At 72.8% G+C, this 55,535-nt stretch carries 49 protein-coding genes and 1 tRNA gene; 25 read left to right on the top strand and 25 right to left on the bottom strand.

Translation table 11 applies throughout. The annotated features are described in order from the left end of the window. The first annotated feature begins 89 nt into the window (after nucleotides 1-89). The 4 genes from B9O00_RS26320 to B9O00_RS26305 all read left to right on the top strand — a co-directional run bounded on the left by B9O00_RS26320 (nucleotide 90) and on the right by B9O00_RS26305 (nucleotide 2,646). Complete coding sequence (locus tag B9O00_RS26320; RefSeq protein ID WP_085125700.1) at nucleotides 90-683, top strand: superoxide dismutase; 594 nt, start codon at nucleotides 90-92, stop codon at nucleotides 681-683. A 163-nt stretch (nucleotides 684-846) separates the two neighbouring features. Next, nucleotides 847-1,383 carry a PAS domain-containing protein gene (locus B9O00_RS26315; RefSeq protein WP_085125699.1) on the top strand — a complete coding sequence of 179 codons (537 nt, stop codon included), beginning with the start codon at nucleotides 847-849 and terminating at the stop codon, nucleotides 1,381-1,383. A gap of 115 nt (nucleotides 1,384-1,498) precedes the next feature. Further along, on the top strand, nucleotides 1,499-1,987 hold the full coding sequence (locus B9O00_RS26310) for a PAS domain-containing protein (protein WP_143596351.1): 489 nt from the start codon (nucleotides 1,499-1,501) through the stop codon (nucleotides 1,985-1,987). A 167-nt stretch (nucleotides 1,988-2,154) separates the two neighbouring features. Beyond that, a complete protein-coding gene (locus B9O00_RS26305) occupies nucleotides 2,155-2,646 on the top strand; it encodes a PAS domain-containing protein (protein WP_085125697.1) in 492 nt (163 codons plus the stop codon). A gap of 7 nt (nucleotides 2,647-2,653) precedes the next feature. Here B9O00_RS26305 and B9O00_RS26300 read toward each other — a convergent pair whose 3' ends face one another. The 9 genes from B9O00_RS26300 to B9O00_RS26260 form a co-directional block, all read right to left on the bottom strand. Further along, complete coding sequence (locus tag B9O00_RS26300; protein WP_085125696.1) at nucleotides 2,654-4,312, bottom strand: fumarate hydratase; 1,659 nt, start codon at nucleotides 4,310-4,312, stop codon at nucleotides 2,654-2,656. 93 nt (nucleotides 4,313-4,405) lie between these two features. Beyond that, on the bottom strand, nucleotides 4,406-6,877 hold the full coding sequence (locus B9O00_RS32715) for a hypothetical protein (RefSeq protein ID WP_089229816.1): 2,472 nt from the start codon (nucleotides 6,875-6,877) through the stop codon (nucleotides 4,406-4,408). Further along, a complete protein-coding gene (locus B9O00_RS26290) occupies nucleotides 6,874-7,698 on the bottom strand; it encodes a hypothetical protein (protein ID WP_085125694.1) in 825 nt (274 codons plus the stop codon). The genes B9O00_RS32715 and B9O00_RS26290 overlap by 4 nt, the downstream gene beginning before the upstream one ends. Continuing rightward, nucleotides 7,695-9,413, bottom strand: a complete 1,719-nt coding sequence (locus B9O00_RS26285) for a cyclic nucleotide-binding domain-containing protein (protein ID WP_085125693.1) — start codon at nucleotides 9,411-9,413, stop codon at nucleotides 7,695-7,697. The genes B9O00_RS26290 and B9O00_RS26285 overlap by 4 nt, the downstream gene beginning before the upstream one ends. Before the next feature lie 10 nt (nucleotides 9,414-9,423). Continuing rightward, nucleotides 9,424-10,482 (bottom strand): cytochrome c family protein, encoded by a 1,059-nt coding sequence (locus B9O00_RS26280; RefSeq protein ID WP_143596350.1) that lies wholly within the window; start codon nucleotides 10,480-10,482, stop codon nucleotides 9,424-9,426. Between the two features lie 70 nt (nucleotides 10,483-10,552). Further along, nucleotides 10,553-11,815, bottom strand: coding sequence for a 2Fe-2S iron-sulfur cluster-binding protein (locus B9O00_RS26275; protein ID WP_085125692.1), 1,263 nt, complete (start codon nucleotides 11,813-11,815; stop codon nucleotides 10,553-10,555). 89 nt (nucleotides 11,816-11,904) lie between these two features. After that, complete coding sequence (locus B9O00_RS26270; protein WP_085125691.1) at nucleotides 11,905-13,248, bottom strand: hypothetical protein; 1,344 nt, start codon at nucleotides 13,246-13,248, stop codon at nucleotides 11,905-11,907. Between the two features lie 104 nt (nucleotides 13,249-13,352). Beyond that, a complete protein-coding gene (locus B9O00_RS26265; RefSeq protein WP_085125690.1) occupies nucleotides 13,353-15,686 on the bottom strand; it encodes a multiheme c-type cytochrome in 2,334 nt (777 codons plus the stop codon). Nucleotides 15,687-16,040: 354 nt separating this feature from the next. Further along, nucleotides 16,041-16,116 (bottom strand) — tRNA-Glu (locus B9O00_RS26260). 252 nt (nucleotides 16,117-16,368) lie between these two features. Between B9O00_RS26260 and B9O00_RS26255 the strand changes: the two genes are divergently transcribed. The 3 genes from B9O00_RS26255 (at nucleotide 16,369) to B9O00_RS26245 (ending at nucleotide 18,019) form a co-directional block, all read left to right on the top strand. After that, on the top strand, nucleotides 16,369-16,953 hold the full coding sequence (locus tag B9O00_RS26255) for a phage tail protein (RefSeq protein WP_085125689.1): 585 nt from the start codon (nucleotides 16,369-16,371) through the stop codon (nucleotides 16,951-16,953). 124 nt (nucleotides 16,954-17,077) lie between these two features. Continuing rightward, on the top strand, nucleotides 17,078-17,662 hold the full coding sequence (locus B9O00_RS26250; RefSeq protein ID WP_200808671.1) for a phage tail protein: 585 nt from the start codon (nucleotides 17,078-17,080) through the stop codon (nucleotides 17,660-17,662). Nucleotides 17,663-17,701: 39 nt separating this feature from the next. Then, nucleotides 17,702-18,019, top strand: coding sequence for a DUF6916 family protein (locus tag B9O00_RS26245; protein ID WP_085125688.1), 318 nt, complete (start codon nucleotides 17,702-17,704; stop codon nucleotides 18,017-18,019). On the opposite strand, the gene B9O00_RS26240 is transcribed toward B9O00_RS26245, so the two are convergent. The 5 genes from B9O00_RS26240 to B9O00_RS26220 all read right to left on the bottom strand — a co-directional run bounded on the left by B9O00_RS26240 (nucleotide 18,009) and on the right by B9O00_RS26220 (nucleotide 24,146). Further along, nucleotides 18,009-18,536 carry a GNAT family N-acetyltransferase gene (locus tag B9O00_RS26240; RefSeq protein ID WP_085125687.1) on the bottom strand — a complete coding sequence of 176 codons (528 nt, stop codon included), beginning with the start codon at nucleotides 18,534-18,536 and terminating at the stop codon, nucleotides 18,009-18,011. The two genes, B9O00_RS26245 and B9O00_RS26240, sit on opposite strands and share 11 nt — an antisense overlap. Further along, the gene (locus tag B9O00_RS26235) at nucleotides 18,520-20,652 is read right to left on the bottom strand and encodes a site-2 protease family protein (RefSeq protein WP_085125686.1); all 2,133 of its coding nucleotides are present in this window, start codon (nucleotides 20,650-20,652) and stop codon (nucleotides 18,520-18,522) included. The genes B9O00_RS26240 and B9O00_RS26235 overlap by 17 nt, the downstream gene beginning before the upstream one ends. 11 nt (nucleotides 20,653-20,663) lie before the next feature. Next, entirely contained in the window at nucleotides 20,664-22,115 is a 1,452-nt protein-coding gene (locus B9O00_RS26230) for an efflux RND transporter periplasmic adaptor subunit (protein WP_218822959.1), read from the bottom strand. Further along, nucleotides 22,112-22,960 carry an efflux RND transporter periplasmic adaptor subunit gene (locus B9O00_RS26225; RefSeq protein WP_085125685.1) on the bottom strand — a complete coding sequence of 283 codons (849 nt, stop codon included), beginning with the start codon at nucleotides 22,958-22,960 and terminating at the stop codon, nucleotides 22,112-22,114. Before B9O00_RS26225 ends, B9O00_RS26230 begins: the two co-directional genes overlap by 4 nt. A gap of 85 nt (nucleotides 22,961-23,045) precedes the next feature. Next, a complete protein-coding gene (locus B9O00_RS26220) occupies nucleotides 23,046-24,146 on the bottom strand; it encodes a class I SAM-dependent methyltransferase (RefSeq protein WP_085125684.1) in 1,101 nt (366 codons plus the stop codon). An 89-nt stretch (nucleotides 24,147-24,235) separates the two neighbouring features. On the opposite strand from B9O00_RS26220, the gene B9O00_RS26215 reads away from it, so the two are divergent. Then, a complete protein-coding gene (locus B9O00_RS26215) occupies nucleotides 24,236-25,225 on the top strand; it encodes an Ldh family oxidoreductase (RefSeq protein ID WP_085125683.1) in 990 nt (329 codons plus the stop codon). Between the two features lie 15 nt (nucleotides 25,226-25,240). Here B9O00_RS26215 and B9O00_RS26210 read toward each other — a convergent pair whose 3' ends face one another. After that, complete coding sequence (locus B9O00_RS26210) at nucleotides 25,241-26,704, bottom strand: pentapeptide repeat-containing protein (protein WP_159460338.1); 1,464 nt, start codon at nucleotides 26,702-26,704, stop codon at nucleotides 25,241-25,243. 145 nt (nucleotides 26,705-26,849) lie between these two features. Here B9O00_RS26210 and B9O00_RS26205 point away from each other — a divergent pair, with 145 nt between their 5' ends. Beyond that, entirely contained in the window at nucleotides 26,850-27,602 is a 753-nt protein-coding gene (locus tag B9O00_RS26205) for a class I SAM-dependent methyltransferase (RefSeq protein ID WP_159460337.1), read from the top strand. Between the two features lie 4 nt (nucleotides 27,603-27,606). Here B9O00_RS26205 and B9O00_RS26200 read toward each other — a convergent pair whose 3' ends face one another. Both B9O00_RS26200 and B9O00_RS26195 read right to left on the bottom strand, forming a co-directional pair. Further along, nucleotides 27,607-28,176: a methylated-DNA--[protein]-cysteine S-methyltransferase gene (locus B9O00_RS26200; RefSeq protein ID WP_085125681.1), complete on the bottom strand. Its 570-nt coding sequence runs from the start codon at nucleotides 28,174-28,176 to the stop codon at nucleotides 27,607-27,609. 50 nt (nucleotides 28,177-28,226) lie between these two features. Continuing rightward, nucleotides 28,227-28,826 carry a 2-hydroxychromene-2-carboxylate isomerase gene (locus tag B9O00_RS26195; protein ID WP_085125680.1) on the bottom strand — a complete coding sequence of 200 codons (600 nt, stop codon included), beginning with the start codon at nucleotides 28,824-28,826 and terminating at the stop codon, nucleotides 28,227-28,229. 154 nt (nucleotides 28,827-28,980) lie between these two features. Here B9O00_RS26195 and B9O00_RS26190 point away from each other — a divergent pair, with 154 nt between their 5' ends. The 10 genes from B9O00_RS26190 to B9O00_RS26145 all read left to right on the top strand — a co-directional run bounded on the left by B9O00_RS26190 (nucleotide 28,981) and on the right by B9O00_RS26145 (nucleotide 40,279). Next, a complete protein-coding gene (locus tag B9O00_RS26190) occupies nucleotides 28,981-29,262 on the top strand; it encodes a hypothetical protein (RefSeq protein ID WP_085125679.1) in 282 nt (93 codons plus the stop codon). A gap of 74 nt (nucleotides 29,263-29,336) precedes the next feature. Then, nucleotides 29,337-31,127, top strand: a complete 1,791-nt coding sequence (locus B9O00_RS26185; protein ID WP_085125678.1) for a cobalamin-dependent protein — start codon at nucleotides 29,337-29,339, stop codon at nucleotides 31,125-31,127. A gap of 11 nt (nucleotides 31,128-31,138) precedes the next feature. Continuing rightward, complete coding sequence (locus tag B9O00_RS26180) at nucleotides 31,139-31,897, top strand: pyrroline-5-carboxylate reductase dimerization domain-containing protein (protein WP_085125677.1); 759 nt, start codon at nucleotides 31,139-31,141, stop codon at nucleotides 31,895-31,897. 296 nt (nucleotides 31,898-32,193) lie between these two features. Beyond that, nucleotides 32,194-32,646, top strand: a complete 453-nt coding sequence (locus B9O00_RS26175; protein ID WP_159460336.1) for a cupin domain-containing protein — start codon at nucleotides 32,194-32,196, stop codon at nucleotides 32,644-32,646. Between the two features lie 123 nt (nucleotides 32,647-32,769). After that, a complete protein-coding gene (locus B9O00_RS26170) occupies nucleotides 32,770-33,201 on the top strand; it encodes a PPC domain-containing DNA-binding protein (RefSeq protein WP_085125676.1) in 432 nt (143 codons plus the stop codon). A gap of 9 nt (nucleotides 33,202-33,210) precedes the next feature. After that, nucleotides 33,211-33,582 carry a sensory rhodopsin transducer gene (locus B9O00_RS26165; protein ID WP_085125675.1) on the top strand — a complete coding sequence of 124 codons (372 nt, stop codon included), beginning with the start codon at nucleotides 33,211-33,213 and terminating at the stop codon, nucleotides 33,580-33,582. Between the two features lie 75 nt (nucleotides 33,583-33,657). Continuing rightward, the gene (locus B9O00_RS26160) at nucleotides 33,658-35,427 is read left to right on the top strand and encodes a thiamine pyrophosphate-requiring protein (RefSeq protein WP_085125674.1); all 1,770 of its coding nucleotides are present in this window, start codon (nucleotides 33,658-33,660) and stop codon (nucleotides 35,425-35,427) included. A 16-nt stretch (nucleotides 35,428-35,443) separates the two neighbouring features. Beyond that, on the top strand, nucleotides 35,444-36,541 hold the full coding sequence (locus B9O00_RS26155) for an enolase C-terminal domain-like protein (protein ID WP_085125673.1): 1,098 nt from the start codon (nucleotides 35,444-35,446) through the stop codon (nucleotides 36,539-36,541). A 14-nt stretch (nucleotides 36,542-36,555) separates the two neighbouring features. After that, on the top strand, nucleotides 36,556-39,657 hold the full coding sequence (locus B9O00_RS26150) for an FAD-binding and (Fe-S)-binding domain-containing protein (RefSeq protein WP_085125672.1): 3,102 nt from the start codon (nucleotides 36,556-36,558) through the stop codon (nucleotides 39,655-39,657). A gap of 121 nt (nucleotides 39,658-39,778) precedes the next feature. After that, entirely contained in the window at nucleotides 39,779-40,279 is a 501-nt protein-coding gene (locus B9O00_RS26145; protein WP_085125671.1) for an RT0821/Lpp0805 family surface protein, read from the top strand. Between the two features lie 40 nt (nucleotides 40,280-40,319). Here the strand turns inward: B9O00_RS26145 and B9O00_RS26140 are convergent, their stop codons facing one another. After that, entirely contained in the window at nucleotides 40,320-40,820 is a 501-nt protein-coding gene (locus tag B9O00_RS26140) for an HXXEE domain-containing protein (protein ID WP_085125670.1), read from the bottom strand. Between the two features lie 200 nt (nucleotides 40,821-41,020). Between B9O00_RS26140 and B9O00_RS26135 the strand changes: the two genes are divergently transcribed. Both B9O00_RS26135 and B9O00_RS26130 read left to right on the top strand, forming a co-directional pair. Next, nucleotides 41,021-41,296 (top strand): DUF4242 domain-containing protein, encoded by a 276-nt coding sequence (locus B9O00_RS26135; RefSeq protein ID WP_085125669.1) that lies wholly within the window; start codon nucleotides 41,021-41,023, stop codon nucleotides 41,294-41,296. A gap of 156 nt (nucleotides 41,297-41,452) precedes the next feature. Beyond that, nucleotides 41,453-42,538: a GlxA family transcriptional regulator gene (locus B9O00_RS26130; protein WP_085125668.1), complete on the top strand. Its 1,086-nt coding sequence runs from the start codon at nucleotides 41,453-41,455 to the stop codon at nucleotides 42,536-42,538. A gap of 256 nt (nucleotides 42,539-42,794) precedes the next feature. Here the strand turns inward: B9O00_RS26130 and B9O00_RS26125 are convergent, their stop codons facing one another. After that, complete coding sequence (locus tag B9O00_RS26125) at nucleotides 42,795-43,085, bottom strand: GIY-YIG nuclease family protein (protein WP_085125667.1); 291 nt, start codon at nucleotides 43,083-43,085, stop codon at nucleotides 42,795-42,797. 250 nt (nucleotides 43,086-43,335) lie between these two features. Next, nucleotides 43,336-45,006, bottom strand: a complete 1,671-nt coding sequence (leuA, locus tag B9O00_RS26120; RefSeq protein ID WP_085125666.1) for a 2-isopropylmalate synthase — start codon at nucleotides 45,004-45,006, stop codon at nucleotides 43,336-43,338. A 326-nt stretch (nucleotides 45,007-45,332) separates the two neighbouring features. Here leuA and B9O00_RS26115 point away from each other — a divergent pair, with 326 nt between their 5' ends. The 3 genes from B9O00_RS26115 (at nucleotide 45,333) to B9O00_RS26105 (ending at nucleotide 48,090) form a co-directional block, all read left to right on the top strand. Next, entirely contained in the window at nucleotides 45,333-45,674 is a 342-nt protein-coding gene (locus B9O00_RS26115) for a GIY-YIG nuclease family protein (protein WP_085125665.1), read from the top strand. A 348-nt stretch (nucleotides 45,675-46,022) separates the two neighbouring features. Next, nucleotides 46,023-47,234 carry an aminotransferase-like domain-containing protein gene (locus B9O00_RS26110; protein ID WP_085125664.1) on the top strand — a complete coding sequence of 404 codons (1,212 nt, stop codon included), beginning with the start codon at nucleotides 46,023-46,025 and terminating at the stop codon, nucleotides 47,232-47,234. A gap of 244 nt (nucleotides 47,235-47,478) precedes the next feature. Then, a complete protein-coding gene (locus B9O00_RS26105; RefSeq protein ID WP_085125663.1) occupies nucleotides 47,479-48,090 on the top strand; it encodes a DUF3576 domain-containing protein in 612 nt (203 codons plus the stop codon). Nucleotides 48,091-48,097: 7 nt separating this feature from the next. Here the strand turns inward: B9O00_RS26105 and B9O00_RS26100 are convergent, their stop codons facing one another. From B9O00_RS26100 to B9O00_RS26080, 5 genes are all read right to left on the bottom strand, one after another. Beyond that, on the bottom strand, nucleotides 48,098-49,243 hold the full coding sequence (locus B9O00_RS26100) for an acyl-CoA dehydrogenase family protein (protein ID WP_085125662.1): 1,146 nt from the start codon (nucleotides 49,241-49,243) through the stop codon (nucleotides 48,098-48,100). 211 nt (nucleotides 49,244-49,454) lie between these two features. Further along, nucleotides 49,455-51,473: an ATP-binding protein gene (locus B9O00_RS26095; RefSeq protein ID WP_085125661.1), complete on the bottom strand. Its 2,019-nt coding sequence runs from the start codon at nucleotides 51,471-51,473 to the stop codon at nucleotides 49,455-49,457. A gap of 25 nt (nucleotides 51,474-51,498) precedes the next feature. Beyond that, nucleotides 51,499-52,311 carry a crotonase/enoyl-CoA hydratase family protein gene (locus B9O00_RS26090; RefSeq protein WP_085125660.1) on the bottom strand — a complete coding sequence of 271 codons (813 nt, stop codon included), beginning with the start codon at nucleotides 52,309-52,311 and terminating at the stop codon, nucleotides 51,499-51,501. A gap of 11 nt (nucleotides 52,312-52,322) precedes the next feature. Next, nucleotides 52,323-53,924: an acyl-CoA carboxylase subunit beta gene (locus tag B9O00_RS26085; RefSeq protein WP_085125659.1), complete on the bottom strand. Its 1,602-nt coding sequence runs from the start codon at nucleotides 53,922-53,924 to the stop codon at nucleotides 52,323-52,325. 4 nt (nucleotides 53,925-53,928) lie between these two features. After that, nucleotides 53,929-54,579 (bottom strand): TetR family transcriptional regulator, encoded by a 651-nt coding sequence (locus B9O00_RS26080; protein WP_085125658.1) that lies wholly within the window; start codon nucleotides 54,577-54,579, stop codon nucleotides 53,929-53,931. A 60-nt stretch (nucleotides 54,580-54,639) separates the two neighbouring features. Here B9O00_RS26080 and B9O00_RS26075 point away from each other — a divergent pair, with 60 nt between their 5' ends. Next, nucleotides 54,640-55,416: an SDR family NAD(P)-dependent oxidoreductase gene (locus B9O00_RS26075; protein ID WP_085125657.1), complete on the top strand. Its 777-nt coding sequence runs from the start codon at nucleotides 54,640-54,642 to the stop codon at nucleotides 55,414-55,416. Nucleotides 55,417-55,535: the final 119 nt, after the last annotated feature.

Raw genomic sequence — 55,535 nt, 5'->3', positions numbered from 1 at the left:
CACGACGCCGGCGGTGTTGTCAGGGCACCGCCGCGTTTTCCGTGAGCGGATCGCAGCAAGAGCGTCACAGAAGAACAAGGAGTACCGTCATGGCGATTGAGCTTCCCAAGCTGCCCTATGCCCAGGATGCGCTGGCCCCGGCCATTTCCGGCAACACGATGAGCTTCCACTACGGCAAGCATCATCAGGCCTACGTCAACAAGACCAACGAGCTGACCCAGGGCACCGAGCTCGAGGGCAAGAGCATCGAGGAGATCGTCAAGGCCGCCTACGCCGGCAAGAACCAGGGCCTGATCAACCAGTCGGCCCAGGTCTGGAACCACACCTTCTTCTGGCACTCGATGCGGCCGAACGGCGGCGGCAAGCCGACCGGCAAGGTCGCCGAGGCGATCGAGAAGTCCTTCGGCGGCTACGACGGCTTCGCCGACAAGTTCAAAGCCTCGGGCGCCGGCAACTTCGGCTCGGGCTGGACCTGGCTGGCCGCCAAGGCCGACGGCGGCCTGGAGATCGTCAACACCGGCAACGCCGACACCCTGCTGGTCCGCGACGTCAAGCCGCTGATCGTCATCGACGTCTGGGAGCACGCCTACTACCTGGACTACCAGAACCTGCGGCCGAAGTTCATCGAGGCCTACCTCGAGAAGCTGGTCAACTGGGACTTCGCCAACCAGAATCTCGACTGAGCCGCCCGATTCGGGCGACGGGATCCGGGGGGAGCGGCCGCGGCCGCTCCCCCCTTTTACTTTCTCTAAGGCGAAGGCCGCCTATGCTACGCCCGCCACGCGCGTCGGGCCGGGCCCGGCCCGACTGTTCCTCCCGACAGTTCCCAGGGTGAGCGAGACCGCCTTGAGCGCCGCACCGGCTACACGGACCCAGACGACCGCCGAGATCGTGCCCTTCCAGCTGCGCCCGGCGCCGGGCCAGTGGCATCCCCACATCCGGGCGCTCTACGGCTACTGGCAGTCCAAGCTGCCGGCCCCGGACGCCGCCGGATGCCGCCTGCCGGGGCGCCAGCACCTCGACCCGGTCGAGATCCCGACGCTGCTGCCCTGGCTCTGGCTGATCGACGTCCAGCGCGAACCGCCGCGCTTCCGCTTCCGGCTGTTCGGCACCAAGCACTACGAGCAGATGCACTGCGACCCGACCGGACGCTGGTGCGACGAGGCCTTTCCCAGCTTCGTCAGCCAGCCGACCTATCCCGACTACCTGAAGGTCGGCCTCGACGGCCTGGTCAGCTACCGCAAGGGCCCGCCGGCCTACCACGTCGATTCCGAGTGCCGGCTGCTCGAGCGGATCATGCTGCCGCTCGCCCGCGACGGCCGAACGGTCGACATGATCCTCGCCCTGACCCTCTACTTCCGCGCCGACCAGGCACTCTACTGACGGCGCCCGGCTGCAGGCTCTGGCGTAACATGCCCGGGTCTGTGAAAAGCATCCTCTTCGCGCGGACCGGCCGATGCCGGCGCCGCGCCCGGAGGTCGGATCGCGGAAGGAAGGCATGACCGGAAGGCCGGACAATCTGCAGGACCAGTTCAGCCGCGAGGCCCTGTCGCCGTCCTACCTGCAGGCGGCCTACGACTTCTGGTGCGAGGCGCGCGGCTCCGACGCCCTGGCGCCGGTCGAGGCGCTCGATCCGACCCGTCTGCCGCTCGCCTGCCTGCCCTATCTCGGCGTCGTCGAGGTCGAGCCGGATCCGCTGCGCTTCCGCAGCCGGCTCACCGGAACGCGGGTCGTCGAGGCGCTCGGAGTCGATCACACCGGCTGCTACCTCGACGAGATCCCGGGAATGGCGCCGCAGATCGCCCGCATCGAATGGGGCGTGCGCGAGCGGCGGCCCTATCTCGCGGAGTCCGCGGTGACCTTCGCGCCCCACGATTTCCGGCGCTACCGCACCCTGACCCTGTCGTTCGGCGGCGAAGCCGGCGACGTCCGGCGCCTGCTGTTCGTCTTCGCCTTCCTGCCGCCGCCCGGCGAGCAACGGGCCTGACTCCTCACCCTGCCCGCCGTCGCCTCGATTCCGGACACCGCCCGCCCAGGCGCAGCGTGCCGCCGCTCGCCGGCGCCCGTCCGGGAGCCTCGCCTCTGGACTGACTCCGCGCGGCCTGCGACCCTTGCGTGCGGCAGGAGCGGAGACCAGATGTCCCAGGGGCGACCATGACCGAAAGGCCGGACCGGCTGCAGGACGGCTTCGACCCGGCGGCCCTGACGCCGCCCTACCTCAAGGCGGTCTACGACTACTGGAACGCGGCCCGCGGCGCGGCGGCGATGCCGCCGGTCGAGGCGATCGATCCGCTGCGCCTGCCCCGCGACTCCCTGCCCCATCTCGGGCTCGTCGAGGTCGAGGCCGAGCCGCTGCGCTTCCTGACGCGCCTGCAGGGCACCAGCGTCGTCGAGGCGCTCGGCATCGACCACACGGGCCGCTACTACGACGAGATTCCGGGGATGGACGCGCAGATCGCCCGCCTCGAATGGTGCGCCCGCGAGCGGCGGCCCTACATGACGGAAGGCACGGCGAGCTTCGCGCCGAAGGACTTCCAGCACTACCGCCTGCTGGGGCTGCCGTTCGGCGACGCCGCCGGCGGCGTCCGGCGCATCCTCTTCGTCTCGGCCTTCCTGGTACCGCCGAGGAACGCCTGGGGGCCCTGAGCGCCGCCTATCCCAGGTTCAGCTCGCGGAAGAAGTCGTTGCCCTTGTCGTCGACGACGATGAAGGCCGGGAAGTCGACGACCTCGATGCGCCAGATCGCCTCCATGCCGAGCTCGGGGTACTCGACGACCTCGACCTTCTTGATGCAGTCCTGGGCGAGGCGCGCGGCCGGGCCGCCGATCGAGCCGAGATAGAAGCCGCCGTGCGCCGCGCAGGCGTCCGTCACCTGCTTGCTGCGGTTGCCCTTGGCCAGCATGACCAGCGAGCCGCCGGCCGCCTGAAACTGCTCGACGAAGGAATCCATCCGCCCCGCCGTGGTCGGCCCGAAGGAGCCGGAGGCGTAACCCTCCGGCGTCTTGGCCGGGCCGGCGTAATAGATCGGATGGTTCTTGAAATAGTCGGGCAGCGGCTCGCCGGCCTCGAGGCGGGCGCGCAGCTTGGCGTGGGCGAGGTCACGCGCCACGATCATCGGCCCGCTCAGCGACAGCCGCGTGCGCACCGGATGCCGGGTCAGCTCGGCCAGGATCTCCGGCATCGGCCGGGTCAGGTCGATCTTCACGACGTCGCCGCCGAGATGCGCGTCCTCGACCTCGGGCAGGAAGCGCGCCGGATTGTGCTCGAGCTGCTCGAGGAACACGCCGTCGCGGGTGATCTTGCCGAGCGCCTGGCGGTCGGCCGAGCAGCTGACGCCGATGCCGATCGGCAGACTGGCGCCGTGGCGCGGCAGGCGGATCACCCGGACGTCGTGGCAGAAGTACTTGCCGCCGAACTGCGCGCCGATGCCGAGGTGGTGCGAGATCGCGTGGATCTTGGCCTCCATCTCCAGGTCGCGGAAGGCGTGTCCGGCCTCCGAGCCCTCGGTCGGCAGGCCGTCGAGATAGCGGCAGCTGGCCAGCTTGACGGTCTTGAGGTTGAGCTCGGCGCTGGTGCCGCCGATCACCACGGCCAGGTGGTAGGGCGGGCAGGCCGCCGTGCCCAGGCTCTTCATCTTCTCCTCGATGAAGGGGATCAGCCGGTCCGGCGTCAGCACCGAGGGCGTCGCCTGGAACAGGAAGGTCTTGTTGGCCGAGCCGCCGCCCTTGGCGACGAAGAGGAACTTGTAGGCCTCCTCGCCCTCGGCATAGAGCTCGATCTGCGCCGGCAGGTTGGTGCGCGTGTTCCTTTCCTCGAACATCGAGAGCGGCGCCAGCTGGCTGTAGCGCAGGTTGCGCTTGGCGTAGGCGTCCAGCACGCCCTGCCCCAGCGCCGCCTCGTCGCTGCCCCCGCGGCCCTTCGTCCAGACCCGCCGGCCCTTCTTGCCCATGACGATCGCCGTGCCGGTGTCCTGGCACATCGGCAGCACGCCGCCGGCCGAGATGTTGGCGTTCTTCAGCAGGTCGAAGGCGACGAAGCGGTCGTTCGGCGAGGCCTCGGGGTCGTCGAGGATGTTCCTGAGCTGCTGCAGGTGGCCGGGCCTGAGATAGTGGTTGATGTCCATGAAGGCCTGCTCGGAGAGCAGCCGAAGCGCCTCGGGCTCGACCGTCAGCACCTCCTCGCCGGCGAAGTCGGCGGTCGCGACCAGCGCCTCGCCGCCCTCGAGCCTGCGATAGGGCGTCGCGTCCCCGGCCAGCGGAAAGAGCCCCTCGTAGCGCCCCTGCCCTTCCCCAATCGACGCGGCGTCGGCCATGACAGCAATCCCTTCCGAAGCGAATTGTCTCGTTGCGCCGCAGGACATGCCGAGCGCGCGCGCCGAGGTCAAGCGGTGCGACGCCGCGGCGGCTCAGTCGCCGGCCGTCTTGCCGGGATCGGCCGTGGCGGTCTCGGGCGGCGGATGGCCGACCGGGCCGACGTGGTAGTTGTGGCACAGGAGGCAGCTCTCGCCGGCCGCAGCCGCGCTGTGGCACTCGGCACAGGTCGCGCGCTCGATCGGCCGGAAGTCCGGGCCCCCGGCCGCCGCCGGCGCGGCCGAGGCTTCGACGCCGCGGCCGAGACGATGGCAGGTCAGGCAGCCTTCGCTACGCGCGCGGCCGCTCAGGCGGTCGAAGTGCGGCTGGTGCCGGAAGCGGGTGAAATCCTGCCGCCCCGGCTCCGGCCGGCGGGCTCGCCAGTCGGGCACGAGGCTGCCGTCGGCCTGACGGACGAGACGATGACATTCGGCGCAGCGGCCCGGCGCGTCCTTCGCCGTCAGCAGGCTCAGCAGGTCCTCGCCGCCGGCCGCCGCGGCCGGCGCGCCGCGGCTGGCCCCGGCGACCTCGATCCACTGCTTCAGGAAGGGGTCGGCATGGTCGCCCGGGCGGTAGGACAGCGCGAAGTAGTCGCCGTACCAGCCGCCGAGCGCGCTCCAGCGTTCGGGGTCGGGCTGCGGCAGCTCGGCGGTCACCGGCGGCGTCGCGGGAGCGGCGGCGGTCGTCTCCTGCGGCTCCGTCGACCCGCCGGGCGCCGCCAGCAGGTCGCCCTCGCCCGATTCGCCGCCGCTCAGCAGGCCCCCGCCGTCCGCCTGGTCGCCGCCCGAGAGGTCGCCGCCCTCGGAGCCGCTCCCGGCCAGCAGGTCGTTCGTCGCGGGCTCGCTGCCGCTCAGGAGGTCGCCGCCCGCCGGCGCGCCGCCCGAGAGCAGGCCGCCGTCGCCCCCGGCGTCGCCGCCGCCGTCGTTGCCGAGCAGGTCGGTGGAGCCGGCCGCATCGGGCGCCGGAGCGGCCGTCTGCTCCGCCGCCGGCGTCGCGGTCTCGGCCTCCGGCATCGGCACCGGCAGCCCGGCACGGTGGCGGGCGACCTCCTGCGCCAGGTCCGGGAACCAGGTCCTGGCCGCGCTGCGCACCGTCGCCAAGGGCAGGCCGCCGGCCAGGGCACGCAGCCGTGTCCCGTCGATCGGGACGCCGAGTGCCGTCTCGAGCCTCGGTCGCAGCGACCCGGGGCCTTCGGCGACGAGATCGAAGAGCAGCGCCTTGGTCGCCCAGGCGACGGCGACGACCGCGTCGATCTCGCTCTGGCCGGCCTGGCGCAGGTCCAGGGGATCGAGGCGCCGGAAGGTCGCGAGCGCGTCCCGAAGAGCGGGATCGCCGGCCAGCAGCAGCGCCATGAAGGGCGCCAGAGGCCGGTCGGAGAGCGCGGGCCAGCCGCCGATGGCCGCGCCGCGCGCGCGCAGCGTCTCCAGGTCGAGGCCCGGCACGACGAAGAGCGAGACGCCGGTCGAGCCCGCGGCGGCCGTGCCGCGCACGTCGCCGGCATGGCAGGCGGCGCAGCCTGTCTCGAAGCCGACGGTCAGCATCTGCCCGCCGCCGGCGTCGAGGCGATGGCAGTCGGCGCACTGCGCCGGGCGGTGCGCCGCGTCGCTCTTCGGGAAATGCCGCTCCATGTGCGAGACGTGGTCGAAGAGGATGCCGGTCGGCCGGACAGGCGGATAGCCCTCGAACTCGGGATGGCCCGCATTGAAGCCGGCGAACTTGACGGCGTGACAGGTCTGGCACTGCAGGTCGCCCATCGCCTCGAGGTCGCCGGCCAGGCCGCGATGCTCGCGGTGGCAGGTCGCACAGGGCAGGGCCGCGTCGCCCTCGCCGCCGGGCGCCCCGGACAGACGGCCGGCGAGCCGCAGGCCGACCTGGACGAGGCCGCCGCCGGTAATAATCACCGGCGGATGGCCGGCCGCCTGGCTCGGCGCCTCCGGATGCAGCCGTGCCGACGGCAGGCCGTGCGCGGCGAAGGGCTCGCTGCCGGACCGGTGGCAGGTCAGGCAGCGTCGGCTGTCGCTGGCCGGGTCGTCGGCCTCCGGCGTGCCGACCAGGGCGGCGTGCAGCCAGCCGACCGGCCCGGCAGCGGCGCTCGCGTGACAGGTCCCGCAGTCCCCGATGCTGGCATGGGAGCGGCTGAGCTCCCCGGGTGACAGCCAACGCAGCCCGGCCGGGCTGCCCAGCAGCAGGGCCAGCAGGCCGACGGCGAAGACGGCGGCCCAGCGTGCCGCCCGGCCGCGCCGCGCGCGCAGGCTCGGCACCGGCGTGCAGGGCAGCGGCCGATGGGTGCAGCCACCGTCCGGCAAGGGCCCTTCGGCACAGCTGCCGCCCGCCGACTCCGGCCGGGTGCAGAGATAGCGCCCGCCCTCGAGGCGCGGGTGGCACTCCGCCTCGGCACGGCAGCGGCCGCGGTGGTCCGGCCCGGCGCGGCAGGGGCGGCCGTCGGCGGCACGGCCGCAGACCCATCTCCGGTTCGGCCGCTCGTAGCCGCTGCTCCGGAAATCGAAGGACTGCAGCTCTCGGCTCACGGCCGGCCCGCCCCGAATGCATAGGCCAGGACGACGTGGAGCGGCACCATGACCAGGGTCGCGTAGGTCAGGGGCACGTGCAGGAACAGCCAGCCCTTGAGCAGCCCCTGCCAGGTCTCCTGGAAGTCCAGGTTGTCCTTGGCGACGATGCGCGCCTCGATCTCGTCCAGCACCGCCCGGTCGCCCGGCCCGAGATAGCGCTTCAGGGCCTCGATCTCCCGGCAGAGATGGCGCAGCGGCCGCTTCGAGCGCACGAGGTGGTACCAGCGATGGCGCGGGCGCGCGAAATAGCGCTTCAGGACGTTGACGTGGTAGCCGGCCAGGGTCCCCGAGGAAGTCTCCTCGACCGCCCGGGTCACCAGCTCCTCGACCTCGTCCGCGAGGCGGCGGCGCAACTGCGGAATCCGCTCGTGGATCACGCGCTCGCCGTGCCAGGTCAGGGCGGCCGGGGCCAGGCGGCTCAGGGCCAGGCCGAAGATGCCGGTGACGAGAAGCCCGAGCACCAGGCCCCAGAGCAGGATCTCCAAGGGGCCGTCGGGCAGCCCCCATCCGCCGTGCAGGAAGAACAGCAGCGCCGTGACCAGGCCGAGATAGAGGTGCAGCTGCAGCCAGGAAGCCGAATCGCCGAGCGGCAGCACGGGCAGCTTCTTGCGCAGATTGTAGGCGCCCAGCACGACGAGGGCAGCGACCAGCAGCCAGCCGGTCAGGCGGCCGCTGTCCTGCATCGTGAGGCCGCGCAGCTCCACGACGGTCCAGAGCAGGGCCATCGCCAGCAGGCCGGCGAGCCCGTTGCGCAGCCGTCGCGTGGCGAAGCGGCTCATCGGCTCACCCAGGCGGCCAGATGCCGGGGATCGTGCATGTCCATGCGCACCAGCGCGTCGTGCGGACAGGCACGCTGACAGGCCGGGCCGCCGAGCTGGTCGAAGCAGAGATCGCACTTCGTCGCCTTGACGATCGGCTGCCGGCTGGCCTCGTCGACGATGAAGGCGCCCTCGGCATCGCGGATCTCGACCATCGTGATGTTGTCGTAGGGACAGGACTGCGCACAGGTGGCGCAACCGATGCAGGTGGCGTCGTCGATGATCACCGGCCCGGTGGGGCTCCGGTGGATCGCACCGGTCGGGCAGCCGATCAGGCAGACCGGGTCGGCGCAGTGCATGCAGGCATTGGTGACCTGCAGGGCCTCGTGTATCGGGCCGTGCCTCTTGAAGCGCGGATTGCTGCGGTGGGTCGCGGCGCAGGCCCTGACGCAATCGTCGCAGCCGGTGCAGCGATCGGTGTCGATCAGCATCGTCGCGGTCCCGTTCACCGTGCGCTGGTCGACCAGGAAGTCGAGCAGCGCCTGGTCGATGCCGACATCGGAGGCGTGGGCCAGCTCCGGCAGCGCGGGCCGCTCCGGCGCGGCCTCGACGGCGTCGAGCAGCTCGGCCGGCAGACCCGGCAGGACCAGGCGCTCGACCATCTCGGTCGGCACGCGCAGCACGTCGACGTAGCCGACCGCGCGCAGGCTGCGGCGGAAGACCAGCGGCGCGCCCTGGCGGACGTGGGCGACGATCTCCCCCAGGCCGAAGACGTCGTTCTCGGTTGCGTAGCTGACGGTGCGATGGCCGGCGTCCAGCTGCTCGCTGATGCGACAGAAGCCCGAGCGCAGCATGATCAGGCCGTCCAGGTAGTGCCCCTCCTGGGCGATGACCTCCTCGATCGCGGTCACCGCGCCGGCCTCCCGCCCCTTGACCTGGCGGAAGTCCCGGTACCACTCGGCCGCGCCGTGGTTCTCGAAGATCGTATGCTGGGCGATCTCGCTCAGCGCCGTCTCGTCGAGGTGCCGGAACAGGGGCGATTCGCGCAGGTGCTGGATCAGCGCCCGCGCGCGATAGAGGCCGTCGACATGGTCGCGGAAGGCGGTCGATCGCTGGCGGATGTCGCGCAGTCCCTGCCAGCGCAGCTCGACCGCCTCGGTCGGCGTCTCCGCGAAGACCGTCGCGGTGCGCGGCTGCCGGGCGATCGCCGCGATCTCGCCGAAGCAGTCCCCGTCGCCCAGGGCCACGGTCTCGTGCCGCCGGCAGAACGCGGCGACGTCGCGCAGGAAGGTCCTGGCCGCCTCGGCCTCGCCCCGCAGGCCGAGCGTTGCGCCGCGCCGGGAGTAGCCCGCCGGGTCGCGCACCTCGGGCTGCTCCGGATTGGTCCAGAGCTGGCGCAGCGCCTGGAAGAGCCCGTGCCGGCGCAGGCGGGTGCCGCGGCCGAGCTCCGCGTCGCTGGTCCCGTCGGTCACCACCCGCACGCGTCCGGAGAGGATCACGAAGAGCGAGCTGCCGTAGTCGCCCTCGCGCACGATCACGTCTCCGGCCGCATAGCACACCAGCCGGCCGTCGTTGCGCAGGATGTCCGCGAGCAGCAGCGGCGCGCGGAACTGTGCCGGATCGACCATCCGGAACAGCGGCTGGGCGAGCAGCCGCTCCACCTCCGCGTCGGTCAGGCCGTCCCCGAAGGGGCGGTCCCAGCGCCGGGGCCGGGCTATGGCGGGGGCATCGTTCATCCGCTGCCGGCTACTTCTCCGGAGTCCCCTTCCACTGGCTTTCGGGCGGCAGGGCGCGGTCGATGCCGCCGAAGCCGCCGCCGTCGTACTTGTTGACCAGTGCCTGGGTCGCCTTGCCGATCGCGTCGGCGGCGGCGTCCAGCTGGGCCTTGTTGTTGAGCTTCAGGGCGGCGCCGTCGGCCGCCTTCACGATGCTCGCCATCTCCGGCACGCCGCCGCCGATCAGCTGCGTCGCCTGACGGAAGCGCTTGCGGGCGATGTCGGCCCGCTTCGCCATGGTGATCGCGTAGGTCGCCTTCTCGGTGGCCGCGCCGACCGCGCGCAGGGCGGTCTCCAGCTCCACCGCCATGCCGACGACGAACATCTTGCGGCGCTGGTTCAGATCGGCCGGCGGATTGCTCTTGCCCTTGTTGTACCAGACGTTGTGCCGGACCTCGCCCTGGGACCAGGCGACCAGCTCGAAGGCGCTGCCGGCGGTATGGCCTCCGAGATTGACCAGCTTCTCCTGCGGCACGACGTGGCAGCTGTAGCAGTTCTTCGCCCAGCGATACATCATGTAGGGGCGGATCATGCCGCCCGCCTCGGACTTGCGCCAGCGCTCGGCGATCTCCGCCTTGGTCTCCTCGCCCTCCTTCTTGCCGGAGAACTTGGAGTGGACCTTGAGGTAGTCGCGCCCGGCGCCGTGGCAGGACTCGCAGGAGATGCCGGCGATCGGCTCGCGCTCACCGTCCTTGATCTGCGTCGTGAAATGGCAGTCGAGGCAGAGGCTGCCCTCCTTGATCCGGCGCAGGCCCATCTTCTGGGCGATCTCGATGCCCTTCTTGCTCTGGGGCATCTCCCGGAAGGTCGCGAAGTGGTGGGTGTGCCGCCAGATCGCCGCGGTGTCCTTGTGACACTCGGCGCACTCGCCCGGCCCGACGACCTTGGCCGGATCGCGCTCGACCTGGGCCTGCGCCGCGGCCGGCGCCAGCAGGCTGCCGGTCAGCAGGGCCGCCGCCACCAGCAGCAACGGCGTCCCGACTGCCGTCCGGAACCACCGGATCGAGTTCTGCTTGCTCCGCTTGGACATCCTGGGAGACTCCCTTTCCCTGTCGTCGCGCTCGCCGACGTCGCGCTTGCTCGTTGAATCCACAGCCGCTTCAGGCATCGAGGACGATCCGCCCCTTGGGCACGGCGACACAGCTCAGGCACGAGCCGCGTTCCGGCGGCGAGCCCGGCCGGCTCAGGTAGTCGACCTCGCCTTCGCGCAACGCCGTCGAACAGGTGCCGCAGCTGCCCGCACGGCAGCCGAACTCGATCGCGACGCCGTTGGCCTCGGCGAGGTCGAGCAGCGAGCCGACCTCCGCTGTCCAGCGCGCGGTCTTGCCGGACCGCGCGAAGACGACCTCGACCTCGGTCACGGACTCGGCCGACGCCGCCGGCCGCGCCCGCTTGACCGTCGCCGGACCGAAGGCCTCGAAATGGATCGCGCTCTCGGGAATGCCCCATTCCGCCAGGTCGGCGGTGACGCTGCTCATCATCGGCGGCGGGCCGCAGAGGTAGAAGTCGTAGTTCGCGGCGCCCAGCCGCTCGCGCATCATCGCGACCGAGATGTGCCCGGCCCGGTCGTAGTCCTCGCCGAGCCGGTCCTGCGCGCGCGGCTCGCTGTAGCAGACGACGAGGTGGACGTTCGGAGCCCCGGCCGCGATCCGCCTCAGGTGCTCCTTCATGACATGCTCGCCGCCGTGGCGCGCGCCGTAGAAGAACCAGACCTCCCGCTCGCTGCCGCTGTCGTGGATGCTGTTCAGCATCGACAGCAGGGGCGTCAGGCCGATGCCGCCGCCGATCAGCACGATCGGCGTCTCCCGGGTCCGGTCCAGGCAGAAGCCGCCGCTCGGCGCCTGGACCTCGACGATGTCCCCGACCTGCAGGCTGTCGTGAAAGAAGTCCGAGCAGAGGCCCGGCGGCGCCTCCGGCTCGTTGGGCGGCGGCGGCACGCGCTTGATCGTGATGCGGTAGACCTCCCGCCGGCTCGGCGCCTCCGACAGCGAATAGCAGCGCACCACCGGCTTGGCCTGGTTCGGAATGCGCAGGCGGAAGGTCAGGTGCTGGCCCGGCTCGAAGGGCGGCAGCGGCATGCGGTCGTGCGGGCGGAGATAGAAGGAGCAGATGCCCTCGGCCTCCATGACCTTGTCGACGATCTCGAACTTGCGGAAGCCGGTCCAGGACAGTTCGGCGGTCTCGCGCCGGGCCTCGGCGGCACTCAGCAGCGCCTGGGAGCGGCGCCGGAACAGCGCCTCCTCGGCCCTGTCGTGCCGCGCCCGTTCGACCTGCCGGCGCAGCATGCCGAACAGGCCGAACGCGACCTCGAGCAGCGCCCCTCCCACGATGGCGTAGCCGGCGATCTCCAGCACTGCGACCATGCCGCCTTCCTCTCGGGTCCGATGCACCACCGCTCGGCCGGGCGCGATCCCTCGGCAACTCCCACGCGCCGCTCGTCCGGCAGCCGGCACTAGAACTGCGTCACGAACTCCGTCCGGGCGCCGAAGCCCGGAATTCCGTCCTCCTTCGCGGAGACGAAGCCGTCGACGCGCACGACGAAGCGATCGCCGATCGCCTGCTGGAAGCGGCTTCCGAGGGCGGCCTCGCTCGGCGAGGAGCTGTCGGTGCCCAGCCGGCCGCCGAGCTCGAAGATCAGCTGGGTGCGCTCGTCGTTGAAGAACAGCTGGTAGCCCAGCGCGCCGCCGACGACGTGGCCGGCACGGTTGTTCAGCGGCGCGTCGTAGCGGCCGAGCCCGACGTTGGCGAAGAGCAGGCCCGCCTGTCCGAGCGGCCCGCCCACCGTTTCGCCGCGCGATGCCGAGGTGAAGTCGTCGATGCCCAGGAAGCCGTTCGCGTAGAGCACGTTGTCGGTATGGCTCGGTGTCATGTTCAGCTCGGCGAACAGCAGCGTGCCGGTGCTGACCTTTTCCGACTCCTGGTCGAGCGCCCAGGACTGGTTGATCCGGAAGGAGCTGTCGATCGTCTTGCCGAACAGCGTCAGGCGCTGGGTCGAGGCGGCACCGAGGTTGAGGCCGTCGGCATCGCTGGCGACGTAGGCGGCGTCCAGCTGCACGGTGCTGCTGCCGACGTCGCTCTCGGCGAAGAGCCCGAAGAGCTGCGCCTTGTCGTCCTCCCGGTTGTCCTCCCGGTTCACGTCGCCCCAGCCCCAGAGGGCCGTGACGCGCGTGTCCACCGAAAGGCCCGGCACGATGATGGTCTCCCGGGTCAGGGCCAGGGCATCGGTCGTGTCGTTGATCATGATGCCCTCCTGGAAGAACAGGGGCTGACGGCCGACCGAGAAGCCGAGGTCGAAGACGCCGCTCTGGCGGGCGTCGAGGTCGGGAAAGATCTCGGCGATCTCGCCCTCGAAGAAGAGCGTGGTGAGGCGGAGGTTCAGCGCGTTGTCGAAGCCGCTGCCAGAAGGCGACTCGAAGGCATAGCCGCTGAACCTGCCGTCGTGGCGCAGCGGCGAGACCCCGATCAGCACCCGCTCGGTGCCGGAGAGCTGCAGGTTGCCGAAGAGGTCGAGGCGGTTCGTCCACTCCGCCGTCGCGTCGCTGCTGCCGGAGCCGTCCCGATCGAAATAGTCGAGCGCCGTGCGATAGCTGCCGAAGACCCAGAAGGCCGGGTTCCAGACGGCGCCGGTCGGCAGCTCGAAGCCTTCCGGCAGGTTGCCGGCCCCGAGGAAGGCGGGGCCGATCTCGATCAGCGGCGCCGTGCGCGGCGGCAGCTCTTCCTCCGTCGCCATCGGAATCGGCGTGTCCGACAGCGCGGGCCCGGCTGCCAGCGCCGGCTGCAGGGCGGCCAGCGGCATCAGGCCGGCCAGGACCAGCAGGACAGCGCCCCTCCGGCCCGGCGCCCACCACGGCTCGGGCGAGCCGCCTGCTGCGGCTTGCCGCCCCTCTGCGCGATCGCTCTCTATCGTCCCTCTCCCTGCAAGGAGGAGGCGCTCTGCTCGGCCCGTGGCCTCGCGGCGGAGCGCTCCGGACGCCCTTCGATCTCGACCGTGGCCTCGCGAGTCCAGAGCGTCGAGGCGCCGGCGACCACGCGGTCGGCGACCTGCTTCGAGCTCATGCCGTAGTCGAAGCCGACGCCCTGGATCGCCGCGACCAGGTTCACCGGCACCATCTGCGAGACCAGGCGCACGCTGATCCTGTAGGGGCCGGCGCCGCTCAGGCTGCCGGCGGGAACCCGGTAGCTGGCGGTCCGGCTGCCGAGCGGCTCGATGGTCATCTTCTGCTTGCGGGCACCGCGCGGCCGGCCGTAGATCGTCGTCGCCCGCGCCTCGGGCCGCACGAAGGGCTGCGGCGAGAAGGAGTGGTTGAGCGCCAGCACCTCCTCGCGCTCGCCGCCGCGCTGCATGCGCACCAGGAAGCGGGACTGCAGGCTGAACAGGTCCTCGTCGAGCGGCAGCTCGCCGTCGTGGACGTAGAGCGAATGGGCATCGCGGACGTCGCCGTTCGGATCGCGATCGCCGGAGACGTAGACCAGCTTGCCGTCGGCGTCCCTGACCTCGACCTCCAGGAAGATCAGCCGCTCGGCGTCGAAGCCCGTCGGCACCGCGTGGCCCGCGGTGCCGTTGCGGACCTCGACCTGGAAGCCGAGGCCGTCGGCATCCGCCTCGACGACCCGGATCTCGCCGAGCTTGAAGCCGTTGCGCAGCACCTCCAGGCGCTGCTGCTGCGCCCACGCCAGGCGCCGCTGCTGCTCGTCCAGGATCTTGCGCGCGTCGTAGCGGTCGTCGATCGCCAGCCAGGCGTCGGGATAGGGATGGTCGAGCGCGGCGCCGTTCTCGAAGGCGTCGGTGCCCCAGCCGGAATCGACGTCGAACCGAAGCCAGTCGCGCAGCGGCTTGAAGGCGGCCGCCTCGACGTTGTGCGGAAAGATGCCCGGGTGGACGATCGAATAGTCCGGGCCGGCGAAGTAGTGATTGGTGAGCTTGCGCGGTCGCGTCGGCACGCCGCCGACCGTCGCCGCCGGTCCTTCGTCGTAGCCGGAGGCGACCCCCTGCTCCTTGCCCATGTGGCAGTCCTGGCAGGTGACGCCGGTCGCCGCCGACTCCGTGCGGCGGTACTCCGAGAAGGCCTCCTCGAGGCGGAAGCCGTTGAACAGCGTGACGTCGTGGCAGGCGCCGCAGAAGGTCGGCCTGGTCAGGGCGAAGAAGCGCTTCACATCCTGATGGATGCCGCGCCCGCTCTCGCCGCGCTTGGTGACGACGCGGTACTGCTCGGGGCTGGCGAGGACGCGCTTCAGCTCGCTGTCGCCGGTCGGGCCGTAGACCGGCGAGAAGAGGTCGCCCTGCTTCAGGGGCAGCCGGCCGGAGACCTTGCCGTAGTCGTGGGCGACGCGGTGGCAGACGACGCAGGTGATGCCCTCGCGCGAGGTCGGATGGCGGTCCAGGTTCGAGACGTAGACCGACTCGCCGAGGTTCATGCCGACCTGGTTGTGGCAGCGGATGCAGAAGTCGCCGTCCGTGCCCGCGAGCTTGGCGTTGATCGCCATCTGCATGGCCATGTAGACGGGACTGAGCTGGGCGTAGGCGTGCTGCGAGACCGACCACTGCTCGTACTGCCTCGGGTGGCAGGTGGCGCACTGGTTGGCCGAGGGATAGAGGTCGCCGGTGGCGGCGAAGAGCTCGGCATGCATCTGGGCCGGCGTCTTCTCCGGCTCCGTCTCGCCCGGCGCGGCGCCCGTATCGGCCGGCGCCAGCAGGTCGTTCTGCAGCAGGTTGTCCGGCTTTGCCTCACCGCCGGTCGTCAGGTCGTTGGAGAGCAGGCCGCCGCCCTGGGCACCGCCCTGACCTTCGTTCCCGCCGCCCTGGCCGCCCAGCAGATCGTCGCCAGTTCCGGCACCGGTCGCCGGCAGGAGCCCGTCGTCCCCGGCCGGCTGGTCGCCGGAAAGCAGATCGTCTCCGCCACCGTCCGTCAGCAGATCGTCGCCGCTGTCCGTGAGCAGGCCGCCCCCGCTGGCCTGGGCCAGCAGAAGCCGGGCGCCGCCCGCCGGGGCCGCCCCTCGCGGATCCGCCGACCCCGGAGTCCCCTCTCGCGGGATCGCGGCCTCTGCCGGGATCGCGGTCCTCGGGGGCGCAGCCTCCGTGTCGGCCGCCGCGACGAGGGACAGGCCGCCGACGAGGGTGCCCACGGCGGCCAGGGCCGAGCCCACGGCGACCAGGGCCGAGCCGGCGGCGAGAAGCCCTGACAGCCGGAGCGGACTGCCCAGCGTCGAGCAGAATATCCCCCGAATATAGAACAAACCAACGCCTCCCCGCCCCGTGCCTGATCGCACCGCAGGTTCGCGCGCCGAAACCTTCACATCGTGAACCAAACGCCCCCAGAAGACTTAAGGTGCCACCGTCCCGGGAGTCAGATCAAGTCGCTTCTCGCAGGGCAGAACATGCGCCGTTTTGGTCCCGTCTTACTTTTGTTACTTCCGACGCCCGACTTCCTCCTCACCCACCCGCAAGGGAATGAAGAGCGGCCGGCGCCGCTGCCGGCCCCGGTACCCCATTGCCGGGGGCGGGAATCGCGGACAGCCGTACGCCCGGCCAGACGACCGGCGCGCAATCTCGGGCATTTCGGCTCGGGTCCTTCGGCGGCTTGCCAGGAATGGCGTCCCCAGCGGGAATCGAACCCGCGTCTTCAGCGTGAAAGGCTGATGTCCTGGGCCTCTAGACGATGGGGACCGCGAGGCGGCGCGAGAGATAGCGCCGGTGCCGGGCAAAGGCAAGGCCGCGCGGGCCGCCCGCTCGCAACGGCGGTAGTCACTTTGCCGCGTAACGAAATCGTCGATTGCCGAGCCGTGCAACTCCCGATAGCCTGATCCTGGATCTGCCGGTCGTCGGGCATCGTCTTTCAGGACGTCCTGCCGGGCGTGCGGACCGAGGCGACAAGACAACGTCCGGGCAAGGCTTCTTGCACAGAGGGGGGATCAGGCGATGGCTTTCGAGCCCTTGATGACTGCCATTTCCGGCTGGGGACCGACCTGGGCGCCGCGGCAATGGACCCTATGCGCCGGCCAGCTGGTGTCGATCGCGCAATACAGCGCCGTCTTCTCCCTGATCGGCACGATCTACGGTGGCGACGGGCGCACGACCTTCCGGCTGCCGGACCTGCGCGCCCGGGTGCCCGTCGCCGCGGGCCAGAGCCCCGGTACCTCCTTCGTTCCCCAGGGCGCCCTGTTGGGCTCGGAGAGCCAGGTCCTGACCGTGCTCGAGCTGCCGACGCACAACCATGTGGCATCGGCGTCGCTCACCGTGACTCATCCGGCCTCGGCCGATCCGGCGAGCGAGGGCACGCCGGGCCCGACGCTGGTGCCGGCGCAGATCGCGCAGCGCGGCGTCACCGACCTGCCGAACATCTATGGCACGCCGGACGGCACGACAATGCTGGCCCCCGGCAACGTCGTCGGCTCGGTGGCCATCGGCAACACCGGCGCCAGCGAGTCCTTCTCGATCGTGCAGCCGATACAGGCGATCCAGTACATCTTCGCGATGGAAGGCATCTTCCCCTCGCGCAACTGAGGAGGTCGACAGGATGCGCCGATCCCGCGCCCCGCGAGCGCCAGCCGTCCTGGTCGACCAGGACGGACCCAGGACGGACAAGGCATCCGACGACCGCGCCCATAGCTGAAGAGGTCTTCCCGCCATGGCCGCTCAACCGATGATCTCGATGATTTCCGCCTGGGGCCCGACCTGGGCACCGCGACAGTGGACCCTCTGTGCCGGTCAGCTGCTGGCCATCTCCCAGTTCACCGCCGTCTTCTCCCTGATCGGGACGATCTACGGCGGCGACGGACGCACGACCTTTCAGCTTCCCGACCTGCGCAACCGTTCGCCGGTCGCCGCGGGTCAGAGTTCCGGCACGTCGTTCCATGCGCAGGGCAGCAAGACGGGCCAGGAGTCGGTCACCCTGACGGTCAGGGAGATGCCGACGCACAACCACCTCCCCGCCCACAATCTCGTGGCCATTCGCCCCGCTTCGGCCGACCCGGCGAGCGAGGGCACCCCGGACATGGTGCTGGTGCCGGCACAGATCGCGCAACGCGGCGTCTCCGACCTGCCGAACATCTACGGCGAGCCGGACGGCGTGACGACCCTGTTCGGCGGCTCGATCTCCGGCACTATCACCCTCGGCGACACCGGCGGCGGCCGATCCTTCTCGGTCGTGCAGCCGCTGCAGGCGATCCAGTTCATCTTCGCATTGGAAGGCATCTACCCGTCGCGCAACTGACGGAGCGGATCGACAAACAGAGGCGGGACGGAAGAGCGCATGATGCTCGGAAACCTGAAGGTCGAGCAGTTCAAGGGGCGCGAGGGCGAGCGCTTCGCCCTGGAGGGGGCCGGCGGCAAGCTCGAGCTGCTGCTGGTCGAGGTCAAGCACACCAGGCGACCGATCCACGCCGGCGCGACCCGCGAGCCCTTCATCCTGCTGTTCCGCGGCCCCCCGGAACGGCCGGTACCGCAGAACCTCTACAACCTGCGCGACCCGCGCCTCGGCCTGATCGAGGGCATCTTCATGGTGCCGGTGACCATGGAACAGGGCGGTGCGCTCGGCACCGGCATGTTCTACGAAGCGATCATGCAGTAGGCCCCTTCGCCGCCGCCCCGGCAGGCCGCCAGCGCAGCTCGACCAGCAGCCCGCCCTCGTCGCCGACGATCTCGAAGCCCAATCGCCGGTAGAGCGCGAGCGCGCGGCCGTTGCGCCGTGCCTTGAGGGTCAGCGCCCGCCCGGCGGTGCCCGCCTGCAGCCATCGGACGAGACGCGTGCCGATCCCCAGCCCGCGCGCCTCGGCGAGCAGCGCGACGTCGGCCAGATAGCGGCCGCCGTCGCGCGGCCCCTCGACCAGCCGGCCGACCGGCCGGCCCTCCCGCTCGACGATCCAGCGCCGTGCGCCGGGTACGCCCGAATCGAGGGCCATCTCGTGCAGCTCCGCCTGGTGCTCCACCAGGGCGCGCATTTCCGCCTCTCCGAGCGGCACCAGCAGCAGCGCGGCGCCGTGGCTCTCGGCGAACAGCCGGCACAGGAAGGCGGCATCCTCCGGGCGCTGAGGCCGCAGCCGGATGCCGCCGCCGAGCGGGATCCCGGCCTCAGAAGCCGGATTCACGGATCACCACGGCGACGGCGTTGCGCCACAGCCGGGCCAGCGGCGAGGTCGCCTCGGCCTGCAGCGAGACGCTGCCGCGCAGCACCCGGTCCGGTGCCCCGGCGCCCCTACCCTGCCCGTCGGCGAGCGGTCGCAGCAGCACGCGGTAGAGGGTATGGCTCGGCACGACGCGCCCACGGGCGTCGGTCTCGGTCTCGATCGGCCCGCCCTGCTGCTGGCTCAGATAGCCGCCCTCCAGGCTGCGCACGCCGACCGTCTCGACGGATTCGACGACGACGGGGATCGCGGCCTCGCCCGGATCCTCGGGCAGGAAGCGGCCGGTCGCACCGACCTGCAGGCGCGGCAGGTCCGGGCCGGTCGCATAGGCCCGCACCCGGCCGATCGAGGGATCGACGAGCCGCCCGATCGGCTGGTTCGGCGCAACCCAGAGGCCCTCGCGCAGGCCCGGCGGCAGGTCGACGAGGCGCCCGGCGAAGGGTGCCCGGATCGCGAGGCGCTCGCGCGTCTCCGACAGGCCGCGCGCCTCGGTCAGCTGGCTGGCGAGCTGGCTCTCCAGCACGCCGGCGCGGGCCAGGGTCTCCGGGTCGGCGGCGGTGCGCTGCAGCAGCGCCTGGGTCAGGCTCAGCTCCTGGCGCGTCTGCTCGAGCTGGAAGTCGAGATCGGGCGATTCGAGCTGGAACAGCAGAGCCCCGGCCTCGACCCGGTCGCCGTCGCGGTGGAGGATCCGGGCGATGCGGGCCGGGTGCGGGGGATAGAGCGCCGTGTAGCGCTCGGCCTGCAGGACCGCCGGCAGGTGCAGGTAGCTCTGCCAGGGCGTGGCCAGCAGCCAGAGCCCGCCGCCCAGGGCGAGCAGGCCCAGGGCCAGGCCCGGCCGCAGCCGGATGCGCTCGCGCAGCTGCCACCAGGCGGCCAGCTCGCGCTGCACCGGGCGCCAGACGAACCACCAGATCTCGACGAAGGCCAGCATCGGTCCGAGCGGCTTGAAGAACAGGTGGAAGACGACGGCAGCGATGCCGGTGAACAGGAAGAAGCGGTAGACCCAGGTCGCGTAGCCGAACAGCAGCACGCGCTCGCGGACCAGCGGGCGGAAGTGCTCGGGCGGCGGCGCGCCGTGTCCGAACAGCAGCTCGCGCAGGCGCCAGCGCGCCAGCGCGAAGCTGCGCGCCTGCAGGTTCTCGATGCCCAGCAGGTCGCTCGTCAGGTAGTAGCCGTCGAAGCGCATCAGCGGGTTGAGATTGATCGCCAGCGAGGAGATCCAGGTCACGGTCGCGACCATGAAGGCGGCCGAGCGCAGGTAGCCCTCGGGCAGGAAGCTCCAGGCCAGGGTCGCCCAGCAGGCCAGGGTCAGCTCGACCAGCATGCCGCCGGCGCCGATCAGCAGGCGCTGGCGCCGCGAGACCAGGCGCCAGGCGTCGGTCGTGTCGCTGTAGAGCACCGGCCAGAGCACGATGAAGGCGACGCCCTGGGAGCGCACCGGCACGCCGAAGCGCCGCGCCTGCCAGCCGTGGCCGAACTCGTGCAGGACCTTGACCGCGACCAGGGTGGCGGCGAAGCCGGTGATGCCGTCCCAGGTGAAGTGGTCGATCGCCGTCGCCCGGAACGCGTCCCACTGGCGCAGCACCAGCAGCAGCCCGAGCGCGCCGACGACCAGGGTCAGGCGGATGAACCAGGCGGTCATCAGCGGCCGGATCAGCGGCAAGGTCAGGGCCAGGAGGCGGTCCGGCCGGATCAGCGGGATGCGCAGGAACAGGTAGTTGTGCAGCAGCCAGGTGACCGGCCCCTCGCGCATCGCCGCCTTCTGGCTCTCCAGCGAGGCCCGCGCGTCCTCGCCTTCCTCGGCCAGCAGGCTGTTGGCGCGCAGGAAGCGCAGCAGCTGCACCAGGTCGCGCGCCGAGGTCGCGATGGTGCAGTCGGCATTGGCCCGCTCGAGCACGCGCGCGGCCTCGCCGAGCCGCCACTGCGCGAGCAGCCGGAAGGCCGCCTGGCCCAGGCGGAAATAGCGCCCGCGGACCGGGTCGTAGAGCGTCCAGGTCGGCCAGCCGTTGACGTCCGGCGGCGCCTCGTAGAGCCGCAGGTCGTCGCGCAGCGGCGGCAGGATCGCGAGCAAGTCGCTCATCGACGCCGCTCCTAGAACCCCAGGGTCTGGCGCAGCGACGAGATCGGCCGCCGGAACAGATAGAGCGCCAGCGGCACGGTCCTGCCGAAGACCTTCGCCGTGCCGTGCAGGCCGATCCGCGGCGCGGCCCACCCCGCCGCCTCCGGGTCGAAGCGCGCGATCAGGCGATAGGCCAGGCTGTTGCGGCTGCTCGGCTCGGCCTCGTAGCTGGCGCGCACCAGGGTCGCGGCGAGCGGCCGCAGCGGATCGGCGTCGAGGAACAGCTCGACCTCGGCGCCGTCGGGCAGCGCGATCGCCGAATCGACCGGCAGGTCGATGCGCAGCTCGACGCTGTCCGGGTCGGCGATCTGCAGGATCCGCTCGCCGGTCTGCACCGGCCGGCCGATCCAGTCGTTGGGATCGCCGAACACCGCGACCCCGGCGCTCGGCGCGGTCACCGCGACGCGCGCCAGCCGTGCCTCCGCGTTGGCCAGCTCGGCCTGGCGCAGCCGCACCCGCGCCTCCATCAGGGCGACCTGCGCACTGCTCTCGCGGTCGGTGAAGGCGCCCTGGCGGGCCCGGCGCAGCTCGGCCTCGGCGACCTCCAGGCTGCGCGCCGCGACGTCGCGCTCGCTGCGCAGCTTGGTGTCGTCGAGGCGGAACAGCGGCGCGCCGGCCGCGACCGCCTCGTTCGGCTGCACCGAGAAGCTCTCGACCACGCCGTCGAGGGGTGCTGCGACCACCGTCGGCTCGTGCGGCACGACCTCGGCTGGCGCCAGCACCGACTGCGGCACCGGGATCGCCAGGGCGCCGAGCAGCAGCAGCGGCACGACCAGCGCCAGCCAGCGCAGCCGATGGCTGCTCCGGCGCAGCCGGCCGCGGCCCGCCTTCGCCAGCCAGGCATGAGCGTAGGCGTCGGCGAGCTGCTCGGCGAGGACCCGCTCGCCGTCGGCCCAGGGCTGGTCGCGGACCAGCCAGAGCAGGCCGACGACCGCGCCGTCGGGCGCCTTGAAGGGGCAGAGCAGCGCCTCCGGCGCGCTCCACTCCTGCCATTCGTCGCGCTCCGCGGCAGGCAGGTCCTCCGGAGCCAGCCGGCCGGCCTCGGCCAGCCGGCCGTTGCGGCCGCACCAGGCGAAGACCCGCTCCAGCCAGCGCAGGTAGGGCGCCGAGCGATCCGGCACGGCGACACCCGACACCGATTCGACGCGAAAGCCGCCGCCTTCGCTGCCGGTCGCGAAGATCGCCTGGCGATAGGGCAGCAGGCGCCGCGTCTCGTTGACCAGCACGAAGCGCAGGGAATCGGCGCTCTGGGCATGTCGCGCCTGGCGCTCGAGCTGCAGGAAGACCGAGAAGACGACCGACTGCGCATCCGGCCGCGGCAGCCGGCCGACGTTGGTCGGCCCGCCCGGCCCCCCGCCCGGGCCGCCGTCGTTCCCCGCGCCCGGAGCGGCGGCCGGCGCGGCGTCCTCGGGCAGGCTGCTCACTGCGAGAGTCCCGATTCCGTGCGCGGTGCGGTCTCGCCGAAGTCGCCGGTCCCGCTCATGCCGGGCACCAGGGCCGCCGCGTCCCCCTTGCCGGCGGCGCCGTCGAAGGCGGCGATCACCGGCAGGGTCTGGCTGACCGCGTCGATGCGCGCCCCGATCATCTTGACGTGCGCCGGATAGCGGGCAGCGGTCTCGTCGACGGTGAAGACGAAGCGGTCGCCGGCCTTCAGCCAGGCCAGCCAGTGCGACGGCACGATCAGCCGGATGTCCGGCGTGCCGATGCCGACGATCGCGATCAGCTCGCGGCCGGCCGGCACGCTCTCCTGCTCGTGGACCAGGCGCTTGACGACGCGGCCATCGTAGGGCGCCGAGACGGTGCAGCGCTGGGCCATGAAGTCGGCCATCTTCACGTCGGCATCGGCCTTGCGCAGCCGCGCCGCCGACTGGCGCAGCTCGAGGTCGCCGATCGAGTTCAGCTTGGCGAGCTGCTTGTCGCTCTCGTACTGCAGGCGGGCGACCTCGCGGTCGGCCTGGGTCGCCGCCAGCCGCGCCCGGTAGAGCCCGCAATCGAGCTCGACCAGCGCCGCGCCCTTCTTGAAGCGCTGGCCCTCGTCGAACGGCAGGGCGGTGACCCGGCCGTCCAGCTCGCTCGACAGCGTCGCCTCCTGCTCCGGCTCCAGGACTCCCCGCGCGCGGTAGCCCTCCGCCGTGGCCTGCATGTCCGGCTGGCTCTGCTGGAGCGCCGGCAGGGCCTCCTCGGCATGGGCTCCCCGCACGACGGCCGGAACGAGGCAGGCCGCGCCGCAGGCCAGCAGCAGGACGGGGAGACGGAGGTGTCGGACCATGGCCGGCAGTCTAGTGCAGAACGCCACGCGCGGAAACGCAATCGGTTGTCCAACCCTTGCGTCCAATTCGCCTTAAGCGTCCAGGTCAGCCGGGCAGTCGGGCAAAGAGCGCCGTGCCGGCGACGAAGGCGGTGGCGACCGGCCGCTCGTCCAGGAAGCGGTCGCCGACCAGCCGCGGGCCGTCGCCGAAGGCCCAGCGGTAGTCGTCGAAGACGATCCAGCCGCCCGGCACGACCAGGTCGCCCCAGGCCGCCAGGTCGGCGGTCACGAAGGCCTCGTCGTGGTTGCCGTCGATGTGCAGCAGCGCGATGCGCCCGGCGTAGTCGGTGGCACCGAAGGCCGGGCTCTCGATGCGCCGCCCGGCGCGGTAGCGCGCGGCGCCCTCCAGCGAGGTCGCGGCCAGGGCGTTGACCCGGCCGCGCGGCAGCAGCGACAGCCGCGCCTCGAAGAAGGCCCGCGTCGCGTCGAAGTCCATGCGGTCGGCCCAGGCGTTGACCGCCCCGCCCTTGTCGTGCTGCAGGCGCTGCTCGGCCGACCAGGGATCGACGCAGAGCAGCCGGCCCAGCCCGAAGCGCTCGGCCAGCCAGCCGATCGCGAAGGCCGAGCGGCCCCAGGCCGAGCCGATCTCGACCAGGTCCCCGGCCGGGCAGCGGCGCAGGACCTCGAGCAGCGCCCAGAGCTTCTCGTCCGAGCAGTGGCCGGGGATCTGCTCCAGCGCCGAGAACAGGCCGAGCGTCTCCGCCTCGCCGAGCGCCGGCTGCAGGGCCGGCGGATCGAGCTGCCAGGCGGCGGCGCGCAGCACCGCGAGGTCCTCGGCGAGGATCCGCTGGCGGGCCAGGGCATCGTCGGGCAGCGCGGCGGTCAGGCGGGTGCCCGGCGCGATCGCCGCGAGCCGCCGCTCCAGGTGCTCGGCGATCACCGGATGGGGCGTGAAGAGCTCGTCGAAGCCGCCGTCGCGCAGCGCCGCGGCGAGCGCCGAATCGAATCCGGGCTCGGTGACGTAGGGCAGGCTGAGCCAGCCGTCGTACTCGGCGCGGGCCGGATCGTAGGACAGCGAGGAGGCGCCGACCACGCGCCGGCCGCCGAGCCGGCTGGCCCGGGCGTAGCGCCGCGCCGCCTCCATGCCGGCCGGGAAGACCAGCACGCCGCCCGCGCCCGCAATCCGACCGGTGCCGCCTTCCGCCATGGTTCCGCCGTGACCCTTTCGCTATGACTGACGGCAGCCTGCACCGCGAGCGGTGACGGCTTGGTTAACGACGAGCAACGGGAAGGCGCATGGCGGAGATCGAACTGGCGGTCGGCGAGGTCGAGCGGGTCGGCAGGGCGGCGGTCGGCCGCTTCGGCCTGAGCGCGATCGAGGAGGCGACGGTCTGGGAGCAGCTCTGGGACGCCGAGCTGCGCGGCAAGACGACCCACGGCCTGGTGCGCGTGCCCTGGCTGCTCGGCAAGCTCAGGCAATGCCACAAGGAAGTTCCGCAACCTGCGGAAGAGACAGGCTGGATCAGCCGATACGATGCCAAGGGCGCGGTCGGCTACTTCCTCGCCGAGGTCGCCGCCGACCGGGCCCGCGACCGGGCGCTGGCCGAGGGCCTGCACCTCGCGGTCTGCCGCGACGCCTTCCCGACCGGGGTGCTCGGCTACTACCTGGAGCGCCTGACCGGGCGCGGGCTCTGCGGCCTCGCCTTCTGCACCACGCCGGCCCTGGTCAAGGCCGCGCCCGAGGGCGAGCGGCTGTTCGGCACCGATCCGGTCGCCTTCGCGGTGCCCGGCGGCCCGGAGGGGCCGGTGATCGCCGACCTGACCGGCGCGCCGACCTCCTTCGGCCAGGTGCTCGCCGCCTGCTACGACGCGCCCCTGCCCGCCGAGGGCCTGCTGACCGCCGAGGGCAAGGTGCCGACGGGACCGGAGGAGATGTTCGCCCGGGATCCGGGCGGCCCGCGCTTCACCGGCACGATCCTGCAGGACATGGGCAGCCCGGCCGGCCGCCGCGGCTTCGCCCTGCTGACCGCCCTGGAGCTGGCCATGTCGCTGCTCGCCGGCCCGCCGGGCGGCGCCGGCCACTTCGCGATCCTGGCCCTGGCGCCGGAGCGGCTCGGCCTCGACGCCGCCGCCGTGCAGGCGCGCGCCGACGAGCTGACCGCGCGGCTGGCGCCGGGCCGGCTGCCCGGCCGCCACGGCGCCGAGCGCCGGCGCCGCGTGCTCGAGAGCGGCCGCATGCGGCTGCCCGGGAAGCTGTGGCGGGAGCTGTCGGAGATGGCGGGGTAGCGCCCCCGCCGCGCCTCAGGTCGAGCCGCGGCCGCGGCCGCGCAGCAGGCCGTCGAGGTTCTTCAGGAAGCCGATCATCTCCTGGGCGTCGTCGCCCAGGCCGGCCGCCTCCAGGGCGGCGACGAGGCCGGGCGCGCGGTCGGCGAAGACCGGCGCCGAGATGCCGGCGAGCCGGGCGTCGGTACAGTCGGTCTTGACCATCGAGGCCTCGTAGAGCCCGGCGCCCGACAGGTCGGCCTGGCGCAGGCTGCACTGGTTGAGCCGGGCGTAGGCGAGCCGCGCGCCGGAGAGGTCGGCCCCGGCGAGATCGGCGGCCAGGTAGGCCTGGACCAGCACCGCCCCGGCCAGGTTGGCCCCGGTCAGGTCCATGGCCCGCGGCGGGTCGCCGGTGATCGTCGCCCGGTAGAGGTAGGCGCCCTCCAGGTCGGCGCTCGAGAGGTCGCAGTCGCGGAAGCTGGCGCAGCGCCCGGCGAAGCCGGCCATGCGGGCCGCCGGGAAGCGGCACTCGACCGCGCTCATGTTCTCGGCGCTGGCGCCGGCCAGCACCAGGCTCTCGCCCAGGCAGTCGTGCCAGCTGCTGCCCTGCAGCTGCGCCTCGGTCAGGTCGAGGCCGCCGAGGCCGACGCCGACCAGGCGCGCCCGGCTGAGGTCGGCCTGGCGGAAGTCGCCGTTGGCCAGGTCGCCGCCGCGGATGTCGGCGTCGGGCGCGGCGAGGCGGCGCGCCTTGACGCCGGCCGCCTTGACGGAAGCCAGGCGCAGCGCCGGCAGGTGGGCGCCCGCGAGCACCAGGCCGTCGGCATCGGTCGGACGCTGGATGACCAGCCCCTCGCCGCTGGCGCCGGCGAAGCTGGCGCCGCGCAGCCGGACCTTGGTCAGGGTCAGCTGGCCGACCTTGGCACCGGAGAAGTCGGCCTTGTCGGCGTAGCACTCGTTGATCGTGGCGCCCTGCAGGTCGGCGCCGGCCAGCGACGCGCCCTCCAGGTAGCACTGGTAGAAGGCGCTGCCGGCGAGCTGCCCGCCGGACAGGCGCGCGCCGTTCATGTAGCAGCCGTGGAACAGCGAGCCGGTGGCGTCGACCAGCTTCGAAAGGTCGGCCCCGGTGAAGTCGCAGACCTGGGCGGCCAGGGCGTGGACGTAGGCGCCGGACAGGTTGGCGCCGCGGAAGCGCGTGCGCTCCAGGCCCGGGCAGATCAGCGCGGCGCCCGACAGGTCGCAGTCCGAGAGGTCGCTCGAGTGCAGGTTGGCGCGGTTGAGCGTGGCGCGCCGCAGGTCGAAGCCGGAGAGGTCGAGGCCCGACAGCTCGGCCTCGCCGAGCTGCAGGCCCTGGCCGCGGCTCGCGATCAGCGCCGAGGTGACGGCGGAGACCCGCTCGGCCGCCGCGGCGCGATCGGGCGCGCCGGCCTGCGTGCGCAGGAAGGCGGCGTGGTCGTCGGGAAGCGCCGCGACCGGGGGCTCTCCGCCCTTCCGCGCGCCCGCCACCGCTGGCCCGTCTGTGCTCGATACCAGGCGCATGCCCTGCCCCCTCGGATTCCGGTGCCTGGAGGCTAGCGAGCGGGCGCTTAAAGCGACGTTAACCCGTCGGCCTTTATCTCGAAGGCGATCCTTTCCTCCCGGGACCCGAGCCATGCCCCAGCCCGCCGCCGCGCAGCGCGACCCGCTTTCCGAGGAACGCGCCTTCCTGGCCCGCGTCTCCGAGGACTATCCCGAGATCGAGTCGGAGACCGAGCACGCCCTGCGCCGGGCCGCCGTGCGCCTGACCCGCACGCTGCTGCCGCCGGCCGCCGAGGTCGTCGAGCTCGGCACCGCCGACGGCTACATGGCCCGCCTGCTGGCGCCCCACGTCGCGCGCCACGAGATCGTCGACGCCGTCGCCTTCCCGGTCGCCCGCCTGCCGGCGAGCGCGCGCTTCCACCTCTGCCTCTTCGAGGAGTTCGAGCCGGAGCGCCCGGCCGACCTGGTGATCATGAGCCTGGTTCTGGAGCACGTGCTCGACCCCGTCGCCCTGCTGGCCCGCGCCCGCGGCTGGCTGAAGCCCGAGACGGGCAAGATCCTGGCGATCGTGCCGAACATGCGCGCCCTGTCGCGCCAGCTAGCCCGCGCCATGGGCCTGATCGCCGAGCTCGACGTGCTGACCGAGAACGACAGGGCCCACGGCCACCGGCGCTGCTACGACCGCTTCCGCCTGGACCGCGAGATCGCCGAGGCCGGCGGCGAGGTGCTGCTGCGCGGCGGCCTGCTGCTCAAGCCCTTCGCCAACTTCCAGATGGACCAGATGATCGCCGCCGGCATCCTCGGCGAGGCCCAGATGGATGGTCTCGACGCCCTGGCGGCCGAGTATCCGGACCTGGCGACGGCGATCTACGCGGTCTGCCGCTAGCCCGTCAGCCGGCCCGCTGCCAGTCGAACAGCGTCGGCGGCCCGCCGGCGTGGACGCTCTCGATGGCCAGCAGGCGGCGCTTGAGGGCAATGCCGCTGGTCGCCGAGAAGCCGCCGATGCGCCCGCCGGCGGCGAGCACCCGGTGGCAGGGCACGACGATCGGCCAGAGATTGCGGCCGAGCGCCCGGCCGACCGCCTGGGCCGCCTCGGGCTGGCCGATGCGTGCCGCGACCTCGCCGTAGGTCAGGGTCTCGCCCGGACGGATCGTGCGGGCCACGGCATAGACCTCGCGGTTGAAGGCCTCGACCCGGCCGAGGTCGAGCCGGAGGTCGGCCAGGTCGTCGCTGCCGCCGTCGAGCAGCGCCACGATGCGGCGCCGCGCCGACGCGATCCCGGAGGGCGCTTCCTGCGGCGCCAGCTCGCGCGCCCTCGGGAAGCGCCGTTCCAGCCGCCCCCGCGTCGCCTCCTCGCTGCCCTCGGGCAGCTGCACGGCGACCAGCCCGCGCTCGCCCCAGGCCAGGCCGCAGCAGCCGACGGCGGTCTCGAAGAGGGTGAAGAAGAGCTCGCCGGTCATGGTCCGATCATAGCAGCGGACGGCGCCTCCGGCGCGCCGGATCTTGCGCTCTAGGCCACGCCCAGCTTGCGCTCCAGCAGGCCCAGCCGGTCCTGGCCCCAGAAGATCTCGCCCTCGACGACGTAGGAGGGCGCGCCGAACACGCCGGCCGCCAGTGCCTCCTCGTTGTAGCGCGACAGCGTCTCGGCCACGTCCGACTCGGCGGCGCGCGCGGTCAGCGCGTCGCCGTCGTGCCCGATCTCCTCGGCCAGGGCCTTCAGCGTCGCCGGGTCGCCGGGATCGCGCTCCTCGGCCCAGAGCGCGCGCAGGATCGCCTCGGAGAGCAGCAGCGGATCGCCGCCGGACAGGTCGGCGGCCACGACCAGGCCCGCGGCGGCCGTCTCGTCGAAGGGGAAATGCTTCGGCGAGAGCGTGAGCGGGATGCCGAGCACGGCCGGCCAGCGCTTCAGCTCCATCATCCGGTAGGCCTGGCGTGCCGGCGGGCGCTGGGGCAGCGACAGGCCGCCGGTCGCCGGGAAGACGGTGCCCCGATAGTCGGCCGGCTTGACCTTGACCGACGCACCGGCGCGCGCCGCGAGCTCGCGCAGGCGGGCCGCCCCCAGATAGGCCCAGGGCGAGTTGAGCGACAGGTAGTAGTCGATGTGGGCCACGGCTTTCCCCTTCGGTCCCGGTTTTCTTGCTTGGCGGGGATCGAACCACCCGCTCGACCGTGCGGCAACGGCCGCGACGTCACAAGTCCTTGAACCGTCGCTGCGCGGCGGCGTTTCCGGAAGGAACCCGCGACCCTGCCGGGAGGCGAAGACGATGACGATCTGGAAGCTCGAGGCCGTGGCGCGGCCGGACGACCCGCGCTGGCAGGCCGGCCCGCGCTACGAGCGGCTGTACGTCCGTGCCGGCACGCCGGCCGAGGCGCGGATCTGCGCCGGCAAGGCGCTGGCGCCGAACCCGGCGGTGGTCGGCAACGAGAACGCCGAGCAGCCGGGCCCCTTCGAGGATGCGGCGCTCTACCGGGTGACGCGCAGCTCGGCCAACGACGCCGGCGTCGCGGCCAGCGAGGAGGGCGAGCCGGCGGTGATCGCCCGCTAGCGGCATCCCGACATCGTGCGGGTCCGGCCGAAACCCGGCTGGCGCGTTTCGCTGCGGCGCGGCAGGATGCCGTCATGACCAGCCTGCGCCTGCCGACCCGCGCCGAGATCCTGCCGGAGCCCGAGCTGCCGCGCGCCACCGAGCTGCTCGCCGAGGGCCGGCGGCTGGCCCGCGACTGGACGGTCGGCCCCTGCCCCTTCCTGGCCGAAGCCGCCGTCGCCTGCGAGGCCGACTTCAAGCGTCGCGAGGCCGCGGCCGGCCGGGTCATGCGCCACGCGCAGGTCGGCTTCCGCGATCCGGCGAAGAGCCGCCGCGCCTATGCCGAGATCCACGAGGGCTGCCGGGCCGCCGGCGCGCGGGTCGACCGCTACGGCCTCTGCCTGGACTGGGCGATGGGCTATCCGCGGGCCCTGCGCGACGCCTATCCGCACGGCACCGGCATGCTGCTGGAGGGCCCCGAGGACTTCGCCGCGCTCACCGCCATGGCGCCGGTCGCCCCGCACTTCGGCGATTTCGTGCTGGGCTTCCCCTCGGCGGTCGAGAACACCCAGGCGGCGCTGGCCGCGGGCGCCACCTCGATCGGCAACCTCGGCCAGTACTTCGCCTTCCGCCTGCCGCACTGGGACGACGAGGTCGAGACGACGCGCGCCACCGTCGTCGCGCTCGGCCTGATCGCGGCCCAGCCGGTCGAGATGCTGGTGCATTCCAACCTCGACGACGGCTTCGCGGCCCACTTCTCCGACCTCGCCTGCGGGCTCGGCGCCGTGCTGATCGAGCGGCACCTGGTCGAGACGCTGATCGGCGCGAAGGTCGGCCACTGCTACGGCCACCACTTCTCCGATCCCCTGACCCGCCTGGCCTTCCAGCGCGCGCTCGCCGAGGCCAACCCGACGCCGGGCACCATGGTCTACGGCAACACCCTGGCCTACCGCGGGACCGAGCCGCAGAACTGGGCGAGCCTGGCCGGCTATCTCGCGGTCGACATCCTGGCCCAGCGCCTGAAGCCGAGCGGCCATGCGATCAACCCGGTGCCGATCAGCGAGAACCGGCGCATCCCCGACATCGACGAGGTCGTCGCGGCGCAGCTCTTCGCCGACCGCCTGGTCGAGGCCACCGAGGGCTTCCGGCCACTGCTCGATCCGGCCGAGGCCGACGGCGTCGCCGCCGAGCTGCTGGCCGGCGGCCGGGCCTTCCAGGAGCGCGTCCTTGCCGGCCTCGCGGAGATCGGCATCGACACCGGCGACGCCCTTGAGCTGCTGCTGGCCCTGAAGCGGCTGGGCGGCAAGCGGCTGGAAGCGCTGTTCGGCCCCGGCAGCGAGGCGCCCGAGGAGCCGCGCGGCCGCAAGCCGCGGGTGCGCGCCACGACCTTCGTCGAGCTGGCACGCGCCGCCGAGGGCGTGCTCGCCGGCATCGGCCCCGACGCCCGGACCGCGATCGCCGCCGGCGGCCTGACCGCCCTGGTCGCGACGACCGACGTCCACGAGCACGGCAAGCTGCTGGTCGAGCAGGTCTTCGCCGGCCTCGGCGTCGCCGCGCTCGACGGCGGCGTCGCGACCGACCCCGACGACCTGGCCGAGGCGGCGCTGACCCAGGGCGTCGACCTGATCGCGCTCTCGACCTACAACGGCATCGCCCTCGCCTACGTCGAGGCGCTGCGGCAGGAGCTGGCGGCGCGCGGCCTCGCGATCCCGGTGCTGGTCGGCGGCCGGCTCAACCAGATCCCCGAGGGCTCGAACTCCTCGCTGCCGGTCGAGGTGACGGCCGAGTTGGCCGAGGCCGGCGCCACGGTCTGCACGACCGTCGAGGCCGCCGTGCCGGCCCTCCTGTCCCTCTGCTGGGCACGCGGCCCCAAGGCCGCGGAATAGGGCTCTCTGCCATGAAGATCGGCATCCTCGGCGTCGGCCACCTGGCCGGCTACCTCGTTCCCGGCCTGCTGCGCGAGCCGGCCTTCGAGCTGCTGCTCTCGCCGCGCAACGCCGAGAAGGCCAGGGCCCTGAGCGAACGCCACGACCTGCCGGTCGCCCCCGACGCCGAGACCCTGGTGCGGCGGTCGGAGGTCGTGCTGCTGGCGGTGCATCCCGCCAAGGCCGCCGACGCGGTCGAGGGGCTGCCCTGGCGCGCGGGCCAGACCCTGGTCTCGCTCTGCGCCGGCGTGCCGCTCGACAGCCTGGCGGCGGCGCAGCCCGCCGCACTGGCCCGCGCCATGCCGATCACCGCCGCCTCGATCGGCGAGAGCCCGACCAGCCTCTGGCCCGACCTGCCGGCGGCGCGACAGGTGCTGGCGCCGCTCGGCCCGGTGATCGCGCTGCCCGGCGAGGCGGCCTTCGAGACGGCGACCGTCGCCGCGGCCGCCTACGGCTGGCTGCAGGGCCTGATCGGCGCGCTCGCCGAGTGGGAGACGCAGGCCGGCCTGCCGCCGGAGACCGCCCGCGCCCTGATCGCCCAGACCACCCGGGCCGCCGCCGCCATCGTCCAGGCCCGCCCCGAGGCTTCCGTCGAGGCCCTGACCCGCGACGTCTGCACCCCCGGCGGCATCACCGAGCTCGGCCTCGACCACCTGGAGCGGGCCGAGGCCTTCGGTCCCTGGCGCGAGGCCTGCGACGCCGTGCTGGCGCGGCTCGAGGGCGGGGGCTGACGGCGCGGGGCCCGGCACCGCGTTCCTCTCCGTCTCCCCCCCTCCCTCGTCATCCCCGTGAAAACGGGGATCCGGAGAACGTCGCCGCTCACGCGGACCCGCGCAGTTCGTGCAGGCGACCTCTTCCTCTGGATCCCCGTTTTCACGGGGATGACGAGAGAGGGGCGGGGATGGCGGAGAGGGACGCAGGCGAGACGGCGGACGACCATCGAGAGCCGGGCCATCGGCGCGCAATCTCGCAATTGTCCTCTGACGCCCCTGCCCTATCCTTCCGGGAAACAGGGGAGGATAGGGCCATGGCCGACACGATGAACAAGGCAGCGGCGACCGACTGGCGCGCCGGCGTCCGCGTCGTGCGCGCCGGCGATCTCGCAGCCGCACGGACCGGCCCCGGCGGCACCGGGCGCGCGACGGTCTTCGACTTCACGGGCAGCGGCGGGCGCGAGACCTGGATCGGCTCGGTGGTGCTGCCGCCCGCCGTCGACACCGGCCTCCACGACCACGGCCGCCACGAGGTCGCGCTCTACGTCGTGCGCGGCCGCACGGAGATCCGCTGGGGCAGCCGGCTGCAGTTCGCCGCGGACCTCGCCCCCGGCGACTGGGCCTACTTCGCACCGGGCGTGCCGCACCAGGAGCGCAACCCGAGCGCCGACGAGACCGTCGAGTTCGTCGTCGCGCGCAGCGACAGGGAGCGCATCGCCGTCGCCCGGCCGATCGAGCCGGTCGCCGAGCCGGAGCGGATCGCCTAGCCCCTCCCGCGCCCTCCGGACGGCCGCGCCCTGCGGCGCAATGACGCCGCCGCCGCGGCCGCCGGTCCGGAACCAGCCTTCGCCGCCTCCGTTGACGGGTCAGGACCCCGAACGGAGAGCGAGATGAAGATCAGGCAGCTGAACGGCGGCCCGGAGCGCAGCTTTGCGGTGGTGCTCGACAGCGGCGAGGAGGCGGTTTCCAGCCTGCTGTCCTTCGCCCGCGACCATCAGGTCGAAGCCGGCCGCCTGACCGCCCTGGGCGCCTTCCGGCAGGTCACGCTCGGCTGGTTCGACCTCGCCCGCAAGGACTATCGCCGGATCCGCATCGACGAGCAGGTCGAGCTGCTGTCGATGGTCGGCGACTTCGCGACCGCCGAGGGGGAGATCCGCTTCCACGGCCACGTCGTCGTCGGCAAGTCCGACGGCACGGCCCACGGCGGCCACCTGCTGGAGGCCGCGGTCCGCCCGACCCTGGAGGTCATGGTCGTCGACAGCCCCGACCACCTGCGCCGCGAGCCGGACCGGCAGACCGGCCTCGCGCTGCTGTCGGTCTGAGGCGCCGCCATGGAAGCGATCGGACGCCGCCGCTGGGTCATCGCCGAGGGCTACATCCCCGAGACGGGCACCGGCCCCGAGCCGCAGATGACCAGCCACGAGACGGTCTGCCTGCTCAACGCCTCGCCAGAGGACGCGGCGGTCGAGATCACCCTCTATTTCGCCGACCGCGCGCCGGCCGGGCCCTACCGGCTGACGGTGCCGGCGGAGCGCACCCGCCACGTCCGCTTCAACGAGCTCGACGATCCGGAGCGGGTCCCGCGCGGCACCGACTACGCCAGCGTCATCGTCTCGGACCGGCCGCTGGTCGCCCAGCACACGCGGCTCGACTCGCGCCAGGCCGAGAACGCGCTGATGACCACGATCGCGTACGGCGAGTGAGCGCCGGCGCCTACGGCGAGTGAGCGCCGCGCCGCGCGCCGCCGACCACACCGTGACCGACAAGAGGAACCGATCATGTCCAAGACCGTCGCCGACTTCATCCTGGAACGCCTGCAGGCCTGGGGCGTCCGGCGGATCTACGGCTTCCCCGGCGACGGCATCAGCGGGCTGATCTCCGCGCTCGACCGGGCCAGCGACGGCATCGACTTCGTCCAGGCGCGCCATGAGGAGGAGGCCGCCTTCATGGCCTGCGCCCACGCCAAGTTCACCGGCGAGATCGGGGTCTGCATGGCGACCAGCGGACCGGGTGCGATCCACCTGCTGAACGGCCTCTACGACGCCAAGCTGGACCACCAGCCGGTGCTCGCCATCGTCGGCCAGCAGCCGCGCTCGGCGCTCGGCGGCTCCTACCAGCAGGAGGTCGACCTCGGCTCGCTGTTCAAGGACGTGGCCCACGAGTACGTGCATTTCTGCTCGACCCCGGCGCAGGCCCGCCACCTGATCGACCGCGCGGTCCGCGTCGCCGAGTCCTACCGCGCCGTGACGGCCCTGATCGTGCCCGACGACGTGCAGTCGCTGGACGCCGTCGAGGAGCCGCCACGCAAGCACGGCACGGTGCATTCCGGCATCGGCTACGCCGCGCCCAAGGTGGTGCCGCACCAGGACGACCTGCAGCGTGCCGCGGCCGTGCTGAACGCCGGCAGGAAGGTCGCGATCCTGGCCGGCGCCGGCGCCCTGGAGGCGACCGACGAGGTCATCGAGATCGCCGAGCTGCTCGGCGCCGGCGTCGCCAAGGCGCTGCTCGGCAAGGCCGCCCTGCCCGACGACCTGCCCTTCGTCACCGGCCAGATCGGCCTGCTCGGCACCGAGCCCTCCTGGGAGCTGATGCGCGACTGCGACACCCTGCTGATGATCGGCTCGTCCTTCCCCTACTCGGAGTTCCTGCCGAAGGAGGGCCAGGCGCGCGGCGTGCAGATCGACCTCGACCCGAAGATGATCTCGATCCGCTATCCCATGGAGGTCGGCCTGGTCGGGGACTCGGCCGCGACGCTGCGCGCGCTCGAGCCGCTGCTGCAGCGCAAGACCGACCGCTCCTGGCGCGAGGGCCTGGAGAAGTCGGTTGCGAAGTGGTGGCGGCAGGTCGACCGCCACGCCCACCAGAAGGCCGACCCGATCAATCCGGAGCTGCTGTTCTGGGAGCTCTCCTCGCGGCTGCCCGACGACGTCATCGTCGCCGCCGATTCCGGCACCTCGGCGAACTGGTTCGCCCGCGCCCTCAAGATCCGCCGCGGCATGAAGGCCTCGCTGTCCGGCACCCTGGCGACCATGTGCCCGGGCGTGCCCTACGCGACGGCCGCGAAGTTCTGCTACCCCGAGCGGGTCGCCATCGGCTTCGTCGGCGACGGCGCCATGCAGATGCTCGGCATCAACGGCCTGATCACGATCGCCAAGTACTGGCGCACCTGGCAGGACCCGCGCTGCGTCATCGCCGTGCTCAACAACGGCGACCTCAACCAGGTGACCTGGGAGCTGCGCGCCATGGCCGGCACGCCGAAGGTCGAGGAGACCCAGGACGTGCCGCACTTCGCCTTCTCGGACTACGCCGAGATGCTCGGCCTCGAGGGCATCCGGGTGACCAGGCCCGAGCAGATCGGCCCGGCCTGGGACGCGGCGCTTTCGGCCGACCGGCCGACGGTGATCGACGCCGTCGTCGACCCGACGGTGCCGACCCTGCCGCCGCACATCACCTCGAGCCAGGTCAAGAGCTACGCCAAGGCGCTCTGGAAGGGCGATCCCGAGGCGCGGGCCATCGTCTGGCATTCCTTCGAGAAGGCCCTGACCTGAGTCGCGAGGCAGGGTCTTGACCTTCTCCTCCGCCCCGATCGAGACGGTCGCCGTCTCGGCCTACCGGATCCCGACCGACGCGCCGGAATCCGACGGCACCCTGGCCTGGGATTCGACCAGCCTGATCGTCGCCGAGATCGCGGCCGGCGGCCGGACGGGCCTCGGCTACAGCTACGGCGATCCGGCGGCCGCGACCCTGATCCGGGGCACGCTGGCCGCGGTCCTGGAAGGCCGCGACGCCCTGGCGACAGGCGGCTGCTGGCGCGCCCTGGTCCGGGCGATCCGCAACGACGGCCGGCCGGGCATCGCCTCGATGGCGATCTCGGCGCTCGACAACGCGCTCTGGGACCTGAAGGCGCGGCTGCTCGGGCTGCCGCTCGCGCGCCTGCTCGGCACCGTTAGCGAGTCGGTGGAGATCTACGGCAGCGGCGGCTTCACCTCCTACACGGACACGCAGCTGAGCGCGCAGCTCGCCGGCTGGGCCGAGCAGGGCATGACCCGGGTCAAGATGAAGGTCGGCCGTACGCCGGAGCGCGATCTCGCGCGCGTCGAGACGGCACGCAGGGCGGTGCCGGCCGAGGTCCGCCTGATGGTCGACGCCAACGGCGGCTACGACCGCAAGCAGGCGCTCGCCTTTGCCGAGCGCTTCGCCGCGCTGGGCGTCGACTGGTTCGAGGAGCCGGTGTCCTCGGAAGACCTGGAAGGCCTCAGGCTGCTGCGCGACCGCCTGCCCGCGCCGATCGAGGTGACGGCCGGCGAGTACGGCTACGACAGCCGCTACTTCCGCCGAATGATCGAGGCGGGCGCCGTCGACGTGCTGCAGGCCGACGCGACGCGCTGCGCCGGCGTCACCGGCTTCCTCGCCGCCGACGCGCTCTGCCGGGCCTTCGAGACGCCGCTCTCGGCGCACTGCGCCCCGGCCCTGCACTGCCACCTCTGCTGCGCCGCCCTGAAGGCGCGACACATCGAGTGGTTCCACGACCACGTGCGCATCGAGGCCTTGCTGTTAGACGGCGCGCCCCGCCCCGACGGCGGCCGGGTCGCCTTCGACGCCGGGCGGCCCGGCTGCGGCCTGGAGCTGAAGCGGCGCGACGCCGAGCGCTACGCCCTCTGACGAAAGCCGACACCATGCCCCTCGACGACAGCGGCCGAACGCAGCCCCGTCCCGACAGCCGCCCCGACAGCCGCGACCGCCCGGTCGACGCCGACGCCCTGGCGGCGGCGCTCGCCGAGGCGATCGAAGGCGAGGTTCGCTTCGACCAGCAGGCGCGCAGCCTCTATTCGACCGACGCCTCGAACTACCGCCAGATCCCGGTCGGCGTCGTGCTGCCGAAGAGCCGCAAGGACGTGATCAGGACCGTCGAGGCCTGCCGCCGGTTCGGCGCGGCGATCACCAGCCGCGGCGGCGGCACCAGCCTGGCCGGCCAGAGCTGCAACGCCGCCGTGATCATCGACTTCTCGAAGTACCTGAACCGGATTCTCGCGCTCGACGGGGAGAGGCGGGAGGCCTGGGTCGAGCCCGGCGTCGTGCTCGACGACCTGCGCGACGCCGCCGCCGAGCAGGGCCTGACCTTCGGCCCCGATCCCTCGACCCACAATCACAACACCCTGGGCGGAATGATCGGCAACAACTCCTGCGGCGTGCACTCCGTGATGGCCGGGCGGACCGCCGACAACGTCCTCGAGCTGGAGGTGCTGACCTACGACGGCACGATCCTGACGGTCGGCGCGACCGACGAGGTGACGCTGCGCCGGCTGAGCCGCCAGGACGACCGGACCGGCGTCATCTACCGGAGCCTCGCCGCGCTGCGCGACCGCCACGCCGAGCAGGTCCGCGCCCGCTACCCCGACATCCCGCGCCGGGTCTCCGGCTACAATCTCGACGAGCTGCTGCCCGAGAAGGGCTTCCAGGTCGCCCGCGCCCTGGTCGGCTCCGAGGGCACCTGCGTCGTCGTGCTGCGTGCGCGCCTCAGGCTGGTGCCGCTGCCCAAGGTCCACAGCCTGGTGATCCTCGGCTTCCACGACGTCTATCAGGCGGCCGACTCGGTGCCCCGGATCCTCGAGCACGGCCCGACCGGGCTCGAGGGCCTCGACGACAAGCTGGTGCTCTACATGAAGGCCAAGGGCCTGCATCCCTCCGACGCCGAGCTGCTGCCGGAGGGCGGCGGCTGGCTGCTCGTCGAGTTCGGCGGCGACGACAAGGACGAGGCCCAGGCCAAGGCGAAGAAGCTGATCGAGGCGCTGGGCGCCGGCGAGGCCGCAAAGGGCGACGGCCCGCCCTGGGGCAAGCTGATCGAGGAGGATTGGCAGGCCGCGAAGATCTGGGAGGTCCGCAAGGCCGGCCTCGCCGCCACGGCCCACGTGCCGATGATGGGCGAGACCCACCCGGGCTGGGAGGACGCGGCCGTGCCGCCCGACAAGGTCGGTGCCTACCTGCGCGACTTCCGCCGGCTGCTCGACGCCTTCGGCTACGACTGCTCGCTCTACGGCCATTTCGGCGACGGCTGCATCCACTGCCGCATCGACTTCGACTTCGGCTCGCTCGGCGGCGTCCAGGACTATCTCGCCTTCATCGACAGGGCGGCGGAGCTGGTCGTGGGCTACGGCGGCTCGATCTCCGGCGAGCACGGCGACGGCCAGGCCCGCGCCGCCCTGCTCGAGACGATGTACGGCCCGGCGCTGATCGAGGCCTTCCGGACCTTCAAGTCGATCTGGGACCCGGACGGCCGGATGAACCCGGGCAAGGTGGTCGACGCCTACCGGCCCGACGAGAACCTGCGCCAGGGCCCCGACTACCGGCCCTGGATCGCCGAGACGGCCTTCGCCTACCCCGAGGACCAGGGCGACTTCGCGCGGGCCGCCGGGCGCTGCGTCGGGGTCGGCGAGTGCCGGCGCCACGACTCCGGCACGATGTGCCCGAGCTACCGCGCGACCCGCGAGGAGGCCTGGTCGACGCGCGGCCGCGCCCGCCTGCTGTTCGAGATGATGCGCGGCGACCACGAGCCGGACCGCTGGCAGTCCGAGGCGACGCGCGAGGCGCTCGACTTCTGCCTCGCCTGCAAGGCCTGCAAGAACGAGTGCCCGGTCAACGTCGACATGGCGACCTACAAGGCCGAGTTCATGCACCACCACTACCGCGGCCGGCTCAGGCCGCGCGACGCCTATGCCATGGGCCTGATCTGGTGGTGGGCGCGCGCCGCCTCGGCGGCGCCGGGCCTGGCCAACGCGGTGATGCAGTCGCCGGCGCTCGGCGGCCTCGCCAAGCGGATCGGCGGCATCGCCCCCGAGCGGGAACTGCCGCGCTTCGCCAGCCCCTCGTTCCGCGACTGGTTCCGGGGCGCGCGCCTGCGCCGGCCGACGCCCGGCCGCTGCGGCGGGCCGACGCGCGAGCGGGTCATGGGCCACGCCGACTCGCCGCGCCACAGCGCCAGCAGCTTCGCCAACCGGGCGCCGGGCGGCGGCCACGCCGCCGAGGCCGCCAGCCTCAATCCCATGGGCCGCGCCCGCGCCCAGCACCCGCCCCGCGTCCTGCTCTGGCCCGACACCTTCAACGGCTACTTCACCAGCGGGCCGCTGAAGGCCGCGGCCCAGGTGCTCTCCGATGCCGGCTTCCAGGTCTCGATTCCCGAGCGGCCGCTGTGCTGCGGCCGGCCGCTCTATGCCGTCGGCATGCTGGGGCTGGCGCGCCGCCTGTGGCGGCGCACCCTGGAGACGCTGGAGCCGGAGATCCGCGACGACGTGCCGGTCGTGCTGGTCGAGCCGAGCTGCGCCTCGGCCTTCCGCGACGAGCTGCCGAACCTCTTCCCGCACGATCCGGACGCCCGGCGCCTGTCGAAGCAGAGCTACCTGCTCAGCGAGTTCCTGGAGCGCGAGGACTACCGGCCGCCGCGGCTGGAGGGCCGGGCCGTCGTGCACGGCCACTGCCACCACCGCGCCGTCGTGCAGATGGACGCCGAGGTCGCGGTGCTGAAGCGCCTCGGTCTCGACGCGACGGTGCTCGACGACGGCTGCTGCGGCATGGCCGGCGACTTCGGCTTCCGCCGGAAGAGCTATCCGGTCTCGGTCCAGGTCGCCGAGACCGGCTTCCTGCCGGCGGTGCGCGAGACCCCGGCCGACAGCCTGCTGATCGCCAACGGCTTCTCCTGTCGCGAGCAGGCCCGCCAGCTCTGCGGCCGCACCCCGCTCAGCCTGCCCGAGGTGCTGCTGAAGGCGATCGAGGCGGAGAGGTGACCCGGGTCCGCCGGGCCCGCCCGGAACGGATGGCCGTCCCGGGACGTTTCCCAGACGGCCCGGCGGTGCGTCCGCCCTGCCGCGGCCACCGTCCCGAACGACGCCTGAGGAGCCCCCCGAGATGACCACACGCCCCGCACGGACGGCCGTCGCCCTCGCCCTCGTCGCCAGTCTCGGCGCCCTGCCGCTGGCCGGCTGCCAGTCGGTCGAGAGCGAGACCGGCATGAGCAAGAACTCGCAGACCGGCGCCCTCGGCGGCGCCGCGGCCGGCGGCATCATCGCCGCGATCGCCGGCGCCAACCCGGCCTGGATCGCCGCCAGCACGATCCTCGGCGGCGTGTCCGGCGGCCTGCTCGGCGACTACCTCGGCAAGAGCGACGCCGAGAAGCACGCCCAGACCAACCTCAACGCCCTCGACACCCTGGGTGCCGGCCAGAGCTCGAGCTGGAGCGACCCGAGCACCGGCAACGGCGGCAGCACGACGGTGCACCGCGTCTTCACGGCCAACGGCCGGACCTGCAAGACCTACACCGAGACGGTCCGGACCGCCCAGAAGTCGGTCTCCCAGGACGCCACCGCCTGCCGCCAGTCCGACGGCACCTGGCAGGTCCAGCGGGTCTGAGCCGCGCGGCGGCGGCGGGCCGTCGGGGCGCTGCTGCCGCTCAGATCCGGAAGTGCAGCAGGCCGGCCCAGAGGACGAAGAGCATCAGCCCGGCGCCGATCGCGACCGCCGCGGCGAAGCTCCCCGGTCGTAGCACGCCCTCGCGGAGCGCCACGCGCCCGACCAGCAGCGAGACCGGATAGTAGAGCAGCACCGCCGTCGCCAGGCCCGGCGACCAGCTGTCGTAGAGCGCCGTCGTCGACAGGTGGAAGACGAAGTTCCAGAACAGGTTGCCGCTCGCCCAGGACAGCAGCAGGAAGGCCGAGAGCCGCGAGGGCCTGAAGGAGGCCCAGGCCGTCAGGCCGAGCAGGAGCGCCATGAAGCCGGCGTTGTTGACCAGGAAGCCGCGCTCGGTCATCGCGCCGCCGAGCGTCGCCACCACCCAGTGCGGGAAGCCCGAGGCGAATTCCTCGACGATGTGCGGCAGGTAGCAGGCCGGCATCAGCCAGACCAGCCGGCGGAAGGCAGCGCCGGATCGCGCCGGGACGGAAAGCGTCGTCATGCTTCGCGGGTCCTGTCGAAAGGCGCGCCTGTCTAGCCCTGCCGCGAGCGCCGCGCAACGTCCCTCGCGAGGGGAGCGGCCAAGGATTCGATCCTGCGCTCCTGTCACGAAAGCCCCCTTTCTCTGTCAGGACCGCCGCCTGTACCGGTGCGCTGCTTTCGCCGATCTTGTCGTCACCCAGACAACAGGAGGCGAAAGCCATGAAACGCTACATGATCGAACGCGCGATTCCCGGGGTCGGCAGCCTGGACGCCGGCCAGCTCAAGCAGGCCGCCACGACCTCCAACGACGCCCTGGCCAAGCTCGACGGCAAGGTCCAGTGGGTGCAGTCCTTCGTCGCCGACGACAAGACCTTCTGCGTCTACCTGGCCGAGAGCGAGGCCGAGGTCCAGGAGCACGCCAAGCTGAGCGGCTTCCCGGCGACCAAGGTCACCGAGCTGCAGGGCGTCATCGACCCGATGACCGCGATGGGCTGACCGGGCGGCTGCCGCCGCACCGGCAGGCGGCGGCAGCGGGACGGGAGCCGGCGGTCACGGGCGCCTCACGCGCTCGTGCCTGGCCGGGCCCGGCCGGGGCGGCTATAGCAGCCTGCACCGGCGCCTCCCGTTCGTCCCGGACCGTGGACCTTGCCGATGGCCAGAAAGCTCGACTTCGCCCAGGGGAGCGGCTGCGCGCCCCGCGTCTTCCCGCCCGCCGGATCCGACGGCGCGCCGCTCGAGGTCACGGTGGTGCTGCTCGAGGGCGGCTACGCCTCGACCGCGATCGGGCCGATCGAGGTCTTCCATTCCGCCGGCCTGCTGTGGAACCAGCTGCAGGGCGACGCGGCCGAGCCGCGCTTCCGGGTGCGCAGCGCCTCGCTCGACGGCGCCAGCGTGCCCAGCGCCTGCGCCCTGGCGCTGACCCCGAGCCTCGCCCTCGAGGAGGTCCGGCGCAGCGACATCGTCATCGTCGCCGCCTCCGGCCTCGACCTCGACGCCCAGCTGGCGCGTCACGCCGCCCTGCTGCCCTGGCTGCGCACGCATCACGCGCGTGGCGCCTGGATCCTCGGCATCTGCACCGGCGTCACCTTCCTGGCCGAGAGCGGGCTGCTCGACGGCCGGCGCGCGACGACCCACTGGGCGGTCGCCGAGGAGCTGCGCCAGCGCTATCCCGCGGTCGCCTGGTGCCCCGAGGAGTTCGTCACCGAGGACGGGCGGATCCTCTGCGGCGGCGGCGTCTACTCGGCGATCGACCTCAGCCTCTACCTGGTCGAGCGGATCTGCGGCCACGAGATCGCCCTGCAGTGCGCCCGCTCCCTGCTGGTCTCGATGCCGCGCAGCCGCCAGTCCGGCTATGCCGTGCTGCCGCTGTCGCGTCCGCACGGCGACGCCCGCATCCGCGCCGCCGAGGAGTACCTGCAGCAGCACTACGACCGCGAGCTCTCGACCCAGGTCCTGGCCGAGCGGGTCGGCCTGGCGCCGCGCACCTTCATCCGCCGCTTCAAGGCGGCGACCGGCCAGCTGCCCGGCGCCTACGGCCAGGCGCTGCGCGTCGCCGCCGCCCGCGAGCTGCTGGAGCAGGGCGCGACCTCGATCCAGGCGGTCAGCAGCCAGGTCGGCTACGACGACCTCGCCTACTTCCGCGCCCTGTTCAAGCGCCACACCGGCATGACCCCGGCCGACTACCGCAGCCGCTTCGGCCGCCTGCAGCTCGACCGCGGCGAGCTGGCCTCGGGCTGAGCGCCGGAGGGCCCTCTTCCCGTCATCCCGGAAGCCGCTTTGCCCGGCATCTTCGATGCCGTCGGCAAAGCGCGCTGTCCGGGATCCAGGGGCCAAGGGCCGCAACCTCTCGGCAAGCGGCCCTGGATCCCGGATCGCAAGGCTCGCCACCCGAAAGCCCCCGGGCTTTCGGGCTCGCCTAGCGTCCGGGATGACGACCTGAACGAGTGCCATGGCGTGCGGGGGAATCGTCGACCTCGGGCCTTCGCAGGCCCATTCAGCGCTGCAGGTCCTCGTAGAGGTCGCGCCACTGCGGATTGCCTTCCTCGATCAGCGCAAGCTTCCAGGCGCGCCGCCAGCGCTTGAGCTTCTTCTCACGCAGGATGGCCTCCTCCATCGTCCCGAAGAACTCGACGTGGACCAGCCGGTGCACAGCGTAGCGGTCGGTGAAGCCTTCGACGACGCCGCTCCGGTGCTGCCAGGCCCGAGCGACGATGTCGCTGGTCACCCCGATGTAGAGCGTGCCGTTGCGACCGCTGGCGAGGATGTAGACGCAGGGCTGGCGCATCCGGCGATGATGCCACGGCGGCGACCCGCCTTCACACCAAGTGCGCAGCGCTTTCTCTCTTCCGTCATCCCGGGCGCTAGGCGAGCCCGAAAGCCCTCGGGCTTTCGGCTTGCGAGCCTCGCGACCCGGGATCCAGGGCCCCACCGCTCCGGCTCCTCGGCCCCTGGATCCCGGACAGCTCGCTTTGCCGACGGCAGCGAAGCTGCTGGGCAAAGCGAGCTGTCCGGGATGACGGGGAAGCGGGTCGCCCCTACCCCGCCCGTTCCGAGGTCGCGGCACTGAGCAGCGCCTTGACCGAGGCGGTCGCGACGTCGCTGTCGATGCCGACGCCGAAGACCGTGCGGCCGTCGGCTGTGGTGCACTCGACATAGGCCGCGGCCTGGACCTCGCTGCCCTGGCCCAGGGCGTGCTCCTGGTAGTCGGCGATCTCCAGCGCGACGCCGCAGCTCTCGCGCAGCGCCGCCAGCACGCTCGACAGCAGGCCGTTGCCGCGGCCGCTGACGGAGCGCTCCTCGCCGTCGAGCAGGATGCGCCCGGCGAACTGCCGGCCGCCGCCGGCCGCCACGCCCTCGTTGTAGTCGATCAGGCGGAACGGCGGCTCGCCGGCCAGGTGGTAGGCACGCTCGAAGCAGCCCCAGATGTCGGCCGAGGCCAGCTCGCGGCTCGAGGCGTCGGCCAGCGCCTGGACGTGGCGGCTGAAGTCGGCCTGCAGGCGCTTCGGCAGCTTCAGGCCCCGGTCCTGCTCCAGCACCCAGGCGACGCCGCCCTTGCCGGACTGCGAGTTGACCCGGATCACCGCCTCGTAGCTGCAGCCGAGGTCGGCCGGGTCGATCGGCAGGTAGGGCACGTCCCAGAACTCGTCGTTGCGCTGCGCCTGGGCCGCGAAGCCCTTCCGGATGGCGTCCTGGTGGCTGCCCGAGAAGGCGGTGAAGACCAGCTCGCCGGCATAGGGGTGGCGCGGATGCACCGGCAGCTGGTTGCAGTACTCGACGGTCCCGACCACGGACCGGATGTCCGAGAAGTCCAGGCCCGGGTCGACGCCCTGGCTGTAGAGGTTGAGCGCCAGGGTCACCAGGTCGACGTTGCCGGTGCGCTCGCCGTTGCCGAACAGGCAGCCCTCGACCCGGTCGGCGCCGGCCATGACCGCCAGCTCGGCCGCCGCGACGCCGGTGCCCCGGTCGTTGTGCGGATGCACCGAGACGACGACGCTGTCGCGCCGCGAGACGTGGCGGCAGAACCACTCGATCTGGTCGGCATAGACGTTCGGCGTCGCCGCCTCGACCGTCGCCGGCAGGTTGAGGATCACCGGCCGCTCCGGCGTCGGCTCCAGCACGTCGAGCACGGCCTCCGAGACCTCCAGGCTGAAGTCGAGCTCGGCGGTCGAGAAGGTCTCGGGGCTGTACTCGAAGCGCCAGTCGGTGCCCGGCCGCTTCTCGGCCTGCTCGCGCAGGATCGAGACGCCGGCGACGGCGATCTCCTTGATGCCGGCCCGGTCGAGGCCGAAGACGATGCGCCGCCAGGCCGGCGAGATCGCGTTGTAGAGGTGGACGACCGCCGTGCGGGCGCCCTCCAGGCTCTCGAAGGAGCGCTCGATCAGGTCGCGGCGCGACTGGGTCAGCACCTGGACGACGACGTCCTCGGGGATGCCGCCCGAATCGACCAGGCCGCGGATGAAGTCGAACTCGGTCGCCCCGGCCGAGGGGAAGCCGACCTCGATCTCCTTGAAGCCGCAGCGGACCAGCAGGTCGAAGAAGCGCTGCTTCTTGTCCCGGTCCATCGGGTCGATCAGGGCCTGGTTGCCGTCGCGCAGGTCGGTCGAGAGCCAGCGCGGTGCCGCCGCGATGGCCTTCGAGGGCCACTGCCGGTCGGGCAGGTCGACGGTCGGGAACGGGCGGTACTTGACGGAGGGATCGCGCAGCATCTCTCTTGCGCCTCTTCACTGCTGTTCTGCGGGGGGGCGGCACGGCAAACCTGCCGCCGCCGGGCAGCCGTCAGTCCCGGCGGCCGCCGGTAAGTCGCAGCGCGGCGCCGAAGAGGCGCGCGGGAAGCAGGGAGAGGGTCGCGAAGGAAGCCATGGGGAGTCGTGTAGCGCGGATGGCGGCGGGGCGCAGCAGGAATCTGTCGGGGCACGGGGGACGTCACCCTCGACCCAGGCCGCAGCGATGCGGGCCGTGGTGGCCGCCCTCTTCCATCTTTACCCGGATAATATTTTCCTCTATATCACCCGGGCACAATTGGAGAGGGACCATGACCGACCGGGAGTTTCGGAAGGCGGCGATCGCCGCCTATAAGGAACGCAAGCCGGCGCACGGCGTCTATGCGGTGCTCTGCACCGCCACGGGCGAGGCCTGGGTCGGGCGCAGCCGGCACCTGGACACGCAGCGGAACGGCCTGTGGTTCGCGCTGCGCCAGGGCAGCAGCCCGCACCGGGCGCTCCAGGCGGCCTGGACGCTCCACGGCGAGCGCGAGTTCCGCTTCGAGGAGCTGGAGCGCCTGAGGGAGGACTTCCCCGAGCTCAACCGCCCGGACGAGCTGAAGAAGCGGCAGGCGCTCTGGCGGGCGCGGCTGCACGCCGCCGCCCTGCCGTGAGGCCGGGCGAGTGCGGCCCTTCTTTCCTTGTCCCCGCTTCCGCGCCAGGGCCCGCCGCCCCAATCCGTCATCCCGGAAGCCGCTTTGCCCGAAATCTTTGATTTCGTAGGCAAAGCGAGCTATCCGGGACCCAGGGGCCAGAGGCCCGCTCGTCGGAGCACGTGGCCCTGGATCCCGGGTCGCAAGGCTCGCAAACCGAAAGCCTTTTCAAGGCTTTCAGGCTCGCCTAGCGCCCGGGATGACGGGCTTGTGAGTGCATCCCACGGCACCGTCGCGAGGAGGACGCTTGCCTCGGCCCGCCGCTCCCGGCTCTAAGGGGCCAGCCCCGGCTGCCACGAGAGCCTGCCCATGTCCGCCTCCCCGTCCCGTCCCGCGCGCCGCGGCTTCGCGCGCTGGCTCGGCGAGACCAACGAGATCACCCGGCTGTTCCTGGCGGCCGGGCAGATCCCGGACCTGATCAACCTGGCCGGCGGCCTGCCCGAGCCGGCGACCTTCCCGGTCGCCGAGCTGGCGGAACTGGCCGGCCGGGCCGTGGCCGAGCATCCGGGCGACGCCCTCGCCTACCCGCCGATCGAGGGTCTGCCGGCGCTGCGCGACCGCATCGCCGAGCGCTACGCGAGCGAGCGGCTGCGGCTGACCCGGGACAACGTGCTGATCGTCTCCGGCGGCATGCAGGGCCTGGACCTGCTTGGCAAGGTGCTGCTCGATCCCGGCGGGCTGGTCGCTGCGCAGGCGCCGACCTATCTGGGCGCGCTCGACGCCTGGCGGCCGCGCGCGCCGCGCTACCGGCCGTTCCGCCCGGACCGCAACGACTTCGATGCCGAGGGCGCCCTGGCCGGCGCGCAGTTCGCCTACTGCGTGCCGAACTTCTCGAACCCGACCGGCCGCCTGGTCGGCACCGGGACGCGGCGCGCCCTGGTCGCCGCCGCCGAGACAACCGGCACCTGGCTGGTCGAGGACGATCCCTACGGCGCGCTGCACTACGACGGCGAGCCGCTGCCGCGCATGATCGAGCTGGCCGCGGTGCCGGGCGAAGCGCCCTACGACGGCCCGGTCCTCTACCTCGGCACGCTGTCGAAGGAGATCGCCCCGGGCCTGCGCATCGGCTGGGTGATCGCCGCGCCCGGGATGATCCGCGCCCTGACCCTGGCCAAGCAGGGCTCGGACCTGGCGAGCAGCGGCCTCGGCCAGCGCATCGCCCTCGACGCCCTGGACAGCGGCCTCGACCGCAAGGTCCTGCCCGGCATCCTGGAGACCTACCGGCGGCGCCGCGACGCGCTCTGCGCGGCGCTGGCCGGGCAGCTCGCGGACTGGTTCGACTGGGAGGTCCCGGTCGGCGGCATGTTCGTCTGGGCGGTCGCCAGGGACCCGGCCCTCGACACCGACCGCCTGCTGGCCGCGGCCCTGGAGGCCAGGGTCTGCGTCACCCCGGGCAGCGTCTTCGACCCCGAGGGCCGCGACCGCCGCGCGATCCGCCTGAACTTCACGCTCAACGACGAGGCGCGGCTGGCCGAGGGGGTGCGGCGGCTGGCGACGGCACTGCGCGCGCTGCCGGCCTAGGACCGGGCGGGCACGGGGCCGCTCCACGCAACTCGACGCGACTCCGCGACACAGCGCCTCCCCCGGCAATTCCCCATACGCCGCCGGCCGGCGCGCCTGTAGGCTCGCGCTCATCGCCGGGCCGGACGCCTTTCCGCGGCCGTGCCCTTCGAGACCCCGTCCGCGCCGCGACGTCGCCAGGCCCCGTTCGCTCGAGCGTTCCCTGCCCCGTCACGGCGCCGAGCGAACGAGAGCGCCAGAGCTGATGTCCGACCGCCTGCCTTCCGCCCCACCCTTCGCCCCGCCCTCGTCCCGGCCCTCCGGCCGAACCCGCTGCCTGCGCCTTGCGGCGCTGCTGCTGCTGGCCGGCGGCCTCGCCGCCTGCTCCGACGTGGGCGGCGGCGACACGGTCTATCCGCACTCCAAGCCCGGCAAGGGCGGCGGCTCGACCTACCAGACCCAATCCAGCCTGTTCGGCAAGGGCGGGCTCAACCTGTTCGGCGGCAGCGACAAGGCGCCGCCGGGCGCCGGCACCGGCGGCGGCAGCGCGGTCGGGGTCAATCCCGAGCTGTGGCGCGCGACCCTCGACACCCTGTCCTTCATGCCGCTCGCCTCGGCCGACCCCTTCGGCGGCGAGATCATCACCGACTGGTACTCGCCGCCCGAGAGCCCGAAGGAGCGCCTCAAGGTCGACGCCTTCATCCTGGGCAAGCAGCTGCGCGCCGACGGCATCCGGGTGCGGATGTTCCGCCAGGTGCTGACCAAGGACGGCGCCTGGGTCGACGCGCCGACCGACAAGAAGTCGGACGAGGCGCTGGAGAACGAGATCCTGACCCGCGCCCGGCAGCTCTACATCGCCCAGGCGGGCGGCAGCTGAGCGCCCGTCACATCCTCTTGGCGACCTCCTCGAGCATCACCTCGGTGGCGCCGCCGCCAATCGACTGGATGCGGGCGTCGCGGACCATGCGCTCGATCGGATACTCGCGCATGTAGCCGTAGCCGCCGTGGAACTGCTGGCAGGCGTACATCACGCGGTTGACCAGCTCGCCGCAGAGCGCCTTGACCATCGAGACCTCCTTGACCGCGTCCTGGCCCTGGCTGTCGAGCCAGGCGGCGTGCCAGACCAGCTGGCGGGCGGCCGCGACCTCGGCCTGCAGGCCGGCCAGCTTCTGGCGTACCGCCTGCTTGTCCCAGAGCGGGCCGCCGAAGGCCTGGCGCTGGCGCACGTAGTCGAGGGTGATGTCGAGGGCCTTCTGGCTCTCGCCGACCGCCATGGCGCCGAGCACGATCCGCTCGTTCTGGAAGTTCTTCATGATCGCGTAGAAGCCGCGGCCGGCCTCGCCGAGCAGCGCGTCGGCCGGCAGGTCGACGTCCTGGAAGGACAGCTCCGCGGTGTCGGAGGCGCGCCAGCCCATCTTGTCGAGCTTGCGGGCGACGGTGAAGCCGGGCGTGCCCTTCTCGACGATGAACATCGAGATGCCGCGCGAGGGCTTCTCGTCCGGGTCGGTCCGCGCCGCGACGAAGTAGAGGTCGCCGAGCGCGCCGTTGGTGATGAAGGTCTTGCTGCCGTTGAGCCGCCAGCCGTTGCCGCGCTTCTCGGCCTTCGTCCGCAGCGCCGCGACGTCAGAGCCGCCGCCCGGCTCGGTGACCGCGACCGCGGTGATCGTCTTGCCGGCGATCACGTCGGGCAGCCAGCGCTCCAGCTGCTCCGGGCTGCCGAAGTTCGCGAGGTGCGGCGAGGCCATGTCGGTGTGCACCAGCACCGTCACGTTGAAGCCGGCGCAGGTCGAGCGCGACAGCTCCTCGACGAAGGCGACGGTCGCCAGCGTGCTGAGGTTCGAGCCGCCGAACCGCTCGGGATAGCGGATGCCGAGGAAGCCGAGCTCGCCCATCTTGCGCAGCACCTCGCGCGGCACCGCACCGGCCGCCTCCCAGGCCTCGACATGCGGCACGACCTCGGCCTCGACGAAGCGCCGCACCTGGTCGCGCAGCGCCTCCAGCGTCTCGTCGTCGTAGATGGAGCGGGTCATGGCAGGGTCCTTCGGGTGGTGGGTCGCGACCGCCCCGCCGCCACGAAGGCTCCCTCTCCGCCCCTATGGGGGGGAGAGGGTCGGGGCGAGGTGGGGTGCTGACCGGGAAGAGCGTGCGGGCGGCGGGGGCGGAAGCCCCCCACCTCTCCCTGCCCTCTCCCCCCCATAGGGGCGGAGAGGGTTCTCGGGAAAAGGCGCTTCAGTGGGCGCTTCATTCCCCCGCCTCGATCTCGACCAGCAGGTCGCCGGCGGCGACGGCCTGGCCGGCCCGGCAGGCGACGGCGGCGACGCGGCCGGTCAGGCCGGCCCTGACGGTCTGGAACAGCTTCATCGACTCGACGACGACCAGCGGCGTGCCGGGCTCGACCGGGTCGCCGGCGGCGACCTCGACCGAGGCGACCAGGCCGGGGCCGGCGGCGCGCACCGAGCCCTCGCCGTCGGCCGCCTGCGCCCGCGGCTTCGTCCAGGCGGCCAGGCCGGTCGGCGCCCGCCAGGGACGCCAGCCGGCGCCGCCGTCGAGGTGCAGCGTCTCGCCCTCGACCCGGAAGCGCCAGGCCGTCGTGCGGCCCTCGTGACCGACGGTCAGGCGCTCGCCCTCGACGGCGAAGGTCACGGCCAGCGGCGGCGCGCTCTCGTCGAGCGGCTGCAGCGTCGCCCGGCCGGCGCCGAGCGCCAGCCAGAAGGCCCGGCGCTCGCCCGCGGGATCGAGCAGCACGACCGGCGAGCGCGCGGCCAGGCCGGCCGCGGCGCCGAGCCGCCAGCCCGCCAGGCTCGACCAGGGCGAGTCCGCGGGCGCCGGCCGGCCGCGCAGGACCAGCGCCGCGGCGGCGGGCTCCAGCGGCTCCGGCGCCGGCCGCCAGCCCTCGGGCCAGCGCTCGGCCAGCAGGTGCGTGGTCATGACGCCGGCCGCGAAGGCCTCGTCGCGCAGCACCCGGCGCAGGAAGGCGGCGTTGGTCGTGACGCCGAGCAGCGCGGTCTCGCCGAGCGCCCGCTCCAGGCGCGCGAGAGCGGTCGCGCGGTCGGGGCCCCAGGCGATCACCTTGGCGAGCAGCGAGTCGTAGAAGGGCGTGACGGCCTGGCCTTCGGCGAGGCCGGCGTCGACGCGGATGCCCGGCCCCTCGGGCAGCGCGAGGCCGGCGATCCGGCCGGTCTGCGGCCGGAAGCCGTCGGCCGCGTCCTCGGCGTTGATCCTGGCCTCGATCGCCCAGCCGGCGGGCCGGATCGCCGCCTGGGCCAGCGGCAGCGGCTGGCCGGCGGCGACGCGGATCTGCCACTCGACGAGGTCGAGACCGCCCGGAACCGAGGCGAGGATCGCCTCGGTCACCGGATGCTCGACCTGCAGGCGGGTGTTCATCTCCAGGAAGAAGAACTCCCGGCTCCCGGCGTCGAGCACGAACTCGACCGTGCCGGCGTTGTCGTAGCCGATGCGCCGGACCAGCTGCAGCGCCGCCTCGTGCAGGCCCCGGCGCGTCGCCTCGGAGAGACCCGGCGCCGGCGCCTCCTCGATCAGCTTCTGGTGCCGGCGCTGCACCGAGCAGTCGCGCTCGAAGAGGTGCAGGGCGTTGCCTTGCCGGTCGCCGAAGACCTGGACCTCGACGTGGCGCGGGCTGGCGACGTAGCGCTCGACCAGCAGACGGCCGTCGCCGAAGGCGGCCTCGGCCTCGCGGCGCGCCAGGGCCAGGGCCTCGGGCAGCGCTTCCGGCCGCTCGACGATGCGCATGCCGCGGCCGCCGCCGCCGGCGCTGGCCTTGACCAGCAGCGGGAAGGCCAGCGTGCGCGCCGCCTCGGCCAGGGCCTCCAGCCCGCCCCCGCCTTCCGCGATCCCCGGCACGACCGGCACGCCGGCCTCGGCCGCCAGCGCCTTGGCGGCGATCTTGTCGCCCATGGCGCGGATCGCCGCCGGCGACGGCCCGACGAAGGTCAGGCCGGCGGCCGCGCAGGCCTGGGCGAAGGCGGCGTTCTCGGCCAGGAAGCCGTAGCCGGGATGGATCGCCTGGGCGCCGGCCGCCCGCGCCGCCGCGATCAGCTGCGCGCCGTCCAGGTAGCCGGCCGAGGGCTCGGCCCCGGCCAGCGCCACGGCCTGGTCGCAGGCCCGGACGTGCGCCGCCCCGGCGTCGGCCGCCGAGTGCACCGCGACCGCGCGGATGCCGAGCGCCCGGCAGGTCCGGGCGATCCGGACCGCGATCTCGCCGCGGTTGGCGATCAGCAGGCAGGACGGCAGGGCGGTCATGGCGCGGCAGGTCCCCGGGGGTGTCTCACGCGCCCTGCCAGCCCGGCTTGCGCTTCTCCAGGAAGGCGGCGATGCCCTCCTGGCCCTCCTCGGTCTCCCAGGCGTCGGCCAGGGCCCGGGCGGTGTAGTCCAGGTTGTCCTCGAGACCGTGCGTGGCGACCTGGCGGATCAGGCGCTTGGTCGCGGCGATCGCGCCGGGCGCGGCCAGCAGCAGCTCGGCGACCTCGGCCTCGACGGCCGCGTCCAGCCTGTCCGCCGGCACGGCCTCCTTGAGCAGGCCGAGGGCGACGGCCTCGGACGCCTCGAAGCGGCGGCCAGAGAGCATGACCCGGCGGGCGTTGGCGGCACCGATGCGGGCGATCACGAAGGGCGAGATGTTGGCCGGCAGCAGGCCGAGCCGGACCTCGGTCAGGCCGAAGCGCGCGCCCTCGACGCCGATCGCGACGTCGCAGACCGCCATCAGGCCGGTGCCGCCGCCGTAGGCGCCGCCGTTGATCCGGCCGATCAGCGGCTTCGGCAGCTCGTCGAGCGCGCGCAGCATGGCGGCCAGCGCCGCGCTGCCGGCCAGGCGCTCCTCCCGGCCGCTCTCGATCTGGCGGCGGAACCAGCGCAGGTCGCCGCCGGCCGAGAAGGACCTGCCCTCGCCGGTCAGCACGACGACGCGCACCGCCGGGTCGGCGCCCAGCGCCTCGGCGGCCCGGTGCAGCTCGGCGATCACCGTCTCGTCGAAGGCGTTGTGCACCTCCGGCCGGTCGAGGGCCAGGGTCGCGACGCCGCGCGCGTCGCGCTCGATCTTCAGCGTCTCGAAGGTGCCGGGGGTCTCGTAGCTCTCGGTCATGGCTCTCGCTCTCACAGGCGGAAGACGCGGGCGTCGCGGGGAGGCGCCTCGCCCCGGCTGGCGGCGAGCGCCAGGCAGAGGCCGAGGACGTCCCGGGTCTGGGCCGGCTCCAGGATGCCGTCGTCCCACAGCCGCGAGGTCGCGTAGTAGGGATCGGACTGCTCGGCGTACTGGTCGCGCACCGCCTTCTCGATGGCGGCCAGCTCGGCCGGCCCGGGCGGTCCCTGGCGCACCGAGGAGCGGCGCAGCTCCAGCATCACGTTGGCGGCGATGTCGGCGCTCATGGTCGCGCACTCGGCGGTCGGCCAGGCGAAGAGGAAGTCCGGCCAGAAGCCGCGGCCGCACATGCCGTAGTTGCCGGCGCCGTAGGAGCCGCCGAGGATCACGGTCAGGCGCGGCACCCGGGCCGTCGCCATGGCGTAGACCATCTTGGCCGAATCCTTGGCGATGCCGCCGCGCTCGGCCTCGCCGCCGACCATGAAGCCGGAGATGTTCTGCAGGAACAGCAGCGGGATCCGGCGCTGGTCGCAGAGCTGGATGAAATGCGCCGCCTTCAGCGAGGAGTCGGAATAGAGCGGCCCGTTGTTGCCCAGGATGCCGACGGGAAAGCCGTGGATCCGCGCCGTGCCGGCGACCAGGGTGGCGCCCCACTCCGGCTTGAACTCGACGAAGTCGCTGTCGTCGACCAGGCGCGCCAGCACCTCGCGCACGTCGTAGGGCTGGCGCCGGTCGGCCGGCACGACGCCGGCCAGCTCCTCGCCGGACAGTCGCGGCGGCAGCGCCTGCCGCGGCGGCGACAGGTCGCGCTCGACCGCCAGCGAGGCGACGATCTCGCGCAGCTTGGCCAGGGCCTCGGGCTCGTCGGCGGCCAGCCAGTCGGAGACGCCGGAAACCCGCGTGTGCATCGCCGCCCCGCCCAGGCTCTCGCCGTCGATCTCCTCGTTGATCGCGACCTTGACGATCGAGGGGCCGCCCAGGTGGATGCGCGCCTGGCCCTCGACCATCACGACCTCGTCGGAGAGCGCCGGGATGTAGGCGCCGCCCGCCGTGCAGCCGCCGAACACCGCCGAGACCTGGGCCAGGCCCGCCGCCGACATGCGGCACTGGCGCAGGAAGGTGTTGCCGAAGTGGTCCTTGTCCGGAAAGACCTGGTCCTGCTGGGGCAGGTTGGCGCCGCCGCAGTCGACCAGGTAGAGGCAGGGCAGCCGCTGCTGCTCGGCGATCTCCTGGGCGCGGACGTGCTTCTTGACCGTCTCGCGGTAGAAGGAGCCGCCCTTCACCGTCGCGTCGTTGGCGACGATCATGACCGGTGTGCGCTCGACCAGGCCGATGCCGGCGACGGCGCCCGCGCCCGGCACCTCGTTGCCGTACTGGCCCCAGGCGGCGAGCGGCGCCACCTCCAGGAAGGGGCTGCCGGGATCGAGCAGCAGGTCGATGCGGTCGCGCACCAGCAGCTTGCCGCGCGCCTTGTGGCGCCCGACGTGGGCGCCGCGGCCGCCGCTCGCGGCATGGGCCAGGCGCTCGCGCAGGGTGGCGAGCCGCGCCTCGTAGGCCTCGCGGTTGGCCTGGAAGCCGGCGGAGCGCGGGTCGAGGGCGCTGGTCAGGATCGCCACGGCGTCACTCCCTCCCCGTTGCAGGGCCGGCCGCCGGCGCGAGGCCGCGCCAGATCAGGTCGGCGTAGTGCCCGGCCAGGCGCTCGACGCCGCCCCTGGCCGGCTCGAACCACTCCAGCGAGGCGTTGAGCGCGCCGATCAGCAGCAGCCGGGTCGTGCGCAGGTCGGCGTCGGCGCGCAGCAGGCCGCGACCCCGGGCCTCGGCCAGCAGCTCGTCCCAGTAGCGGTCGTAGGCCTGGCGGACCGGCAGGCTGCGCTGCCGCACCGCCTCGGGAATCTGGCCGAAGATCCGCACGTTGGCCGAGGAGTAGTCGCTGAGCCGCAGCAGGCTCCTGAGATGCGCCAGGATCGCGGTGCGCAGCAGGGCCTCGCCGCCCGCCCCGGTGGGTAGCCGCCCGACCGCCTCGGCGACGCCCTGGTGCACCGTGCGGATGCCCTCGTCGAGGATCTCGACCACGAGGTCCTCCTTGGAATCGAAGTGGTAGTAGAGGCTGCCGGCCTGCATGCCGGCCTCGGCGGCGATGGCGCGCAGCGAGACGCCGGCGTAGCCCTGCTCGCGGAACAGGCGCGCCGCGACGTCGAGGATGCGGCGCCGGCTCTCGGCCGCGCCGCTCTCCGCCTTCGTCGCCTCGGTCGTTCTTTCGGGCCTTGCCATCTAACAAACGTTAGGCAGAATCGAACGACAGGTCAATCGATCGGACGAGGGGAGGAAGCCATGGCGAGACAGCTGAGCGAGAGCGCGGTCCTGCTGACCGGCGGCACGGCGGGCATCGGCCTCGCCTGCGCCGAGGCCCTGGCCGCGGCCGGCGTGCCGCGGCTCCTGCTGGCCGGCCGTTCGGAGGCGCGCGGCGCCGCGGCCGTCGAGGCTGTGCGCAGGGCGGCGCCCGCGGCCGAGGTCCGCTTCGTCGCCGCCGACGTCGCGACCCCCGAGGGCGCAACCCGCGCGGCCGAGGCCTGCGCCGGGGCCTACGGCCGGATCGACGCCCTGGTCTCGACCGCCGGCGGCGACGCCCTGCCCCGCCTGCTCCACGAGCAGCCGATCGAGAGCCTGCCGGAGACCCTGCGCACCATCACCTCGGGCGTGCTGCTGCCGGCCCGCGCGGTGCTGCCCGTCATGATGGACCAGGGCGGCGGCTCGATCGTCTGCACCGCCTCCGACGCCGCCAAGGTCGCGACCCCCGGCGAGGTCACGATCGGCGCCGCCATGGCCGCCATCGTGATGTTCTGCCGCGGCCTCGCCAACGAGGCCAAGCGCTCGGGAATCCGGGTCAACGTCATGACCCCCTCGATCGTGCGCGGCACGCCGCTCTACGACCAGCTGATGGCCGATCCCTTCGCCGGCCGGCTCTTCGCCAAGGCCGAGACGATGGCGCGGCTCGGCGTCGCCGAGGCCGCCGACCTCGCCCAGCTCGCCGTCTTCCTCTGCGGCCCCGGCTCGGCCAAGCTCACCGGCCAGGCGATCTCGGTCAACGGCGGGATCTCGGCGGCTTGACCGTCGCACACCCAAATGGCTTCACCCTGAGCCTGTCTGTTCAGACCGGGGACATAGTGGACACCCGTTCGGGGACATTGTGGACGGGTTTGAGCTCAGTCTGCTCGGTGAGGTCGAGG

The organism is Tistlia consotensis USBA 355, from assembly GCF_900177295.1.
GTDB classification, from domain to species: domain Bacteria; phylum Pseudomonadota; class Alphaproteobacteria; order Kiloniellales; family DSM-21159; genus Tistlia; species Tistlia consotensis.
This window is presented reverse-complemented; position numbering and strand designations above follow the sequence as displayed.

Excerpts from the sequence above, each read along its gene's own strand:
- B9O00_RS26320 (WP_085125700.1), top strand. The coding sequence starts at position 90 with ATGGCGATTGAGCTTCCCAAGCTGCCCTATGCCCAGGATGCGCTGGCC.
- B9O00_RS26310 (WP_143596351.1), top strand. The coding sequence starts at position 1,499 with ATGACCGGAAGGCCGGACAATCTGCAGGACCAGTTCAGCCGCGAGGCC.
- B9O00_RS26305 (WP_085125697.1), top strand. The coding sequence starts at position 2,155 with ATGACCGAAAGGCCGGACCGGCTGCAGGACGGCTTCGACCCGGCGGCC.
- B9O00_RS26300 (WP_085125696.1), bottom strand. The coding sequence starts at position 4,312 with ATGGCCGACGCCGCGTCGATTGGGGAAGGGCAGGGGCGCTACGAGGGG.
- B9O00_RS26290 (WP_085125694.1), bottom strand. The coding sequence starts at position 7,698 with ATGAGCCGCTTCGCCACGCGACGGCTGCGCAACGGGCTCGCCGGCCTG.
- B9O00_RS26285 (WP_085125693.1), bottom strand. The coding sequence starts at position 9,413 with ATGAACGATGCCCCCGCCATAGCCCGGCCCCGGCGCTGGGACCGCCCC.
- B9O00_RS26280 (WP_143596350.1), bottom strand. The coding sequence starts at position 10,482 with ATGTCCAAGCGGAGCAAGCAGAACTCGATCCGGTGGTTCCGGACGGCA.
- B9O00_RS26275 (WP_085125692.1), bottom strand. The coding sequence starts at position 11,815 with ATGGTCGCAGTGCTGGAGATCGCCGGCTACGCCATCGTGGGAGGGGCG.
- B9O00_RS26270 (WP_085125691.1), bottom strand. The coding sequence starts at position 13,248 with ATGCCGCTGGCCGCCCTGCAGCCGGCGCTGGCAGCCGGGCCCGCGCTG.
- B9O00_RS26255 (WP_085125689.1), top strand. The coding sequence starts at position 16,369 with ATGGCTTTCGAGCCCTTGATGACTGCCATTTCCGGCTGGGGACCGACC.
- B9O00_RS26250 (WP_200808671.1), top strand. The coding sequence starts at position 17,078 with ATGGCCGCTCAACCGATGATCTCGATGATTTCCGCCTGGGGCCCGACC.
- B9O00_RS26245 (WP_085125688.1), top strand. The coding sequence starts at position 17,702 with ATGATGCTCGGAAACCTGAAGGTCGAGCAGTTCAAGGGGCGCGAGGGC.
- B9O00_RS26235 (WP_085125686.1), bottom strand. The coding sequence starts at position 20,652 with ATGAGCGACTTGCTCGCGATCCTGCCGCCGCTGCGCGACGACCTGCGG.
- B9O00_RS26225 (WP_085125685.1), bottom strand. The coding sequence starts at position 22,960 with ATGGTCCGACACCTCCGTCTCCCCGTCCTGCTGCTGGCCTGCGGCGCG.
- B9O00_RS26220 (WP_085125684.1), bottom strand. The coding sequence starts at position 24,146 with ATGGCGGAAGGCGGCACCGGTCGGATTGCGGGCGCGGGCGGCGTGCTG.
- B9O00_RS26215 (WP_085125683.1), top strand. The coding sequence starts at position 24,236 with ATGGCGGAGATCGAACTGGCGGTCGGCGAGGTCGAGCGGGTCGGCAGG.
- B9O00_RS26205 (WP_159460337.1), top strand. The coding sequence starts at position 26,850 with ATGCCCCAGCCCGCCGCCGCGCAGCGCGACCCGCTTTCCGAGGAACGC.
- B9O00_RS26200 (WP_085125681.1), bottom strand. The coding sequence starts at position 28,176 with ATGACCGGCGAGCTCTTCTTCACCCTCTTCGAGACCGCCGTCGGCTGC.
- B9O00_RS26190 (WP_085125679.1), top strand. The coding sequence starts at position 28,981 with ATGACGATCTGGAAGCTCGAGGCCGTGGCGCGGCCGGACGACCCGCGC.
- B9O00_RS26185 (WP_085125678.1), top strand. The coding sequence starts at position 29,337 with ATGACCAGCCTGCGCCTGCCGACCCGCGCCGAGATCCTGCCGGAGCCC.
- B9O00_RS26180 (WP_085125677.1), top strand. The coding sequence starts at position 31,139 with ATGAAGATCGGCATCCTCGGCGTCGGCCACCTGGCCGGCTACCTCGTT.
- B9O00_RS26175 (WP_159460336.1), top strand. The coding sequence starts at position 32,194 with ATGGCCGACACGATGAACAAGGCAGCGGCGACCGACTGGCGCGCCGGC.
- B9O00_RS26170 (WP_085125676.1), top strand. The coding sequence starts at position 32,770 with ATGAAGATCAGGCAGCTGAACGGCGGCCCGGAGCGCAGCTTTGCGGTG.
- B9O00_RS26165 (WP_085125675.1), top strand. The coding sequence starts at position 33,211 with ATGGAAGCGATCGGACGCCGCCGCTGGGTCATCGCCGAGGGCTACATC.
- B9O00_RS26160 (WP_085125674.1), top strand. The coding sequence starts at position 33,658 with ATGTCCAAGACCGTCGCCGACTTCATCCTGGAACGCCTGCAGGCCTGG.
- B9O00_RS26150 (WP_085125672.1), top strand. The coding sequence starts at position 36,556 with ATGCCCCTCGACGACAGCGGCCGAACGCAGCCCCGTCCCGACAGCCGC.
- B9O00_RS26145 (WP_085125671.1), top strand. The coding sequence starts at position 39,779 with ATGACCACACGCCCCGCACGGACGGCCGTCGCCCTCGCCCTCGTCGCC.
- B9O00_RS26140 (WP_085125670.1), bottom strand. The coding sequence starts at position 40,820 with ATGACGACGCTTTCCGTCCCGGCGCGATCCGGCGCTGCCTTCCGCCGG.
- B9O00_RS26135 (WP_085125669.1), top strand. The coding sequence starts at position 41,021 with ATGAAACGCTACATGATCGAACGCGCGATTCCCGGGGTCGGCAGCCTG.
- B9O00_RS26130 (WP_085125668.1), top strand. The coding sequence starts at position 41,453 with ATGGCCAGAAAGCTCGACTTCGCCCAGGGGAGCGGCTGCGCGCCCCGC.
- B9O00_RS26125 (WP_085125667.1), bottom strand. The coding sequence starts at position 43,085 with ATGCGCCAGCCCTGCGTCTACATCCTCGCCAGCGGTCGCAACGGCACG.
- leuA (WP_085125666.1), bottom strand. The coding sequence starts at position 45,006 with ATGCTGCGCGATCCCTCCGTCAAGTACCGCCCGTTCCCGACCGTCGAC.
- B9O00_RS26115 (WP_085125665.1), top strand. The coding sequence starts at position 45,333 with ATGACCGACCGGGAGTTTCGGAAGGCGGCGATCGCCGCCTATAAGGAA.
- B9O00_RS26110 (WP_085125664.1), top strand. The coding sequence starts at position 46,023 with ATGTCCGCCTCCCCGTCCCGTCCCGCGCGCCGCGGCTTCGCGCGCTGG.
- B9O00_RS26105 (WP_085125663.1), top strand. The coding sequence starts at position 47,479 with ATGTCCGACCGCCTGCCTTCCGCCCCACCCTTCGCCCCGCCCTCGTCC.
- B9O00_RS26100 (WP_085125662.1), bottom strand. The coding sequence starts at position 49,243 with ATGACCCGCTCCATCTACGACGACGAGACGCTGGAGGCGCTGCGCGAC.
- B9O00_RS26095 (WP_085125661.1), bottom strand. The coding sequence starts at position 51,473 with ATGACCGCCCTGCCGTCCTGCCTGCTGATCGCCAACCGCGGCGAGATC.
- B9O00_RS26090 (WP_085125660.1), bottom strand. The coding sequence starts at position 52,311 with ATGACCGAGAGCTACGAGACCCCCGGCACCTTCGAGACGCTGAAGATC.
- B9O00_RS26080 (WP_085125658.1), bottom strand. The coding sequence starts at position 54,579 with ATGGCAAGGCCCGAAAGAACGACCGAGGCGACGAAGGCGGAGAGCGGC.
- B9O00_RS26075 (WP_085125657.1), top strand. The coding sequence starts at position 54,640 with ATGGCGAGACAGCTGAGCGAGAGCGCGGTCCTGCTGACCGGCGGCACG.